52 protein-coding genes (2 of these 52 cut by a window edge) are annotated in these 56,789 nt (G+C 70.8%); 36 read left to right on the plus strand and 16 right to left on the minus strand.

The window, feature by feature from the left end; translation table 11 throughout:
* Both AB0F17_RS00525 and AB0F17_RS00530 read right to left on the minus strand, forming a co-directional pair.
* Window positions 1-1,460, minus strand: partial view of an ATP-binding domain-containing protein gene (locus AB0F17_RS00525; protein ID WP_358013904.1) — the 5' portion only. 682 nt of this gene lie to the left of the window's left edge; the window shows 1,460 of its 2,142 coding nt (coding positions 1-1,460); the start codon lies at window positions 1,458-1,460; its stop codon lies beyond the left edge, outside the window.
* A gap of 261 nt (window positions 1,461-1,721) precedes the next feature.
* Complete coding sequence (locus tag AB0F17_RS00530; RefSeq protein WP_358013906.1) at window positions 1,722-2,615, minus strand: LysR substrate-binding domain-containing protein; 894 nt, start codon at window positions 2,613-2,615, stop codon at window positions 1,722-1,724.
* A 138-nt stretch (window positions 2,616-2,753) separates the two neighbouring features.
* Here AB0F17_RS00530 and AB0F17_RS00535 point away from each other — a divergent pair, with 138 nt between their 5' ends.
* From AB0F17_RS00535 to AB0F17_RS00600, 14 genes are all read left to right on the plus strand, one after another.
* A complete protein-coding gene (locus AB0F17_RS00535; protein WP_358013908.1) occupies window positions 2,754-4,157 on the plus strand; it encodes a VOC family protein in 1,404 nt (467 codons plus the stop codon).
* 25 nt (window positions 4,158-4,182) lie between these two features.
* A complete protein-coding gene (locus AB0F17_RS00540; RefSeq protein WP_358013910.1) occupies window positions 4,183-5,703 on the plus strand; it encodes an aldehyde dehydrogenase family protein in 1,521 nt (506 codons plus the stop codon).
* Window positions 5,704-5,784: 81 nt separating this feature from the next.
* Window positions 5,785-6,900 (plus strand): phosphotriesterase-related protein, encoded by a 1,116-nt coding sequence (locus tag AB0F17_RS00545; RefSeq protein ID WP_358013912.1) that lies wholly within the window; start codon window positions 5,785-5,787, stop codon window positions 6,898-6,900.
* Window positions 6,901-6,908: 8 nt separating this feature from the next.
* A complete protein-coding gene (locus tag AB0F17_RS00550; protein ID WP_358013914.1) occupies window positions 6,909-7,664 on the plus strand; it encodes a TetR/AcrR family transcriptional regulator in 756 nt (251 codons plus the stop codon).
* Between the two features lie 87 nt (window positions 7,665-7,751).
* Window positions 7,752-10,712, plus strand: coding sequence for an aminotransferase class III-fold pyridoxal phosphate-dependent enzyme (locus tag AB0F17_RS00555; protein ID WP_358013916.1), 2,961 nt, complete (start codon window positions 7,752-7,754; stop codon window positions 10,710-10,712).
* Between the two features lie 60 nt (window positions 10,713-10,772).
* Window positions 10,773-12,257: an amidase gene (locus tag AB0F17_RS00560; protein WP_358013918.1), complete on the plus strand. Its 1,485-nt coding sequence runs from the start codon at window positions 10,773-10,775 to the stop codon at window positions 12,255-12,257.
* Entirely contained in the window at window positions 12,248-13,138 is an 891-nt protein-coding gene (locus AB0F17_RS00565) for an amidohydrolase family protein (RefSeq protein WP_358013920.1), read from the plus strand. Before AB0F17_RS00560 ends, AB0F17_RS00565 begins: the two co-directional genes overlap by 10 nt.
* Window positions 13,135-14,697, plus strand: coding sequence for a class I adenylate-forming enzyme family protein (locus tag AB0F17_RS00570; RefSeq protein WP_358013922.1), 1,563 nt, complete (start codon window positions 13,135-13,137; stop codon window positions 14,695-14,697). Before AB0F17_RS00565 ends, AB0F17_RS00570 begins: the two co-directional genes overlap by 4 nt.
* Window positions 14,681-16,105: a gamma-aminobutyraldehyde dehydrogenase gene (locus tag AB0F17_RS00575; protein ID WP_358013924.1), complete on the plus strand. Its 1,425-nt coding sequence runs from the start codon at window positions 14,681-14,683 to the stop codon at window positions 16,103-16,105. The genes AB0F17_RS00570 and AB0F17_RS00575 overlap by 17 nt, the downstream gene beginning before the upstream one ends.
* A 75-nt stretch (window positions 16,106-16,180) precedes the next feature.
* The gene (locus AB0F17_RS00580; protein ID WP_358013926.1) at window positions 16,181-17,719 is read left to right on the plus strand and encodes an ABC transporter substrate-binding protein; all 1,539 of its coding nucleotides are present in this window, start codon (window positions 16,181-16,183) and stop codon (window positions 17,717-17,719) included.
* Window positions 17,720-17,721: 2 nt separating this feature from the next.
* Window positions 17,722-18,669 (plus strand): ABC transporter permease, encoded by a 948-nt coding sequence (locus AB0F17_RS00585; protein ID WP_358015634.1) that lies wholly within the window; start codon window positions 17,722-17,724, stop codon window positions 18,667-18,669.
* On the plus strand, window positions 18,666-19,550 hold the full coding sequence (locus tag AB0F17_RS00590; RefSeq protein ID WP_358013928.1) for an ABC transporter permease: 885 nt from the start codon (window positions 18,666-18,668) through the stop codon (window positions 19,548-19,550). Before AB0F17_RS00585 ends, AB0F17_RS00590 begins: the two co-directional genes overlap by 4 nt.
* Window positions 19,547-20,524 (plus strand): ABC transporter ATP-binding protein, encoded by a 978-nt coding sequence (locus tag AB0F17_RS00595; protein WP_358013929.1) that lies wholly within the window; start codon window positions 19,547-19,549, stop codon window positions 20,522-20,524. The genes AB0F17_RS00590 and AB0F17_RS00595 overlap by 4 nt, the downstream gene beginning before the upstream one ends.
* Window positions 20,521-21,495: an ABC transporter ATP-binding protein gene (locus AB0F17_RS00600; RefSeq protein WP_358013931.1), complete on the plus strand. Its 975-nt coding sequence runs from the start codon at window positions 20,521-20,523 to the stop codon at window positions 21,493-21,495. The genes AB0F17_RS00595 and AB0F17_RS00600 overlap by 4 nt, the downstream gene beginning before the upstream one ends.
* Window positions 21,496-21,594: 99 nt before the next feature.
* Here AB0F17_RS00600 and AB0F17_RS00605 read toward each other — a convergent pair whose 3' ends face one another.
* Entirely contained in the window at window positions 21,595-22,185 is a 591-nt protein-coding gene (locus AB0F17_RS00605; protein WP_358013933.1) for a helix-turn-helix domain-containing protein, read from the minus strand.
* Between the two features lie 72 nt (window positions 22,186-22,257).
* Here AB0F17_RS00605 and AB0F17_RS00610 point away from each other — a divergent pair, with 72 nt between their 5' ends.
* On the plus strand, window positions 22,258-23,058 hold the full coding sequence (locus tag AB0F17_RS00610) for an SDR family oxidoreductase (RefSeq protein ID WP_358013935.1): 801 nt from the start codon (window positions 22,258-22,260) through the stop codon (window positions 23,056-23,058).
* Window positions 23,059-23,169: 111 nt separating this feature from the next.
* Here AB0F17_RS00610 and AB0F17_RS00615 read toward each other — a convergent pair whose 3' ends face one another.
* Window positions 23,170-23,754 (minus strand): TetR/AcrR family transcriptional regulator, encoded by a 585-nt coding sequence (locus AB0F17_RS00615; RefSeq protein WP_358013937.1) that lies wholly within the window; start codon window positions 23,752-23,754, stop codon window positions 23,170-23,172.
* Between the two features lie 91 nt (window positions 23,755-23,845).
* Between AB0F17_RS00615 and AB0F17_RS00620 the strand changes: the two genes are divergently transcribed.
* The 3 genes from AB0F17_RS00620 to AB0F17_RS00630 all read left to right on the plus strand — a co-directional run bounded on the left by AB0F17_RS00620 (window position 23,846) and on the right by AB0F17_RS00630 (window position 26,456).
* Entirely contained in the window at window positions 23,846-24,559 is a 714-nt protein-coding gene (locus tag AB0F17_RS00620; protein WP_358013939.1) for an SDR family oxidoreductase, read from the plus strand.
* A gap of 123 nt (window positions 24,560-24,682) precedes the next feature.
* A complete protein-coding gene (locus AB0F17_RS00625; protein WP_358013941.1) occupies window positions 24,683-25,699 on the plus strand; it encodes an NADP-dependent oxidoreductase in 1,017 nt (338 codons plus the stop codon).
* Window positions 25,700-25,883: 184 nt separating this feature from the next.
* Window positions 25,884-26,456: a TetR/AcrR family transcriptional regulator gene (locus AB0F17_RS00630; protein ID WP_358013943.1), complete on the plus strand. Its 573-nt coding sequence runs from the start codon at window positions 25,884-25,886 to the stop codon at window positions 26,454-26,456.
* A gap of 372 nt (window positions 26,457-26,828) precedes the next feature.
* On the opposite strand, the gene AB0F17_RS00635 is transcribed toward AB0F17_RS00630, so the two are convergent.
* Window positions 26,829-27,665, minus strand: a complete 837-nt coding sequence (locus tag AB0F17_RS00635) for an alpha/beta hydrolase (RefSeq protein ID WP_358013945.1) — start codon at window positions 27,663-27,665, stop codon at window positions 26,829-26,831.
* Window positions 27,666-28,028: 363 nt separating this feature from the next.
* A complete protein-coding gene (locus tag AB0F17_RS00640) occupies window positions 28,029-28,694 on the minus strand; it encodes a DJ-1/PfpI family protein (protein WP_358013947.1) in 666 nt (221 codons plus the stop codon).
* Window positions 28,695-28,759: 65 nt separating this feature from the next.
* Between AB0F17_RS00640 and AB0F17_RS00645 the strand changes: the two genes are divergently transcribed.
* The 8 genes from AB0F17_RS00645 to AB0F17_RS00680 all read left to right on the plus strand — a co-directional run bounded on the left by AB0F17_RS00645 (window position 28,760) and on the right by AB0F17_RS00680 (window position 35,180).
* Window positions 28,760-30,478, plus strand: coding sequence for a GMC family oxidoreductase (locus AB0F17_RS00645; protein ID WP_358013949.1), 1,719 nt, complete (start codon window positions 28,760-28,762; stop codon window positions 30,476-30,478).
* 57 nt (window positions 30,479-30,535) lie between these two features.
* Window positions 30,536-30,859, plus strand: coding sequence for a sensor histidine kinase (locus AB0F17_RS00650; protein ID WP_358013951.1), 324 nt, complete (start codon window positions 30,536-30,538; stop codon window positions 30,857-30,859).
* 183 nt (window positions 30,860-31,042) lie between these two features.
* The gene (locus AB0F17_RS00655; protein ID WP_358013953.1) at window positions 31,043-31,729 is read left to right on the plus strand and encodes a DUF2089 domain-containing protein; all 687 of its coding nucleotides are present in this window, start codon (window positions 31,043-31,045) and stop codon (window positions 31,727-31,729) included.
* Window positions 31,726-31,986 carry a hypothetical protein gene (locus AB0F17_RS00660; protein WP_358013955.1) on the plus strand — a complete coding sequence of 87 codons (261 nt, stop codon included), beginning with the start codon at window positions 31,726-31,728 and terminating at the stop codon, window positions 31,984-31,986. The genes AB0F17_RS00655 and AB0F17_RS00660 overlap by 4 nt, the downstream gene beginning before the upstream one ends.
* 11 nt (window positions 31,987-31,997) lie before the next feature.
* A complete protein-coding gene (locus AB0F17_RS00665) occupies window positions 31,998-32,423 on the plus strand; it encodes a hypothetical protein (RefSeq protein ID WP_358013957.1) in 426 nt (141 codons plus the stop codon).
* A 523-nt stretch (window positions 32,424-32,946) separates the two neighbouring features.
* Complete coding sequence (locus AB0F17_RS00670; protein ID WP_358013959.1) at window positions 32,947-33,756, plus strand: ATP-binding cassette domain-containing protein; 810 nt, start codon at window positions 32,947-32,949, stop codon at window positions 33,754-33,756.
* Window positions 33,753-34,514, plus strand: a complete 762-nt coding sequence (locus tag AB0F17_RS00675; protein WP_358013961.1) for an ABC transporter permease — start codon at window positions 33,753-33,755, stop codon at window positions 34,512-34,514. The genes AB0F17_RS00670 and AB0F17_RS00675 overlap by 4 nt, the downstream gene beginning before the upstream one ends.
* A gap of 57 nt (window positions 34,515-34,571) precedes the next feature.
* On the plus strand, window positions 34,572-35,180 hold the full coding sequence (locus tag AB0F17_RS00680) for a DUF1707 domain-containing protein (protein ID WP_358013963.1): 609 nt from the start codon (window positions 34,572-34,574) through the stop codon (window positions 35,178-35,180).
* A gap of 81 nt (window positions 35,181-35,261) precedes the next feature.
* On the opposite strand, the gene AB0F17_RS00685 is transcribed toward AB0F17_RS00680, so the two are convergent.
* A complete protein-coding gene (locus AB0F17_RS00685) occupies window positions 35,262-35,900 on the minus strand; it encodes a hypothetical protein (protein WP_358013965.1) in 639 nt (212 codons plus the stop codon).
* Between the two features lie 168 nt (window positions 35,901-36,068).
* Here AB0F17_RS00685 and AB0F17_RS00690 point away from each other — a divergent pair, with 168 nt between their 5' ends.
* From AB0F17_RS00690 to AB0F17_RS00700, 3 genes are all read left to right on the plus strand, one after another.
* Entirely contained in the window at window positions 36,069-37,049 is a 981-nt protein-coding gene (locus tag AB0F17_RS00690; protein ID WP_358013967.1) for an Lrp/AsnC family transcriptional regulator, read from the plus strand.
* Between the two features lie 170 nt (window positions 37,050-37,219).
* Window positions 37,220-38,422: an NAD(P)/FAD-dependent oxidoreductase gene (locus AB0F17_RS00695; RefSeq protein ID WP_358013969.1), complete on the plus strand. Its 1,203-nt coding sequence runs from the start codon at window positions 37,220-37,222 to the stop codon at window positions 38,420-38,422.
* Between the two features lie 63 nt (window positions 38,423-38,485).
* The gene (locus AB0F17_RS00700; protein ID WP_358013971.1) at window positions 38,486-39,247 is read left to right on the plus strand and encodes an SDR family oxidoreductase; all 762 of its coding nucleotides are present in this window, start codon (window positions 38,486-38,488) and stop codon (window positions 39,245-39,247) included.
* 27 nt (window positions 39,248-39,274) lie between these two features.
* Here the strand turns inward: AB0F17_RS00700 and AB0F17_RS00705 are convergent, their stop codons facing one another.
* From AB0F17_RS00705 to AB0F17_RS00715, 3 genes are all read right to left on the minus strand, one after another.
* Window positions 39,275-39,745, minus strand: a complete 471-nt coding sequence (locus AB0F17_RS00705; protein ID WP_358013973.1) for a pyridoxamine 5'-phosphate oxidase family protein — start codon at window positions 39,743-39,745, stop codon at window positions 39,275-39,277.
* 76 nt (window positions 39,746-39,821) lie between these two features.
* A complete protein-coding gene (locus AB0F17_RS00710; protein WP_358013975.1) occupies window positions 39,822-40,622 on the minus strand; it encodes an IclR family transcriptional regulator C-terminal domain-containing protein in 801 nt (266 codons plus the stop codon).
* A 76-nt stretch (window positions 40,623-40,698) separates the two neighbouring features.
* Window positions 40,699-42,147: an amidohydrolase family protein gene (locus AB0F17_RS00715; protein WP_358013977.1), complete on the minus strand. Its 1,449-nt coding sequence runs from the start codon at window positions 42,145-42,147 to the stop codon at window positions 40,699-40,701.
* Window positions 42,148-42,305: 158 nt separating this feature from the next.
* Between AB0F17_RS00715 and AB0F17_RS00720 the strand changes: the two genes are divergently transcribed.
* Genes AB0F17_RS00720 through AB0F17_RS00735 form a run of 4 tightly spaced genes read left to right on the plus strand, consistent with a single transcriptional unit; the run spans window position 42,306 to window position 45,502 of the window.
* Window positions 42,306-43,475 carry a CoA transferase gene (locus AB0F17_RS00720; RefSeq protein ID WP_358013979.1) on the plus strand — a complete coding sequence of 390 codons (1,170 nt, stop codon included), beginning with the start codon at window positions 42,306-42,308 and terminating at the stop codon, window positions 43,473-43,475.
* Window positions 43,472-44,287, plus strand: coding sequence for a citryl-CoA lyase (locus AB0F17_RS00725; protein WP_358013981.1), 816 nt, complete (start codon window positions 43,472-43,474; stop codon window positions 44,285-44,287). Before AB0F17_RS00720 ends, AB0F17_RS00725 begins: the two co-directional genes overlap by 4 nt.
* On the plus strand, window positions 44,280-45,146 hold the full coding sequence (locus AB0F17_RS00730; RefSeq protein ID WP_358013983.1) for an extradiol ring-cleavage dioxygenase: 867 nt from the start codon (window positions 44,280-44,282) through the stop codon (window positions 45,144-45,146). Before AB0F17_RS00725 ends, AB0F17_RS00730 begins: the two co-directional genes overlap by 8 nt.
* Window positions 45,143-45,502: a hypothetical protein gene (locus AB0F17_RS00735; protein ID WP_358013985.1), complete on the plus strand. Its 360-nt coding sequence runs from the start codon at window positions 45,143-45,145 to the stop codon at window positions 45,500-45,502. The genes AB0F17_RS00730 and AB0F17_RS00735 overlap by 4 nt, the downstream gene beginning before the upstream one ends.
* Window positions 45,503-45,517: 15 nt before the next feature.
* On the opposite strand, the gene AB0F17_RS00740 is transcribed toward AB0F17_RS00735, so the two are convergent.
* The gene (locus tag AB0F17_RS00740; protein ID WP_358013986.1) at window positions 45,518-46,171 is read right to left on the minus strand and encodes a response regulator transcription factor; all 654 of its coding nucleotides are present in this window, start codon (window positions 46,169-46,171) and stop codon (window positions 45,518-45,520) included.
* Window positions 46,146-47,318: a histidine kinase gene (locus AB0F17_RS00745; RefSeq protein WP_358013988.1), complete on the minus strand. Its 1,173-nt coding sequence runs from the start codon at window positions 47,316-47,318 to the stop codon at window positions 46,146-46,148. The genes AB0F17_RS00740 and AB0F17_RS00745 overlap by 26 nt, the downstream gene beginning before the upstream one ends.
* 175 nt (window positions 47,319-47,493) lie before the next feature.
* Here AB0F17_RS00745 and AB0F17_RS00750 point away from each other — a divergent pair, with 175 nt between their 5' ends.
* Window positions 47,494-49,473: a serine hydrolase domain-containing protein gene (locus AB0F17_RS00750; RefSeq protein WP_358013990.1), complete on the plus strand. Its 1,980-nt coding sequence runs from the start codon at window positions 47,494-47,496 to the stop codon at window positions 49,471-49,473.
* Between the two features lie 86 nt (window positions 49,474-49,559).
* Here the strand turns inward: AB0F17_RS00750 and AB0F17_RS00755 are convergent, their stop codons facing one another.
* A complete protein-coding gene (locus AB0F17_RS00755; RefSeq protein ID WP_358013992.1) occupies window positions 49,560-51,338 on the minus strand; it encodes a KOW motif-containing protein in 1,779 nt (592 codons plus the stop codon).
* Between the two features lie 34 nt (window positions 51,339-51,372).
* Window positions 51,373-52,290 (minus strand): M23 family metallopeptidase, encoded by a 918-nt coding sequence (locus tag AB0F17_RS00760; protein ID WP_358013994.1) that lies wholly within the window; start codon window positions 52,288-52,290, stop codon window positions 51,373-51,375.
* Window positions 52,291-52,371: 81 nt separating this feature from the next.
* Between AB0F17_RS00760 and AB0F17_RS00765 the strand changes: the two genes are divergently transcribed.
* Entirely contained in the window at window positions 52,372-55,119 is a 2,748-nt protein-coding gene (locus AB0F17_RS00765) for a BTAD domain-containing putative transcriptional regulator (protein ID WP_358013996.1), read from the plus strand.
* Window positions 55,120-55,139: 20 nt separating this feature from the next.
* On the opposite strand, the gene AB0F17_RS00770 is transcribed toward AB0F17_RS00765, so the two are convergent.
* Both AB0F17_RS00770 and AB0F17_RS00775 read right to left on the minus strand, forming a co-directional pair.
* Window positions 55,140-56,174, minus strand: coding sequence for an alpha/beta hydrolase (locus AB0F17_RS00770; protein WP_358013998.1), 1,035 nt, complete (start codon window positions 56,172-56,174; stop codon window positions 55,140-55,142).
* A gap of 129 nt (window positions 56,175-56,303) precedes the next feature.
* Window positions 56,304-56,681, minus strand: coding sequence for a YbfB/YjiJ family MFS transporter (locus tag AB0F17_RS00775; protein ID WP_358014000.1), 378 nt, complete (start codon window positions 56,679-56,681; stop codon window positions 56,304-56,306).
* Window positions 56,682-56,780: 99 nt separating this feature from the next.
* On the opposite strand from AB0F17_RS00775, the gene AB0F17_RS00780 reads away from it, so the two are divergent.
* Window positions 56,781-56,789: the beginning of a LuxR C-terminal-related transcriptional regulator gene (locus AB0F17_RS00780; RefSeq protein ID WP_358015637.1), read on the plus strand. It continues 2,388 nt past the right edge of the window; 9 of the gene's 2,397 nt are visible here — the first part of the coding sequence; the start codon lies at window positions 56,781-56,783; its stop codon lies beyond the right edge, outside the window.

The raw sequence follows: 56,789 nt of genomic DNA on the forward strand, positions 1-56,789 counted from the left end.
GCCGCGGCCCGCTCGGCGGTGCTCAGATCGCCACCGGCGTCGGCGTGCCGATCGGCCAGCACGTCGGCCCGGTCGAAGATGCCCTCCTCGAGCAGGCCCGTCGTCTCCAGGACCTCCTGGGCGTAACGCTCCTGCTCCTCCCACGCGCTCTCGGCCTCCCGGGAGGCCGAGCGGCTCGCCGAGTCGTCCTGTCCCAGCAGTTCGGCCGCCTCATCCAGCAGCGGTACGTCGCCGACCGTCCACGGCGAGCCCTGCGGCCGCACCAGCGCCCGCCAGTCCAGGCCCGGAGGCGCCACCTGCCACAACGTCTCCGGCGAAGCCAGCAACTCGCCGATCAGGCGCTGCGGCGTCAGCTCCGGCCACAACTCCGCCACCGCCTGCCGTACCGGATCCTCCGACCACAGCCGCGCCGAGGCCAGCGCGAGATCGACCTCGTCCAGATCACGCTCCAGCTCCAGCGGCTCGGCCAGCTCCGGATCCTCGAACTCCATCTCGGCCAGCTTGAGCGCCTCCTCCACCGCCCGCGCCTCGGCCAGCGCCAGCTCCTTCAGCAGCTCGGTGACGAACAGCTTGCGCGCCATGTTGTGCGGCAGCCGCACCGCCCGCGCCCGCTCGCGCACCGCCGCCGCCACCACCTCGGCCATCCTCAGGTCGCCCTTGACCACCGCCGCCTGCGGCCCGTCGGGCGCCACCGCCCGTACGCCGGGGAACAACTCCCCCACCGTCGACATCACCACCTGCGTCTCGCCCAGCGCCGGCAACACCTGCCCGATGTAGCGCAGGAACATCGGATTGGGCCCCACTACCAGCACACCCCGCCGCTCCAGGGTGGCGCGGTGGGTGTAGAGGAGGTAGGCGGCGCGGTGCAGCGCCGCGACCGTCTTGCCGGTGCCGGGGCCGCCCTGCACCACCAGCGCCCCCTGCAGCGCGGCGCGGATCACCCGGTCCTGCTCGGTCTGGATGGTGGCCACCACATCGCCCATCCGGCCCGTACGCCCCCGGCGCAGCGCCGCCAGCAACGCCGCCTCACCGACCAGCGTGCGCCGATCGCCCTCGCTCATCCGCTCCAGATCGAACACCTCGTCATCCAGGCCCACCACCAGGCGGTCCTTGGTGTGCAGGTGACGGCGGCGCAGCAGGCCGCCGGGATCACTGGCCGTGGCCACGTAGAACAGGCGGGCCGCCGGAGCGCGCCAGTCGATCAGGACCGACTCGTGCTCGTCATCACGCAACCCGATCCGCCCGATGTAGGTGCGTCGGCCGCCGGCTTCGTCGATGCGGCCGAAGCACAGCCCCCGCTCGACCCCGTCCAGCTGCGTCAGCCGCCGCGCCTGCTCCGAGGCCCGCACCTCACGCTCGACCATGGCCTGGCGGGTGCCCAGCGCACCGCCCCGGCCGTACACCTCACGCAGCACCTCCCGCGCCCGCTCACGCGCCGCGTCGAGTCTGCCGTAGAGCATGGAAACAGTCCCCTGCTCCGTGTCAAGGGCTTCCGCAAGAGCATCTTGACGATTAGTCATTCCCTGGTATACTCCTAACGGGAGGCGTGTATATACCTCTTGGTTTTAGTGCCAAGTAAGCGAGAATAGCGCTCTTTCCGCCTTCCCCGCAAGCGCCTGCGCGCGGCCACGTGCCGCCTGCACGACGGCGCGCACCCGATGTCCCAGCGGCTGAGCGTTGAGGGTTTTCTGGAGAATTCCCGGGCGTAGACCCGGAAAGTCTCAACCGCCGTTCAACGGCAGGACGACCTGCCGCAGGGTGGCGAGCGCGTCGGCGAGCAGAGGATTGCCGTTGGCCTCCCGGTGCAGCGCGACGACGGTGCGATGCGCGGCGGGCAGCCGCACAGGCGTGGCCACGACGCGGTCGTCGGGCACGTGACCGAGCGCGGGGACGACCGCCACCCCCAGCCTGGCGGCCACCAGATGCCGCACCACGTCGTAGTTGTTGCTGCGGAAGGTGACGACGGGCACGAATCCGGCCGCCGCGCACAGCCGGGCCAGCGACAGCGCGCCTCCGGTCCCCTCGCGGCTGGTGATCCAGCGTTCCCCCGCCAGCGCGGACAGCTCGGCGCCCGGGCCATGATCTCGAGGACGCAGCAGCAGCAGGTCCTCACGCAACAGGTGATGGGCGGCCAGCCCGTCGGGCCACGACTGCGGAGTGAGCCCGTACTCGTAGACCAGCGCCAGGTCCAGAGCGCCGTCGATCACCCGGGGGATCAGCTCCTCCGGCTCGCCCTCCTCCAGCAGGATCTCCGCCCGGGGGTATCGGCGGGTGAACGCCGACAGCGTCGGCGGCACCAGCCGCACGCTGGCCGTGGGGAAGCTGCCCAGCCGCAACCGGCCGGTGCTGCCGGTGGCCAGTTCGCGCACCTCATAGCCGAAGTCCTCCAACGTGGCCAGCACCCGCTGGCTCAGCTCCACCAGGCGATGGGCCGCCGCGGTGGCGCGCACGCCGCGCGCCTCGCGCTCGAACAGCACCAGCCCGGTGTCCTTCTCCAGCGCCGCGATCTGCTGGGAGACGGCCGAAGCCGTGTAGCCGAGCTCACGTGCCGCGAGCGCGAACGAACCAGTCCGGCACACCTCTCGCAAGGTGACCAGAAGCAGGGGTTTGACCATGCCGCCTCCGAGCCGCCGGTGGAGCACATAAGCAGTGCTTGGGCTTTGGCCGGAAATCTATCGGCCTCCTGGGGCTTGGATTCACCCGGGATCGCCTCCATCGTGGACAAAGCCATCCGCACCTGGAGGAGATAACGCATGGTCATGGTCTCTCAAGGGCGGCTGCGCGCCTCGTTCGCGCGGCGTCTGTCGGAGATGTACGGGCAGGAGGTGCCCGCCTACCGGACGCTGGTGGAGGTCTCCCGGGAGGTCAACGACAGCGTGCTGCAGCGGGCGGGAGCCGGCGCCGAGCGGCTCGGTTCCATCGAGCGCGTCACCGCCGAACGGCACGGCGCCATCCGGGTCGGCACCCCGGCCGAGCTCCAGCAGGTGGCCCGGATCTTCGGGGCGCTGGGGATGCGCCCGGTCGGGTTCTACGACCTGCGTGAGGCCGCCTCCAGCGCCGTGCCCGTGGTCTCGACGGCCTTTCGTCCCGTCGCGGACGACGAGCTGGCCCGCAACCCCTTCCGGGTCTTCACCTCGATGCTCACCCCGGCCGATCCCCGCTTCTTCGACGCGGACCTGCGCGGGCGGCTGGAGAGGTTCCTGGCCGCGCGGCAACTGTTCCCGCCCGAGCTGCTGGAGCTGGCCGATCGAGCCGAGCGGGAGCGCGAACTGCCACAGGAGCAGGCCGGACGCTTCCTCACGCTGGCCGTCCACGCGTTCGCGCTGTCCGAGGAGCCGATCGACAAGGCCTGGTACGAGAGGCTGGAACGCGTCTCGGCGGTCGCCGCCGACATCGGCGGCGTGAGCAGCACCCACATCAACCACCTGACGCCGCGTGTGCTCGACATCGACGAGCTGTACCGGCGGATGACCGAACGCGGCATCACCATGATCGACACGATCCAGGGGCCGCCGCGCTGGTCCGGGCCGGACGTCCTGCTGCGCCAGACCTCCTTTCGCGCCCTGGCCGAGCCGCGCGCGCTGCGCCGGCCCGACGGCGGCATCACCACGGGATCGCTGCGGGTGCGCTTCGGCGAGGTGGAGGCGCGCGGCATCGCGCTCACCCGGGCCGGCCGCGAACGCTACGACGACCTGCAGGCGCGCGCCGACGCCGAACCGGCCGACCACCGCGGCGAGCATGCCGGAAGCCGCGCCCGGGCCATCCGGTCGATCTGGGAGCGGGAGTTCCCCGCGACCGAACGGGAGCTGGCGCTCGGCCGTCTGGGCTTCTTCACCTATCAGCCGGTGCCCGGCCGCGTCCGTGACGGGCGACCCCCCGCCACCGGCCTGGCCGACCTGCTCGAGCATGGCTGGGTACGCGCCGAGCCCATCGTGTACGAGGACTTCCTGCCCCGCTCGGCGGCCGGGATCTTCCAGTCCAACCTCAGCGGGCAGGGCGTCAAGGACGAGCGCCACACCGCCGCCGACTACGACGCCGACTGGCTGTCCGCCGCCATCGGGCGCGAGGTGCTGGACCCGTTCGCCCTGTACGAGACCCAGCAGCGGCGATCCCTGCAGAACGCCGCCCACGCGCTCGGCCTGCCCGAGATCACCTGACCGACCTCGCCCATGGAGAACCTTCATGACCCTTCCCACCACCGACGCCCTGCGGCGACGCGCGCTCGACATCCTGACCCGCCTGGACGTCACCCTCGAACAGGGCGACGACCTCCACGCCCGCACGCCGATCACCGGCGAGCACCTGTTCGGCCTCAAGGCCGCGACCCCCGCCGACGCCGACGCGGCGATCGCGGCGGCGCACGAGGCGTTCCTGTCATGGCGCACCGTGCCCGCCCCCCGCCGCGGCGAAGTGGTCCGCAGGCTCGGGGAACTGCTGCGCGAGCACAAGAACGACCTGGCCGACCTGGTCACCATCGAAGCGGGCAAGATCCGCTCGGAGGCGCTCGGCGAGGTCCAGGAGATGATCGACATCTGCGAGTTCGCGGTCGGCCTGTCGCGCCAGCTCTACGGACGCACCATCGCCTCCGAACGGCCGGGCCACCGCCTGTCGGAGACCTGGCACCCGCTGGGCGTGGTCGGCGTGATCTCCGCGTTCAACTTCCCGGCGGCCGTGTGGGCGTGGAACACCGCCGTGGCCCTGGTCTGCGGCGACACCGTGGTCTGGAAGCCGTCCGAGCTGACCCCTCTGACCTCGCTGGCCTGCGACCGGCTGCTGGCCACGGCGACCGGGCAGAGCGGCGCACCCCGCGAGGTACACCGGCTGCTGCTCGGCGAGCGCGCCATCGGGGAGCGGCTGGCCGACGACCGGCGGGTGGCGCTGGTCAGCGCCACCGGTTCGGTCCGCATGGGCAGCCAGGTCGGCCCGCGGGTGGCGGCCCGCTTCGGCCGTTCGCTGCTGGAGCTGGGCGGCAACAACGCCGCCGTGGTCAGCGCCTCGGCCGACCTCGACCTGGCCGCGCCCGCCATCGTGTTCGCCGCGGCCGGGACCGCCGGGCAGCGCTGCACCACCCTGCGCCGGCTCATCGCGCACACCGACATCGCCGACACCCTGATCGAGCGGCTCACCACCGCCTACGGCAAGCTGCCCATCGGCGACCCGTTCGACGACTCCACCCTGGTCGGGCCGCTCATCTCCGTTCAGGCGCACGAGGCGATGCGGCAGGCGCTGAGCGCCGCGCGGTCCGAGGGCGGCGAGGTCCTGGCCGGCGGCGGGCGCCGGCTCGCCGACGCCGCCCCCGCCGCCTGCTACGCCGAGCCCGCGATCGTCCGGATCGACGGTCAGAGCGGCATCGTCCGGCAGGAGACCTTCGCGCCGATCCTGTACGTGCAGACCTACCGGACGCTGCAGGAGGCCATCGCCCTGAACAACGACGTCCCCCAGGGATTGTCCTCCAGCATCTTCACCCGGGACCTGCGCGAGGCCGAGCGTTTCCAGGCCGCCGACGGCTCCGACTGCGGCATCGTCAACGTCAACATCGGCACCTCCGGCGCGGAGATCGGCGGCGCCTTCGGCGGCGAGAAGGAGACCGGCGGCGGGCGCGAGTCCGGCTCGGACTCCTGGCGCGCCTACATGCGGCGCACGACCAGCACCGTCAACTACTCCGACCATCTGACCCTCGCCCAGAACGTGAGCTTCCTGTGACGCCGCATCACCGGGCTCGCGGCGCCCTCAGGCGGCCCGCCGGATTGCGTGTTTGTACAAACGATCGATAGATTAACTGGCATGGTGGAGCTTGCGGCAGGATCGGCTCGTCGTGTGCGTACCGTGCTGGGTGATGTCGAACCCGCGGCACTCGGCCACACGCAGCCGCACGAACACGTGCTGTGCGACATGTCGGCGATCATCCAGCCCTGGGGTCTGCAGCCGGTGGCCGGTGACGACGACGCGCCACGGGGGCCGGTCGGCCGGGAGCTGCCCGCGTCCGTACGCGCCCGGGTCGCCGAGCCCGTACGGCTGGACAACTACGACTGGATCCGGCGCACGGTCGTCAACCTCGACAACCTGCGGCTGCTGTCGGAGCAGGACGCGGCCGAGGAGCTGGCCCTCTACCGCGCGGCCGGTGGCGGCGCGGTGGTGGACTCCACGCCGGTGGGGCTGGGCCGTGACCCGCTCGGGCTGGCGCGCGTCTCGCGCGTCAGCGGGGTGCACATCGTGATGGGCAGCGGCTACTACTGCCGCGACTACCATCCGGCCGGGCTGGCCGAAGCGTCCGTGGAGGCCATCAGCGCGGAGATCGTCGCCGACGTGCGCGACGGCGTGGGCGACACCGGCGTACGCGCCGGGCTCATCGGCGAGATCGGCCTGAGCTGGCCGGTGCACCCCAGCGAGGAGAAGGTGCTGCGCGCCGCGTGCCGCGCGCAGGTCTCGACCGGGGCGCCGCTGCAGATCCATCCCGGCCGCCATCGCGAGGCGCCGCTGCGGGCCATGCGCACGGTTCTCGACTCCGGCGGCGACCCGGCCCGCGTGATCATGTCTCATCTCGACCGTACGCTGTGGACGGCCGAGGACCTGCTGGAGCTCGCGGGCACGGGCTGCTACCTGGAGCTCGACCTGTTCGGCCAGGAGTCCAGCTACTACGCCTTCAACCCCGACGCGCGCCGCCCCAACGACCGTACCCGCGTCGAATGGCTCCAGCGGGTGATCGAGGCCGGCTTCGGCGAGCGCCTGCTGATAGCGCAGGACATCTGCCAGAAGGTCTACCTGCGCCGCTACGGCGGCCCCGGATACACCCACATCCTCGACAGCGCCATCCCCCTGATGCGCCGCATGGGGATGAGCCAGAGCGAGATCATCACGGTGACGGTCACCAACCCCGCGACCGTCCTGGCTATGGGATAGTCGGCGCCATGGCCACCACCAACCAGACAGGCGGCAGCCGGCACACCAAGGGCGGCCGGATGAAGGCGACGTCCTCGCGGCGAGCGCAGTCGGCCCGCACGGAGCTGCGGCTGCTCCGCACCGCCTGCTGGCTGTTCTCCGAGCGCGGGTTCCACGGCACCGGCATCCGGGACATCTCCGAGGCCGCGGAGGTCGCCGTCTCGGCGATGTACTACTACGCCTCCTCCAAGGACGAGCTGCTGGAGGCGGTCACCCGCCGCGCCATGGAGGTGCTCGTGGCCAGCAGCGAGGAGACGGTCCGCGACATCGACGACCCCGCCGAGCGGCTGGCCGCGCTCATCGCCGTGCACGCCGCCTTCCACGCGCGCAACCCGCGCGCCGCCAAGGTCGCCGACCACGAGTTCCAGGCGCTGACCGGGCAGGCCCGGCGCGACATCCTGCGGCTGCGCGACGCCTACGAGAAGGTGTGGGCGGACACGCTGGAGGCCGGGGTGCGTGACGGCGTCTTCACCGATCGCGGCAACGTCGCGCGGCTGGCCTTGTTGCAGATGACGACCGGGATCGCGCACTGGTACCGCCCCAACGGCGAGCTGGACATCGCGCGGCTGTGCGAGCGGTTCGCCGACATGGGGCTCTCGCTGATGGGCGCCAGCCGCGACGGGCGGCCCCTCCAGGTGGGTGACCTGCGCATCCCCGACTCCGAGCTGCTGCTGCAGCGGGTCGAGCTGTCGATCGAGCCACGCCGCAAGCCGACCGGAGTGTGACTTCCCGGCGGGCCGGAAGCGGTCTTGACATCGCCACGAATTTGAGCGATCGTTCGACAACATAACGGGCCTTGAGGGGAGACCGACGTGAGGCGTACGGGCCATGATGACGAGCGGCGGGCCGCGTCGGCGGACGAGCTGGAGCACGCGGCCACGCTCGCGCGGGACCTGTTCGGCTTGGCGGGCCGGCTGGAGCCGCTGCCGGGGGAGAAGGACCGCAACTTCCGGTTGAGCACGGCGGACGGCGACCGCTACGTCCTCAAGCTCCACGCCCCGGGCACCGACCCCGCCGAGCTCGACCTGCAGGACGCCGTGCTGCTGCACCTGGCCGGGCAGACCGTCTCGCCCTCGCCCGGCACCACGCGCGGGGCCGGGCCGGCCGTCTCGCCCGACGCGCGGCACATGCCGGGCGGCGACCGGCTCCCGGCCCCGCGCGTGGTGCTGGCCCTGGACGGACGCCGCTCCGCCGCCGCCGCGTGGGCCGACGGCCCGCGCACGGCCAGGGTGCTCACCTGGATGGACGGCCGGCCCTGGGCGGAGGTCGAGCCGACGGCGCGGCGCCTGCGCGGGCTGGGCCGTCACGTGGCGGCCGTCGACCACGCGCTGCGCGACTTCACCCACCCCGGCATGCGGCGCGAACTCGTGTGGAACCTGACCGGCGCCCCCGCGCTCGCCGACCTCGTGCCGCTGCTCGACGGCGAGCTGCGGCCGCTGGTGACCGAGGTCTTCGACCGCTACCGCGACCAGGTCGCCCCGCGTGTCGCGGCGCTGCCCCACCAGGTGATCCACAACGACGCCAACGAGCTCAACATCCTGGTGGACGACGGCGGCGAGGTGGCCGCTCTGATCGACTTCGGCGACGTGGCGTGGAACCCGCGCGTCTGCGGTCTGGCGGTGGCCGGGGCGTACGCGATGCAGGGGCACGCCGATCCGCTGCGGGCGGTGCTGCCCCTGGTGAGCGGGTACGACGAGGTGTCGCCGCTGCTACCGGCCGAGCTCGAGGTCCTGTACGACCTCATGCGTACCCGGCTGGCGATGAGCGTGTGCCTGTCGGCCTACCAGCACGCCAACGACCCCGCCAACGACTACCTGCTGGTCAGCCAGGGTGGTGTGAGGCGGGTGCTGCGGCGGCTGGCCGGGACGAGCCCGGACCTCGCCCACTTCCGGCTGCGCGACGCGGTCGGCTTCGCGCCCAACCCGCTGACCCGGGCCGTGCGCCAGCACTTCGAGTCCGGCGCCGCCCGGCCCGTACCGCTGCTGTCCGGCGCCGCCCCGGCGGTGCCCGTACTGGACGCCCCGCCGGTCCGCTACGGCGAGGAGACCGCTCCGCCATCCGGAGGGCGGCCGGAGATCCACCTGGGGTGCGACCTGGTCACCGGCGAGGGCGTCACAGTGCGGTGCCCTCTCCCGTCGGTCGTGCACACCGTGAAGACCTACCCGTCCGTCTCCGTCGTGCTGGAGCACCGCACCGACGACGGCGTGCCGTTCTGGACCCTCTACCGGCACCTGGACGCGAGCTCGATCGCCCACCTCGCCCCGGGCGGCAAGCTGGCCCCCGGCGAGCCGCTGGGGACGGCCGGCGCCACGCAGGCGGGGCCGCCGCGCCCGCGCCTGCAGTTGCTGACCCACCTGCTCGGCATGGGAGCCGACTTCCCGGACACCGCGCCCGCCGACGAGGCGGACCTGTGGAGAAGCATCAGCACCGACCCCGGCCTGGTCCACGGACAAGGGGGCGCGGCGCGGGCACGGCGGGAGGCGGGCGGCATCGCCGCGCGCCGTCGTACGAACCTCAGCCGGGCGATGAGCCTGTCCTATCGTGAGCCGCTGCACCTGGTCCGGGGTGAGGGCGCCTACCTCTTCGACGCCGCCGGCCGGCCGTGGCTGGACCTGGTGAACAACGTCTGCCATGTGGGCCACTGCCACCCGCGGGTGGTGGCCGCGGGCCATCGGCAGGCGGCCCGGCTCAACACCAACACCCGGTATCTGCACGAGTCCGTCGTGGAGTACGCCCGCCGCCTGGTCGAGCTGCTGCCGGACCCGTTGCGGGTCTGTTTCTTCGTCAACTCCGGCTCCGAGGCCAACGACCTCGCGCTGCGGCTGGCGGCGGCCCATACCGGCGCGGCGGACGTGCTGGTCCTCGACCACGCCTACCACGGCCACCTGTCCTCGCAGATCGCCTTGAGCCCGTACAAGTTCAACCGGCGCGGCGGGCGCGGCCGGCCGGACACCACCCATGTCTGCGAGCTGCCCGACCCCTACCGTGGCCGGCTGCGGGCGGGCCGGGACGACGATCTGGGCCGGCGCTACGCCGGCTCGGTGGCCGAGCGGCTGGCCGGGCTCGCGGCGGCCGGGCGGCGGCCCGCCGCGTTCTTCGCCGAGTCGCTGCAGAGCTGCGGCGGTCAGATCGTCTACCCCGACGGCTACCTGCGTGCGGCGTTCGAGCACGTACGGCGGGCGGGCGGGGTGTGCGTGGCCGACGAGGTGCAGGTGGGGCTGGGGCGGGTGGGGCGGAGCTTGTGGGGGTTCGAGGCGCAGGGGGTCGTGCCCGACATCGTGACGCTGGGCAAGCCGCTGGGCAACGGGCATCCGCTGGCCGCCGTGGTGACGACGCCGGAGATCGCGCGCTCGTTCGAGACGGGGATGGAGTACTTCAACACCTTCGGCGGCAATCCGGTCTCGGCCGAGATCGGGCTGGCCGTGCTCGACGTCGTACGCGATGAGGGTCTGCAGGCCCACGCGCGCCGGCGCGGCGAGCAGCTGCTGCGCGGGCTGCGACGGCTACGGAGCCGCCATCCGCTGATCGGGGACGTCCGGGGCGAGGGGCTCTTCCTCGGTGTGGAACTGAGCCTGGAGGGGCGGCGGCCGGCCACCGCGCAGGCGGGCGCGGTCAAGGAGGCGGTGAAGGCGCGCGGGGTGCTGGTGTCGACGGACGGGCCGGATGACAACGTTCTGAAGATCAAGCCGCCTCTGGTGCTGACCGGGGCGGACTGCGAGCTGTTCCTCGATGTCCTCGGCGAGGCGCTGGGCGAGGTCGAGGCATCCCTTTAACACGTCATGCCTTGACGTGGGCGTTTATTTGAGCGATCGTTCGACTGCTTAGGAGAGACGATGACCGATATCAGCAGCCTTCCGGAGCCGGTCGGCACCGGGCCGGAGGGGTGGCCGAGCGCCACCGAACTGGCCGGGCGGATCGCCTCCGGCGAGGCCGGCGCGCGCGAGGTCCTGGAAGGCTATCTGGCGCGCATCGACGCGCTCGATCCCGCGCTGAACGCGTTCTGCCACGTCGACCATGACCAGGCCCGCCAGGCGGCCGACGCGGCCGATGCGCGGGTGGCGGCGGGCGGGCCGCTGCCGCCGTTCCTCGGCGTGCCCATCGCGATCAAGGATCTGCACCCGGTCCGCGGCCGGCCGCTGTGCAGCGCCTCCAACGCCGTCGAGCACCGCGTGATGGACGCCGACGCGCCGGCGGTCAAGGCGTTGCGGGAGGCCGGCTTCGTGTTCGTGGGCGCGACGACGTCGCCGGAGTTCGGCACCGTGTCGGTCACCGAGTCGCTGCGTCACGGCGTCACCCGCAGCCCCTGGGATCTGAACCGCAGCCCGGGCGGTTCCAGCGGCGGCGCCGCCGCGGCCGTGGCGGCCGGTCTGCTGCCCGTCGCGCACGGATCCGACGGGGCGGGCTCCATCCGTGAGCCCGCCAGCTTCTGCGGGCTGGTCGGGTTGAAGCCGAGCCGCGGACGCGTCCCGTCCGACGCGCACTACATGGAGGGCTTCGCGACCGAGGGCGTGCTCACCCGTACCGTGCTGGACACCGCGGCGATCCTGGACGTCCTGGCGGCGGCCCCGCAGTCCACCTGGTACAGCGCTCCCCCGGCCGACGAACCGTACCGGTGGCAGGCCGAGCGTGATCCGCGGCGGCTGCGTATCGGGCTCAACCTGCAGCCCGCCTTCCCCGCCGAGGTGCACCCCGCGGCCGTCGCCCTGGCCCGCCGGGCCGCCGACCTGCTCGCCGACCTCGGGCACGAGGTGGTCGAGCAGTCGATCCCGGGCCTCGACCCCGACTGGTTCAAGCCCCGTTTCGAGATCCTGTACGCCACCGGTTCGGCCGACTGCGACGTCGTGGACGAGTCGGCGGCCGAACCGCTCAACCGGACCCTTCGCCAGGCCGCCCGCCAGACCGACTCGCTGACGTACGTGCGGACCATGCTGGAGTTGCAGTGGCGCTCGGCCGAGATGTACCAGGCGTGGGAGGCCGTCGACGTGCTGCTCACCCCGACCAACCCGGTCCTGGCGCCGAGTGAGGGGGCGCTGTGGCAGGGGCAGGAGGCGGACCCGTGGCTGCCGCTGCGGCGCGCGGAGGAGACCGCCTCGCTCACGGCCCTGGCGAACATGCTGGGCCTGCCCGCGATCTCCATCCCGCTCGTGGAGCAGCCCGGCGGCCTGCCGCTGGGCGTCCAGCTCATCGGCGGCCGGTGGCGCGACGGCACGGTCCTGTCCCTGGCCGGCCAGCTCGAACGGGCCCATCCGTGGCGTCACCGCAGGCCCAGCGTGCCCACGACCATCGAATCCTCCGGGAGGAACACTTCATGGATCTGACCGCCCCGCTCTCCTCGACGATCATCGACTTCCGCGTACGGGTGCCCAGCGCCGCACGTCCCCCGCTCGCGGCCGGCGGCGACGTCTACACCCAGTACGAAGCGGTTCTCGACATCGGCGACGGCTGGCACAAGGGCATGGGCGAGTTGCTGGCCGAGATGGACGAGGCCGGGGTCGGGCACGCCGTGCTGCACGCGGAGTTCGAGCACGGCGACTACGCCGACGCGCTGAATGAGGAGGTCGCCGAGCAGGTGCGGCTGCGGCCCGACCGGTTCTCCGGCTTCGGGACGGTCACGCTGGAGCCCCTGTCGATCATGCGCGCCGTCCGCCAGGTCGAGCGGGTGGCCGCGCTGGGGCTGGCGGGGATCAACGTGCAGCCGTCGTTCTTCGGCCACGCGATCGACGACCGGCAGCTGTACCCGGTGTACGCCAAGGCCACCGAGCTGGGGCTGGCGATCGGCGTCCACACGGGCGTCAACTACTCGCGCCGGCACCCGATCGAGTCCGAACGGCCCGTCCGCCTGGACCAGGTCGCCTGCGACTTCCCCGAGGCGACGCTCATCGCCTGCCATGGCGCCTGGCCGTGGGTGCCGGAGATCGTGGCCGTGGCGCGGCGGCACCCCAACGTGCTCATCGACTTCGGCGGCCTGGCCCCCAAGTATCTCGGTGTGCCGGGATCGGGCTGGGAGATGATGCTGCGCTTCATGGACCGGGTCCTGCGCGGCCAGGTGCTGTTCGCCACGGACTGGCCCGTGTTCCCACATCTACGGGCTCTGGAGGAGTGGCACGGCCTGGGGCTGCGGGCCGAGACGCTGGACGCGCTGCTGCACGACAACGCCAGACGGCTGCTGTCGGCCCGCCAGGAGGCGGTGCCGGTATGACCGTTCCCCGGTTGGCCCGCATCACCGACTACGTCGGCCATTGGGCCACCCACCGCCCGGCGCGCGAGGCGCTGGTCGGCGAGCACGGCCGCTGGACGTACCAGCGGCTGCGCGAGGACGTCGACCGCTGCGCGGCCGCGCTGCTGGCCGCCGGCGTGCGGCACGGCGACCGGGTGGCGCTGCTCGGCCATCCGCAGCCGGAATGCTTCGTGATCTTCCTGGCGACGGCGAGCATCGGCGGCGTCTGGGTGGGGCTGAACCCCAAGTACACGATCGCCGAGCTGTCCCACGTGGTCACCGACAGCGAGCCGACCCTGCTGTTCGGCATGCTCGACGCCGAGGACGCCACGCTGAGCGCGCTGCGGTCGCTGGGGCCGGTCCGCGTGGTGACCCGTGAGCGTGCGGTGGACGGGCTGTCGGTCTCCTACGAGGAGTTCCTCGACGCCGGCGCGGACGTGCCCGGCGACCTGCTGGCCGGCGCCCGCGAGCAGGTCCAGCCCCTGGACGCGGCGGCGATGATCTACACCTCCGGCAGCACCGGCAGGCCCAAGGGCGCGCTCGTCCCGCACTGGGGGCTGGCCCACTGCGGCGCGGTGCAGGCGGGACGCTGGTACGGCCAGGCGCCCCGCAAACTGTGCGACCTGCCGCTCAACCACATCGGCGGGCTCGGCGACATCAGCACCTCGATCCTCACCGCCGGCGGCACGGTCGTGTACATGCGCCGCTTCGACCCGGCCGGCGCGCTGCGCATGGTGGAGCGCGAACGCCTGACACACCTGTACTGCATCCCGACGCAGTTGCTGGCCATGGTGAGAACGGCCGAGTGGTCCCAGTGCGACCTCGGCTCGCTGGAGTACATCCTGTGGGGCGGGGCCGCCGCGCCCCAGAGCCTGCTGGAGACGCTGTCCAAGATAGGCGCGCGGCTGGCCACCAGCTACAGCCTCACCGAGTCGACCGGCTCGGTGACCTACACCGACCCGGGCGACCCGCTGGAGGTGCTGGCCTGGAGCGTGGGCCGGGTGGATCCGCACTACGAGGTCACGCTGCGCCGCCCCGACGGCACCGCCTCCGGCGCCGGCGAGCTGCTCATCCGGGGCGACTTCATCACCCGGGGCTACTGGCGGGCGCCGGAGGCCACCCGGGCGGCGATCGACGGCGACGGCTGGCTCCACACCGGCGACCTCGCGATGGAGGAGCCGGGCGGCCACATCCGCCTCGTCGGCCGTCTCAAGGAGATGTTCAAGTCGGGCGGCTACAACGTCTACCCCCGCGAGCTCGAAGCCGCGATCGAGGAGCATCCGGCCGTCGCGCTGGCCGCCGTGGTCGGCGTGCCCGACGAGCGCTGGGGCGAGGTCGGGCACGCCTTCGTCGTGCCGAGCGCGCCGGTCACGGCGGGTGAGCTGCGCGAGTACGCCCGCGCGCGGCTGGCCAACTACAAGGTGCCGAAGGTGTTCCGGCTGGCGGCGGAGCTGCCGAAGCTGCCCATCGGCAAGATCGACAAAGTGGAGCTGCGCCGCCGCGCCATGACGCTGGGAGAACGACATGATGGAAATGCGTAATTTCATCGGCGGCGAGTTCGCCGATCCGCTCGACGGAGAGTGGGCGCCCGTGCTCGACCCGGCGACCGGCGAGACGATCGCCCGCGCCCCGCGCTCGGGGCCCGACGACGTCGACCGGGCGGTGGCCGCGGCCGCGGCGGCCTTCCCCGACTGGGCCGCCACCACCCCGGGCGAACGCGCGCTCGCCCTGCTCAAGCTGGCCGACGCGATCGAGGAGCACGCAGCCGAACTGGCCGAGCTGGAATCGGCGAACGCCGGAAAGCCCCTGCACGTGGTCAAGAGCGATGAGATCGGCACGATGGCCGACAACCTCCGCTTCTTCGCCGGCGCCGCCCGCTGCCTGGAGGGCAAGGCGGCCGGCGAGTACGTGGCCGGCTACACCTCGATGCTGCGCCGCGAGCCCGTGGGCGTGGTCGGCCAGATCACGCCGTGGAACTACCCGATGATGATGGCGGTGTGGAAGATCGGCCCCGCGCTGGCCGCGGGCTGCACGAGCGTGCTCAAGCCCGCGCCCACCACACCGGTGACGACGGTCAGGCTCGCCGAACTGGCCGCCGGCATCTTCCCGCCCGGCGTGCTCAACGTCGTCGTCGGCGGCAACGAGCCGGGCGCGGCGCTGGTCGAGCATCCCGGCGTCGAGCTCGTCTCGCTCACCGGGTCCGTCGAGACCGGCCGGTGGGTCGCCGAGCACGCGGCCCGCACGCTCAAGCGCACCCATCTGGAGCTCGGCGGCAAGGCGCCGGTCGTGGTGTTCGACGACGCCGACCTGGAGGCGGCGCTGGAGATCATCTCCGGCGCCGGCTTCTACAACGCGGGACAGGACTGCACGGCGGCCACCCGGGTGCTGGCCGCGCCCCGCCTGTACGACGACCTCGTCGCCGGCCTGGCCGCCAAGGCCAAGGAGCTGGTGATGGGCGACATGAGCGCGCCGGACACGACGCTCGGCCCGCTCAACAGCCTGCGCCAGCGCGAGCGGGTGGCGGGCTTCCTGGAGCGCCGGCCCGGCCATGCGGAGGTCGTCACCGGGGGCCGGGCCGCCGACCGGCCGGGCTTCTTCTTCGAGCCGACGGTCGTCGCCGGGCTGCGGCAGGACGACGAGCTGATCCAGCGGGAGATCTTCGGCCCGGTCATCACCGTCCAGCGCTTCGGCGAGGAGGAGGAGGCGATCAGGCTGGCCAACGGCACGCCGTACGGCCTGGCCGCCTCGGTCTGGACGCGGGACATCGGGCGGGCCCTGCGCATGTCCAAGGCGCTGCGCTTCGGCTGCGTCTGGATCAACGACCACGTCCCGCTCGCCTCGGAGATGCCGCACGGCGGCTACAAGCAGTCGGGCCACGGCAAGGACCTGTCGGCCTACGCGCTCGAGGACTACACGCACGTCAAACACGTGATGGCCAGCCTGCGCTGAGCGCCGGCGGCTCGAACTCGGGAGTGCCACGTCACATCCACTTGATCTATCGATCGTTCGAAATGGTGATTGCCCATGATGCGATGGAAGGCCGCGGGATGCGTCCTGCTGGTGATGGCCCTGCTGGCCACGGGCTGCGGCAGCGGCGCGCCGCCCGGGAACGCCGCCTCCCCTGACGACGGGACGCCGAAACGCGGCGGGAGCCTGACGATCCTGCGCGCCTCCGACATCGACGGCTGGGACCCCGACAAGGCCATCCAGCTCGCCACGTTCCAGACCCTGCCGCAGGTGATGGAGGGCCTGGTGCGCTACGCGCCCGACGGCACGTCGATCGAACCCGGCCTGGCGCAGAGCTGGAAGCTCGACGCCAAGGCCAAGACCATCACCTTCACGCTGCGTGCCGGGCTGACCTTCAGCGACGGCCGGCCCCTGACCTCGCAGGACGCCGCGTTCTCCGTCGAGCTCTGGCGCAAGGGGCTGTCCCTCGGCACGCTGTACGCGGCCATCACCGGCACCGCCACACCCGACCCGCGGACCCTGGTCATCAAGATGAACAAGGCGAGCACGTTCACGCTCACCTGGCTCAGCAACGGCTCCTCGGTCATCGTGCCGAAGGACTTCGGCGGGATGAGCCGCAAGGACTTCTTCACCAAGCCGATCGGCGCCGGCCCCTTCGTCGTGGCCTCCTACCGGCCGGGCCAGCAGCTCGTACTGGAACGCAACCCGCGCTACCACGACCCCGCGCGCCCCTACCTGAACCGCCTCACCTACGACGTCGTCGCCGACCCCAACCAGCAGATGCTGCGTTACCAGAGCCGCCAGGCCGACGCCATCGAGGCGGTGCCGCTCGACCTGGCCGCCCAGATCCCGCGCGGCGAGCAGGTGATCGTCCACCCCTCGGCGACCATCCACGGCATCTTCGTCAACGCCGCCCGGCAACCGGGCAACGACCTGCACTTCCGGCGCGCGGTCAGCCTGGCGATCGACCGCGCCCGCTACATCCAGGCGGTGTTCGGCGGTCTGGCCGCACCGGCCACGGGCGGGCTGCCGCCGCGGGTGCAGGGCTCGGTCGGGTGCGGGTGCGTCTACGAGAGCGATGTGGAGAAGGCGAAGCAGGAGCTGGCCAAGTCCTCCTACCGGCCGGGGACGAAGGTGGAGATGGTGGTGGATGCCACGACGCCGTTCTCCACCCGCGCGGGCGAGACCGCCGCGGCGCTGCTGCGGGCCGCCGGCATCGAGGTCGACCTGCAGAAGCTGGAGGTGCAGGTACTCGTCGACCGGCAGGCCAAGGGCACCTACGACCTGTCGCTGGGCGAGGTCGGCAGCGTCTCACCGACCGTCGGCGACATCTTCGGCCTCATCGTGGCCACAGGCGGGCTGTACTCCGGCCTGCCGATGAAGACCATCTCCGACGCCTTCACCCGGCTGGAGGTCGCCCGGACCGACCAGGAACGAGCCGAGGCGGTACGCGTGGCCGAGACCTGGATCCACGACAACCTGCCCTACATCCCGACCGCCTTCCCCGACCGCCTCTTCGCCGTCTCCCCCAAGGTGAAGGGCCTCAAGGTGACCCCCTTCCTGTCCTATCCGGCCGACCTGCTCTGGGCGGCGTGAACATGCCCGCCGGACGGTTGCGCTTCGTGGCGGGCCGGCTGGTCCAGGTGCTGCCGGTGCTGGTCGCGCTGCTGCTCATCGTCGTCCTGCTCCAGCAGCTGATGCCCGGCGACCCCGCACGGGTGATCGCCGGACCGCGGGCGAGCGCGGAACAGGTGGCCCAGGTCCGCCACGATCTCGGGCTCGACCAGTCGATCCTCGTGCAGTTCTGGACATACGTGGTGAACCTGTCCGGCGGCGACCTGGGCCGGTCGAACCGTACCGGGATCCCCATCGCCACCATCGTGGGCGAGCGCGCCGCCGTGACGGTGTGGCTGCTGTTCGGCGGCCTCATCGTCAGCACGCTGCTGGCGGTGCCCGCCGCGCTGGTGATGGCGCTGCGCCCGCGCTCGCCGGCGGCCCGGGTGTGCGCGCGTTCGCTCACGATCATCCTCAACTGCCCGCCCTTCTGGGTCGGCCTCATGCTGGCCTCGGTGCTGGCGCTGCGGACGGGCTGGCTGCCCGTCGGCGGCTTCGGCGAGAACACCGGCGACCGGCTGCGCTCGATGGTCCTGCCCTCGCTGACGATCGGCCTGGCCGCGATGCCGCTGCTGGCCCGCAGCGGCGCCGCGAGCCTGCGCCAGGTGCTCGCCGCCGACCACGTGACGACCGCCCGGTCGCTGGGCCTGTCCGGATGGCCACTGGTCCGGCGCCACCTGCTGCGCAACGCGCTGCCGCCGGCCGTCACCCTGCTGGCCGTCCAGGCCGCCGCGCTGCTGTTCGGCGCGGTCATCGTCGAGCAGACGTTCGGCCTGCCGGGGCTGGGGGCCGAGATGGTCAACGCGGCCAGCCAGCGCGACTTCCCGGTGGTCCAGGCCCTCACGCTGATCTTCGGAGCGGCCATCATCGGGATCAACCTGCTCGCCGACCTGACGGTCGCCCTCCTGGATCCGAGGACGACATGGCGATGACCACTCCCCCGCCGGTCCTGGACACCGCCGCGGCCGTGACACCGCGCGCGTCCGGCCGGCCCCGTTCGGCGGCCGCCGGGCTGCTGGCGCTGGCGATCCTGGCCGCCGTCCTCGCGCCACTGCTGGCTCCGGCCGACCCGGCCCTGCTGACGCTCGACCAGCTCCAGCCGCCCAGCGCCGCCCACCTGCTCGGCACCGACGCGCTCGGCCGGGACGTGCTGTCGCGCCTGCTGTTCGCGCTCCGTACCGACCTGCTGCTGATGGTGTTCGCCGCGGGGCTGCCGATGCTGGCCGGCACGCTGATCGGCGCGGTGGCCGGCTACCGCGGCGGTGTCCTGGACGCCGCGCTGCGCTGGGTGGCCGACATCTTCCAGGCGCTGCCCGTGTACGTGCTGCTGATCGCCTTCGTGTTCGTGCTGGGTCCGGGCACCGCGTCGCTGCTCGTCGCGTTCAGCGTGCTGGGCTGGGTCGTGTACGCGCGGCTCATCCGCACCGAGGTGCGCCGGGTGCGGGAACGCGACTACGTCTCGGCCAGCTACCTGCTCGGCCTCTCCCACACCGCGGTGCTGTTCAGGCACGTGCTGCCGAACGCGCTGCGCCAGTCGCTGGTCTACCTGGCCACCGACATGGGGATGGCGCTGCAGGGCATCGCGGTCCTGTCGTTCTTCGGGCTCGGCGTCAAGGCGGGCACGCCCGAGCTCGGCGCGATGGTGTCGGAGGCTCAGCTGTTCCTGCGCAGCCACTGGTGGCTGGCGGCGTTCCCGGGCCTGACGATCGTGATCCTCGGATCGAGCATCGCCGCCCTCGGCGACCGGCTCGGCGACCGGCTCGGCGGTCCGCCCGTCGGCCGGCTCTTCGGTCGAGGGGAGGTGCGAGGATGAGCGCGCATCCGCTGCTCGAAGTGGACGGACTGCGTGTCGCCGTCCGCCGGGACGGCACGGCGCTGACCGTGCTCGACGGCGTCTCCTTCGCGGTCGGCGCCGGGCAGTGCCTCGGCATCGTCGGTGAGTCGGGGTGCGGCAAGTCGCTCACCCTGCGCGCCGCGATGGGACTGCTGCCGCCGGGCATCGAGCCCACCGGCGGCGAGATCCGCCTGAGCCCGCGAGCAGGGGCCGCACCCTGCGCCGTCCCTCCCGGTCAGGCGGCCGGGCGCGGGCTGGCGATGGTCTTCCAGGACTCGCACGCCTCCCTCGACCCCACGGCCCGCGTGGGAGCCTTCATCGCCGACATCGTCCGCCGCCGCACCGCCACCTCACGGGCCGCCGCCCGGCGACGGGCCGTGGAGTTGCTGGCCTCGGTCGGCGTCCCCGACCCCGCCCTGCGCTTCGGCGCCTACCCGCACGAACTCAGCGGCGGCATGCGCCAGCGCGTCGCCATCGCCCTGGCGCTGGCCACCGATCCACGGGTACTGCTGTGCGACGAGCCGACCACGGCGCTGGACGTGACGCTGCAGGCGGAGATCCTGCGGCTGCTGGACGCCGCACGCGCCGATCGGGGACTCGGCATGGTCTTCGTCAGCCACGACATCGCGGTGATCCGCCAGATCGCGGACGTGGTCGCCGTCATGTACGCCGGCCAGATCATCGAGATGGGACCCGCGCCCGACGTCCTGGACCGGCCCCGGCACCCCTACACCCGAGCCCTCATCGACGCCGTCCCCACGATCGACGGTCCCATCGGCCGCTTCCGTCCGATCGCGGGCTCCCCGCCCGCCCCGGCCGACTACACCCCCGCCTGCCGCTTCATGGCGCGCTGCGCCCACCACGTCGCGGCCTGCTCGGGCCCCGTCCCCGGCGTCGGCGGGCTCGACAGCAGGCACCGGTCGTCCTGCGTGAACACCTTGGAGGCCAGATGAGCGAGCTGGTGCGGGTGGAAGGACTCGTCGTGGACTTCCCCGTACGGGCCGGACTGCTGCGCCAGCGGCGCGTCCGCGCGGTCGACGCGATCGACCTGGAACTGGGGCGGGGCGAGATCCTGGGCCTGGTCGGCGAGAGCGGCTGCGGCAAGTCCACACTCGCGCGCGCGATCGTCGGCCTGGCTCCCCCGTCGGCCGGACGCGTGCTGCTCGACGGCGTGCCCGTGCCCGCGCGGCGCCCGCCGGGCATGCGCCGCCGGATACAGATGATCTACCAGGACCCGGGTTCCTCGCTCGACCCGCGCCGCACGGTGTCGCAGACGCTCGCGGAGCCGCTGCGCCGACATCGCACCGTCCCCGCCGAGCGGATCGGGCACCGGACGCGGGAACTGCTGGAGATGGTCGGGCTGGGCGAACGGCAGGCGCACGCACTCCCGCGCGAACTGTCCGGAGGCCAGCGCCAGCGCGTCGCGATCGCCCGCGCCCTGGCCGTCGAGCCGGAGGTGCTGGTCGCCGACGAGGCCGTGGCCGCGCTCGACGCCTCGGTGGCCGGCGCCGTGCTCAACCTGCTGAGCGACCTGCGCGAGCGGCTCGGGCTGACGGTGCTGTTCATCTCGCACGACCTGGCGACCGTACGGGGGCTGTGTGATCGCATCGCCGTCATGTATCTGGGGTCCATCGTGGAGGAGGGACCCGTCGCGGAGGTCTTCGCACGGCCGGGGCATCCGTACACCCGCGTACTGCTCGACGCGGTCCCCTCCCGCGACCGGCGGCGCTCCGGCGCCGTGGCGCGGGGGCTGGAGGGCGAACCTCCCAGCCCCCTGCGGGTCCCGCCCGGCTGCCGCTTCCACCCGCGCTGCCCGCAGGCGGCCGAGCGGTGTGGCGAGTCGGAGCCCCTTGAGGACCGGCGGGACGGGCAGCGGGTGTGGTGCCATTTCTCGTGGCGCGACGGACAGGCTCACGAGCTTTGAACGGCTTGAGGCGTCCCCGATGACACCCGCCTGCGGCGCCTGGCCGGCATCCAGCGGCCCGTCCTGGTCGCCAATGGTCCAGGGGCGGGTCACCTGGCTTCAGGCAGGGCGGCGGATGGCCCGCACGGCCGTGTCGTAGAGGTCGAACAACTCGACCCGCCCGCCCTGGCGCACCCACTCCTCCGACGCCGCCTGTAGGCAGGTGATCGCCGCAGCCGCGATCGCGCGCGCCTGGAGGGCGCGGCGGTCGGAGCCGGGCAATCGCGGCTCGATCAACGGTGCGAGCAGGTCTTGCCAGCGAGCCTGCTTCTCGGCGTGCCCGGCGCGCAGGGACTCATTCCCGAACAGGAGTGTGACGAACTCGAGCCGGCGCTCGGCCGTGGTATCGATCTCCTCGAGCACCTGGAAGGCCGCGCGCAGCGACGCCCAGGGATCCTCGTCGGCCGGGCGCTCGGCGAATCGTGCGGCGATCAGCTCTCCCTGTTCGGACAGGCCGCTGAGCGCGAGGTCCTCCTTGGCGCGGAAGTAGTTGAACAGGGTTCGCCGGGAGACCCCCGCCGCGGCGGCGACCTCCTCGACCGTCGTGTCGTCATATCCCTTGGCGGCGAACAGCTCCATAGCGGTCCGGGCCAGCAGGGAGCGGACCACGGAGCGGGTCTGCTCACGAAGAGGTGTCGGTGGCCGAGGCATGCACTGATGGTACGGCTATTCATTCAATGCAGCAACTTGCACTGAGTGCACGACCGTGCATAGAGTGCGCGCATGAGCAGACTCGACTATCACCACCAGACCACCATCGTCACCGGAGCAAGCTCCGGTCTCGGCGCGGAATTCGCGCGCCAACTGGCCCGCCGCGGCTCGAATCTCGTGCTCGTCGCCCGCCGAGCGGACCGACTGCGGAGCCTGGCCGACGAACTCACCCGCGCCCACGGCGTCACGGTGACCACCATCGCCCGCGACCTCGCCGTGCCCGACGCCGGCCGCACGCTCCGCGCCGAGCTCGAATCCCGCGGCATCTACGCCACCGGACTCGTCAACAACGCGGGTTTCGGCACCCACAACGCCTTCACGGACGAGGATCCGGAGCGCCTGCAGAGCATGATCGCGCTGAACGTCGGCGCCCTCGTCGACCTCAGCCACGCCTACATCGGCCCGCTGACCTCCGCCGGCACCGGCGTCCTGATCAACGTCGCGAGCCTGCTGGGCTTCCAGCCGACCCCTTACCTGAGCGTCTACGGCGCCACCAAGGCCTTCGTCCTCAGCTTCACCGAATCGCTGTGGGAGGAGACCCGTGGCACCGGTCTGCGCGTCCTCGCCGTATGCCCCGGCGCGATGCAGACCGAGTTCTTCGACGCGGCCGGCAGCCAGTCGGCCGATTACGGCTCCAAGCGGGCAACCCCCGAGGACGTCGTGACGGTAGCCCTCGACACGCTCGACCGCCGCTCCGCACCGCCATCGGTGATCACCAACGGCCGCCCGCTCGCCCTGGCCAGCAGGTTCCTGCCGCGGCGCCAGGTTGTCCGGACGATGGGGTGGTTGCAACGACGCACGGCGCACGCGTAGCTCCGCTGGACACCGCTGACGCCCGAGACCAGGCCGGTTCGGCGTGCTCGCCACGCGGTGAAGCTGCCACGATCTGGGATCACGTAGCCGGCGCAGGCGATAGTCAGGTGATCACGGATGTATGCCGGCGCCGTCGAGCAGGGCACCGGCCGTCGCGACGGCGAGGCCGTCGAGCCCCTGCGCCTGCACGACCGCCCGCGCGCTGGACCCGTCGAACACGACGGTCAGCTGCCGTGCCAGCAAAGCGGGGTCCTCGGCGCCGCCGCGCTCGGCCTCCTGCTGGAAGAACGCGGTCAGCGCGTCCTTGCTCCGGCGGGCGACCAGGCTCGCCGGGTGCTCGGGCGACTTGACCTCCACCGCCGCCGCCACGAACGGGCAACCCCGGAAGTCCGGTGCCGCGGCGGACTCCTCCAGGCGCTCGAACACGTGCAGGATCCGCGCCCGCGGCGACCGGCCGTCGGCGGAGGACTGCAGGAAAGCCTGATAGGCCAGTGCGCTGCGTTCGAGGCTCGCCGCCATCACCTCGTCCTTGCTGTCGAACAACTGGTACATCGAGCGCTTGGACACCCCAGCCGTGCGGCACAACGCCTCCACGCCCACGCCCACACCCTCCCGATAGAAGAGCTCTGCCGCGGCGTCGAGCAGACGATCGCGCGTCGAGGCGGGAGCGGCCGGCTTGGTCGTCGGATTCGTCATGGGCCCAAGGCTACGCCCCCATTTGCCTTCTGGAAACCGATCGGTTTACGGTAGTGGAAACCGATCGGTTTCCAAGAAAGGGAAATGACTCATGACCAGCATCAAAGGCTCTGTGGCCATCGTCACCGGCGGCAGCCGCGGCATCGGCAAGGCGCTCGTGGAGGCCCTCTACCAGCGCGGCGCCGCGAAGGTCTACGCCACAGCCCGCGACCCCCGGACGGTCACCCACCCGGACGCGGTCCCGCTGGCCCTGGAGGTCACCGACCCCGCCTCCGTGGCGGCGGCCGCCGACCAGGCTCCGGACGCGACCATCCTGATCAACAACGCCGGAGTCCTGTTGAGCGCGTCATTCCTCGACTCCTCCGTCGACGACGTCCGCCGCGAGTTCGAGGTCAACTTCTACGGGCCGCTGCTCACCACCCGCGCCTTCGTCCCGATCCTCGAACGCAACGGCGGCGGTCACATCCTCAACATCCATTCGGCGCTCTCCTGGGTCACGGCTCCCGGCGGCGAGGCCTACAGCGCATCCAAGTCCGCCTTGTGGTCGCAGACCAATGCGCTGCGCCTGGCGCTGCAGCCGCGCGGTATCAACGTCACCGGGCTGCACGTCGGCTACGTCGACACCGACATGGCCACCGGCGTCGAGGCGGCCAAGACCTCCCCGCGCAGCGTCGCGGAACAGGCTCTGGACGGCATCGAGGCCGACGCCCCCGAAGTCCTCGCCGACGACCTGTCACGCCAGGTCAAGGCCGGTCTTTCCGCCGACCTCACCGCCCTGTACCCCCAGCTCGCCGCCCCGAAGTAGCCGACGGGGACCGCGCCGCGCGCTGGTGACGAGTCTGCGCACTGCGCCTACCCAGGACGACCAAGTGCGGACCGTCCATTGGCCCACGTCATCAACATCCATCGTCGAAGGGACTTGATTCACATGTCCGAGCAAACCTTGCCCACCACCGCACGTGCCTGGCACCTGGAGACCCGCCCGGAAGGCCGGCCGGTGCCGTCCGGCTTCTCGCTGCGGGAGGTGGACATCCCCGTGCCCAGGCCGGGGCAGCTCCTGGTCGCCAACGAGTACCTCTCGGTCGACCCCTACATGCGCGGCCGGATGAGCGACAAGAAGTCCTACATCGAGCCGTACGAGGTAGGCGCGCCGATGGACGGCCCCGCGGTCGGCCGCGTCCTGGCCTCCAGCGCCGAGGGCTTCGCGCCCGGTGACCATGTGCTGCACGTCCTCGGCTGGCGCGACCACGCGGTCATCGACGCGGTGACCGCCCAGAAGGTGGACCCGAACCTGGCGCCACTCACCGCCTACCTGGGCGTGCTTGGTGTCACCGGCCTCACCGCGTACATCGGGCTCGAGCGGTTCGCGAAGATCAAGGAGGGCGACACGGTCTTCGTCTCCGGCGCGGCGGGCGCGGTCGGCAGCGTGGCCGGTCAGATCGCCAAGCTGCAGGGCGCCGGACGGGTGATCGGCAGCGCGGGCTCGGATGAGAAGGTCAAGCTGCTGGTCGAGGAGTACGGCTTCGACGCGGCGTTCAACTACAAGAACGGGCCGGTCGCCGAGCAGCTGGGACACGCGGCGCCGGACGGCATCGACGTCTTCTTCGACAACGTCGGGGGCGAGCATCTGGAGGCGGCGATCGGCGCGCTCAGGCTGCACGCGCGGATCGTCCTGAGCGGGATGGTTTCTCAGTACAACGACGAGAAGGTCGTGGGACCCCGCAATCTGTGGAACCTGTCCGTGACGCGTTCGGACATCCTGTCGTTCATGTTCAGCGAAGAGCTGGACCTCCAGCCGGACTTCGTCCGCGAGGTCGGCGGCTGGCTCGCCGAAGGCAAGCTCCGCTACCAAGAGACCGTGGTGGACGGCCTCGACAACACCCTCGACGCCTTCCTCGCGTTGATGCGCGGCGAGAACGTCGGAAAGATGATCGTCAAGCTCTGAACCCGCCACCGGGAAGCTGAGCGAGGGGCAGGCCATGTGTACGGCGTGCCCCTCGACGGCCATGAATGGGACGAGCCAACCGCCCAATCCAGAATTGTCTGCCGATCATAATATTACGCGCGTCAGATCATTGATTAGACTTGAGTACGAGGCCACGGCCTAACGGAGCGAATGGAGGAAGCTCGTGGTGCGCTACGCCAAGGAGCACAAGCAGGTGACGCGGCAGCGGATCATCGAGAAGGCCGGGCATCGGTTCAAGCAGGACGGCATAGACGGCTCGGGCGTCTCCACGCTGATGTCGGATGCCGGGCTCACCAACGGCGCCTTCTACGCCCACTTCGCCTCCAAGGACGACCTCGTCGCCACCGTTGTCGCGAACGAACTGAGCACACAGGTGGCGAAATACGGCACGCTGCGGCCCGGCCGCCCGGGACTCGAGGACCTCATTCGCGAGTATCTGTCGCCTGAGCACCGTGACCACCCCGGCGTCGGATGCCCCTCCGCTGCCCTGCTCGACGAGATCGGCCGCTGCGGGGACGAGACCAAGCAGGCCTACACCGACGGCGCGAGGGCCATCCTGGACGAGGTCGCCGCCCGCCTGGCACCTGAGGATCCGCAGTCCGCTCGCGGTAAGGCCATCGGGCTCTTCACCATGATGGTGGGAACGTTGCAACTGTCCCGCGCCCTCTCCGACCGGAAGTTCGCCGATGAGGTCCTTGAGCAGGGAATTGAGAACGCCCTCACCTTCATGCGCTGAGGGGGCCGGTCAATCCGCGGCAGAGTGGCCACCTGCCTCTGCGGCGCCATGCGCGAGGACGTCGAGCCCGAACGCGATGACGGTCCCGTGCGCCTTGAGTGGGACGGCTCACGGCAGTCCACGGAGTCGCCGGGAGGCGGGTGTGGCCGAGGGACGACGGCATGGCGTGAAGTTGTCCGATGCGCAGGACATCGTCAGCAGAACCACCATCATCGCGGCCACGACGCCAAGCTCCGCACCACCTTGCCCTCGCCCGGTGACCAGGAAGTAAACAGGTCAGCGACTCCGAACGGGTGGCTCGAGCCGCTCGCCCAAAGGGCGTCACGGCTCTGAGGCAGCGTCCTCGGCTCAGCCGACAACCGTGCTTGGCGCCTACTTCCGTTCGAGGAACTCGAGAGCCGTCTTCACGAACTGCTCGTGGAACTGGAAGATGCCGCCGTGGCCCGCGTCGGGGTAGATCACCAATTCGCCGTTCGGCACTCGCCGCGCCAGGTCGGCCGAGTTCTTCGAAGGCACCATCCTGTCGCTGTCGCCGTTCGCGACGAGCACAGGCTGGTGGATGACGGACAGATCGTGGGGCTGCTCCAGCCCCCAGCGGTGAATGGCCCTGAGCTGGGCACCGTAGGACGTGAGGGAGATCGCCTTGTCCCGGTCGTGGGCGCGCTCCTTCAGGCGGGCCAGGAACTCCTTTCCGGCCCGACGCCCGTTGGCGGTGCGGGTGAAGAAGAGGAACTGCTTCGGGTCCTGAAGAGTGAGCAGTCCTCGGACAGTGTCGAGATGAGACAACCGGGTCACGTTCTTGATGCCCTCGCCGCCCGCGGGACCGGTGCCCGCGAGGATCAGCTTGCGGACGAGTCGCGGTTCGGTCTGCGCGACGACCTGGGCGATCATGCCGCCCATCGAGAAGCCATGGAGATCGACGTGCTCGAACCCGAGCGCCCGGATGAAGGTGACGGCATCCTTGGCCATCGCCTGAATGGTGCGCGGCGTCGAACCGGTGGAAGCGCCGACGCCCCTGTTGTCGAACGTGACGACCCGGCGCTTGGCGGCGATGCCGTCGACGACCCGAGGGTCCCAGTTGTCGAGGACTGCGGCGAGGTGGTTGAGAAAGACCACCGGGACGCCGCCCTGGGGACCGATCTCGCGGTAGGCGAAGGTCACTCCGCCGGCTGCGATGGTGCGGGTCGGTGCGTTCTTGTACGACGTCACCACATCGCCTCGTACATCTTGTGAATCATTCACGGTCGTGCCCTTCGGCGTGGGGGTTCCTGCGGGCGCGCCACCCCTCCGTCGTGGAGGGGGAGGGCGCAGAGCAACCACCTGCGTCTCCCGGCTGCGGCTGCAGCCGGCGGAGTCGGCGGTCAGAGGCCGCGGGAGTCGGAACCCTGAGCGGTCGAGCCCTTCGGCATCACGTCGACTATTGAATTATGACCGTAATTCTATATAAGGGCAAGTCTGCGAACGAGGTGACGTACGTCGGAATCGCAACGGTTCTGCCGGGAGCCTGGGCCCTTCACGCCAGAGGAGGCCCGTCGTCACCCGGCCGGCCGGCCGGCCGGGTCCAGGAGGGCCCTACGAGCTTTGAACGGCCCGCCGGTCCCAGGAGGGGCCGTAGTGCCGCTCCATGTTGTCCCGCATGAACCGGACCACCTCGGCCGGGGCCTTGGCCACCGAGCCCGCGTCGTGCGGCGGCTGGGGGTCGTACTCGATCCCCAGCTGCACAGCCTGGGCATAGGCCGGACCTTCCAGCCGGTCGCAGAGCAGCAACGCCATGTCGATGCCGGAGGACACGCCCGCGGCCGTCATGATCTTCCCGTCTTCCACGACGCGCCTGGACACCGGTTCGGCGCCGAAGCAGCGCAGGCTGTCCAGTTCGTACCAGTGCGAGGTGGCTTGACGGCCCCGGAGCAGGCCCGCGGCCCCGAGCAGCAGCGATCCGGTGCACACCGACGTCGTCCACGTGCTCGTCTCGTGCACCCGGCGCAGCCAGGCCAGAACCGTCTCGTCGGCCAGCAGGCCCTGGGTGGTGCTGCCACCGGCGACCACCACGATGTCCGGCCGCTCCATGCTCTCCAGCGGCTCGGCCACCAGCCCGAAACCCGGCTGATCGGCGGCGCACATCCCGGGCGTGGCCGAGACGAAGCACACCCGGGGATCGGGCAGGCGCCTCAGCACCTCGAACGGCCCGGTGGCGTCCAGGGAGGTGAAACCTTCGTAGATGAGGATGGCGACGTCCACGTTCTTGCCTGCTCTCGTCAGGTGCGGCCCATTGATTTTATCGACCGATCGATTAAACTCGCTCCATGGTAAGCCTTGGAAACGACTTAGACCAGCGCGTTCGCGCGGACATCGCCGTCCTCGGCGGCGGCACCGCCGGGGCGGTCGTCGCCGGGCGCCTGATCGAGACCACCTCCCTGTCCGTGGTGGTCGTGGAGGCCGGACCGGACTACGGGCCGTTCGCCGCCGGGCGCTGGCCCCGCGAACTGCTCGACAGCTCCACGCTGCCGGAGACGCACGACTGGGGGTACCGGGGCCCCGGCGCCCTCCCCGAACGCGACCTGCCGCTCGATCGCGCGCGCGTCATCGGCGGCTGCTCATCGCACAACGGCTGCTCCCAGACCGTCGGCCACGCCGCCGGCTACCGGTCATGGGGGCTGTCCTGGACCGACGCGTCGATCACCGAGTTGATGAGGCAGGGCGCGGCCAGGCTCCGCGTCCGCCTGGACTCCGACGACGAGCTCACCCCGTTCCAGGCCGCGGCGATGGAAGCCATGATCGTGTCCGGCGTACCGCGCACGGATGACCTGGACGACCTGTTCGGAGGCGCCGGCTGCGGCCCGTCACCGGTCAACAACCCTGACGGCGTCCGCTGGAACAGCGCGTTCGCCTACCTGGACCCGGTTCGGGGCTACCTGGGCCGAGAGCACGGCGCCCCGGCCCCTGCACGGGGCTCCGTGGGCCCGGTGCGCGGTGTCCTGGACTCAGGGCGCGATTCCTCGGGCCCCGAGCGCGGCGCTCTGGACTCGGGGCGCGGCGACGCGCGGCTTCGCGTGGTCGACCACGCGCTGGTCGAGCGCCTCGAACTGCACGGCTCGGTGGTCCGCCGCGCGCACGTGCGGCGCGGGCAGGAGCGGCTGACCGTGGAGGCGGACCGCTTCGTCCTGTGCGGCGGCGCGTACGGCAGCCCCGAAGTACTGCTGCGCAGCGGCATCGGACCAGCCGGCGAGCTGGCCGCCCTCGGCGTGGAACCCCGCCTCGACCTACCCGGCGTCGGCCGCAACCTGCACGACCACCCCACCCTGGAACTGCGCTACGCCGCGAGCGACGAGTTGGTACGACGACTCGCCGACCACGAGCGCGAGCGGGCGAGGGTCCCGGACGAGCAGGTGATCGGCAAGGCGCTGTCGCCCGGCGGCCGGGCGCCGTACGACCTGCATCTCCTTCCGTGGACCGGCAGAGAATCCGGAGGCTGGACCTGCGTGTTGCCCGCCGCCTGCCTCACGCCGCGATCCCGGGGCGCCCTGCGGCTGACATCTCCCGACCCCGGAGCCAGACCGATCGTCGACCACGCCTACCTGACCGACCCCGAAGGGAGTGACCTGGCGGTGTTGCGGTACGGCATCGACCTGTGCCGGCGCATGGCCGCCTCACCGGCGCTGGCTCCGCTCCTGGGGCGCCCCCTCGACGAGTTCACCGCAGAATTCACCGCGGACCGGCGAGACGAATCCACCGCGAGCCCACACGACGGGTCCAGCGCGGCCCCGCGCGAAGGGCTCACTGCGGCCCCGCGAGCGGGCGAGGCCGCGATGCGCGCCGCCGCCGCCCACTACTGGCACCCCGTCGGCACATGCGCGATCGGCACGGACCCGGACGCGGGAGCCGTCGTCGACGCCTCCGGGCGGCTGTACGGCACCGACAACCTCTGGGTCATCGACGCCTCCATCATCCCGGTGATCCCCCGAGCCACAACGAACCTTCCCGTCGTCGCTCTCGCCGAGCACCTTGTACGCGCACTGATCTGACAGCGCCGGCATCTGCCCCTCGCGGCTGGATCCCCGCAAACCGTGCTCCTGCTGCGGATGGTGACGAATCTCATCCAGAACGCCATCGTCCACAACCTCCCCGCAGGCGGCACCGTGACGGTCCACACCGAGGCACACGGCGACACAAGCGTGCTGCGGGTCCAGAACACGGGTCGCCGGCTGCCACCGGAACTGATGCCGACCCTCGTCGAACCGTTCCAGCGCAGAACGGAACGCGTACGCACCGGCGAACACGCCGGCGTAGGCCTCGGCCTGGCCATCGTGCACAGTATCGTCCGCGCCCACGACGGGACCCTCGACCTCGTCCCCAGCCCCAACGGCGGTCTCCTGGTCACGGTCCGGCTTCCCAGCACGCCGTAGGATCCTCCCCAAGCGGGCCTCGTTCGGGCTGGCACCGTTCTCGGCGATCAGGCCGAACGCCGGCATCGACCTCCACAGTGAACGCCCGGGGCCGAAGCACTGCCGGCGGCCTCGTACCCGCCACAACGCCGCGGTTCTGGCGTCGGTCCCCGCGCCCCGAGCACCGTCGCCAAAGACCGACAAGTGGCACCACCCAACAGCGTCGAAATCGCCTACGAGCACCGGCCCTCGTTTCGGCAAGCGTGCGACCACGCAGGGACGTACGGCTCAGTCCGCGGCCAGGTGAAGCCCGTCAGCGTCCAGAAAGTCGCCGAGGAGGACGCGACCGCGCAGCCCGGCGCGGAGTTGAGCCCCTCAGCCGCTCTCCCCGAGCGGCAGCCGTTTGAACTTTCCGGCTCCTTGCCCGTCACGGCCCCACCGAGGACGTATAAGTTTAAGAAAATTAAGATCAACATCTTGAAAGTTAAAGACGGTCCGGGTATAACTTTAGATATGACAGATCAGGCGATGGACTGGCAGGAGCTCACGAACCTGACCCGGGGCCAGCCGTTCGTCGTCGAGCGGGTGCGCCTGGCGGGCAACGGCGTCGCGATCGAGGGCGAGTTCGAGCTACCGCAACTGGCTCAGCTCAACGTCGAGGATCAGATCTTCGTCACGGCGTTCGTGCGGTGCCACGGTTCCATCAAGCAGATGGAACGGATCTTCGGGGTGAGCTACCCGACGATCAAATCACGACTGAACCGGATCACGCAGATGCTCGACTTCGTCGAGACCGATCCGGCGCCGCCGGCGGCCGAGGTCGTCGATCGGTTGCGCCGCGGCGAGATCACCGCGCAGCAGGCCTTGTCCGAATTGGAGGGGCGCACGTGATACCGCAGTTGCTGACCGTAGGAGTCAAACGCCCGGACCGTCGTCGGATCCGGGTCTGGGTCCCGCTGCTCCCCGCTGTGCTCCTGCTCTCACCGATCGTGATCCTGGCCGTACTGGCGGGGGTCGTGGCCTGCCTCATGTACGGCATCAGCGTGGCGCGGGCGCTGGGCACCGGCCGGCGCATCGTCTGCGCGTTGCCCGGCACCCGGTTCGACATCGAGTTCAGCCGTACGGCCGTGCTCGTAGCCATCCGATAGGAGAGGTCGCGATGAACGAACAGCGCAAGGACATCCTCGGCATGCTGGCCGAGAGCAAGATCACCGCGGAGGAGGCGGAGCAGCTCATCACCGCACTCGAACGAGCCCAGCCGCCGACGGCGACCAGTCTCGCCGCCCGGCCGAAAGGCAAGGCGAAGTACCTGCGGGTGATGATGGAGTTCGCCGAGGAAGGCGACGAGTCGGGGCGGCTCAACGTGCGGGTACCGCTGCAACTGCTGCGGGCCGGCGTACAGCTGGTGGCCCTGATCCCGCCGCGGGCGCTGGAGCGGGCCAACGCCGAACTGGACAAGGCGGGCGTGCCGTTCGACCTGGCGCAGCTCAGGCCCGAACAGCTAGAGGCGCTCGTTGAGCACCTCGACGAGACGATCGTGGAGCTCGTGCAGTCCGATGGCTACTTGCGGGTCTTCTGCGAGTAGGCGCACCCGGGAGGGTGCTGGAACACCCTCTCCGAGGCCGCGCCCGCTGCAGCAGAGCACGGTTGAACTGCCAATCTGAACTTTAGCCGCTCATCGGCGCGGCCCGGTCGACCTCCACACCAGCAGTGGCGAGGTCCGCGTCCGCGCGAGCGGCGCCTGCGGGGTCATCAAGAACTCCGGCGGATACCCCCGAATCGGCGAGGCCATCGGCGACCTGCGGGTGAGCTCGGCCAGCGGCGACATCGTCGTCGACCACGCGCACGGCGCAATCACCGCGAAGACCACCTCGGGCCCCATCCGGGCCGATCGGGGACACGCGGTGCCATCGGCCATGCGAGGCGCGCACGCAGCGGCTTCCCGCCACCTGTCACACGGCGATCGATGCGCTGCTCTTCAGGCCGTCGGATAACGCGGACAGCCTGCTGGCGATGCTGGAAGATCTCGCCGATCTGTTCGAGCTGACCAACACCATCGATCGCCTCATGGGCGACAAGCCGTGACGAAACAGAGAACGGATATCTGAATGACAGCCAACAAGGTCCGAGGGCCTGTGATCCACGTGCAGGGCCTGCAGAAGTCGTACAAGGAGCTGCGGGTGCTGCGCGGGGTGGACTTCGAGGTGGCGCGGGGCAGCATTTTCGCCCTGCTCGGCTCGAACGGGGCGGGCAAGACCACGGTGGTGAAAATCCTGTCCACGCTGCTCAAGGCCGACGCGGGCACGGCCCGCGTCAACGGTCTGGACGTCGCCACGCAACCGGCGGACGTGCGGGAGTCGATCAGCCTCACCGGACAGTTCGCCGCCGTCGACGAGATCCTCAGCGGGCGAGAGAACCTCGTGCTGGTCGCCCGGTTACGGCACCTCAAGGATCCCGGCAGGATCGCCGATGACCTGCTGACGCGTTTCTCACTGACCGACGCGGGCGCGCGGAAGGTGGCGACGTATTCGGGTGGCATGCGCCGCCGCCTCGACATTGCGATGAGCCTCATCGGCGACCCGCCGGTCATCTTCCTCGACGAGCCGACGACCGGGCTCGATCCCCAGGCGCGCATCGAGGTGTGGCAGGCCATCAGGGAACTCGCCCACCAGGGCACCACGGTACTGCTCACCACGCAGTACCTGGACGAGGCCGAACAACTCGCCGACCGGATCGCGATCCTGCACCAGGGCCGGATCATCGTCAACGGCACCCTGGCCGAGCTCAAGCAGCTACTCCCGCCCGCCAAGGTCGAATACGTGGAAAAGCAGCCGACCCTCGAGGACGTCTTCCTCACCCTCGTCGGTGACAACGACAAGAACGGCACCCCGGCACCGACGAGCAAGGAACGACAATGACCAAGCATTTCTTCGGCGACACCGCCGCCCTGCTGGGACGATCCCTGCGCCACATCACACGCAGCGCGGACACCATCATCACCACCGCGATCATGCCGATCGCCATGATGCTGATGTTCGTCTACGTGTTCGGCGGCGCGATCAACACCGGGTCGGTCGCGTATGTGAACTACCTGCTGCCCGGCATCCTGCTCATCACGGTCGCCTCAGGCATCGCCTACACCGCGTTCCGCCTCTTCATGGACATGAAGAGCGGCATCTTCGAACGCTTCCAGTCCATGCCGATCGCCCGGTCGTCCGTCCTGTGGGCGCACGTGCTGACCTCACTGGTCGCCAACCTGATCTCGCTCATCGTCGTCGTGCTCGTCGCCCTGCTCATGGGCTTCCGCTCGGCGGCGGGAGTGCAGGCGTGGCTCGCGGTCGCCGGCATCCTGATCCTGTTCACCCTGGCGCTGACCTGGCTCGCCGTCATCCCCGGTCTGTCCGCGAAGTCCGTGGAAGGCGCGAGCGCGTTCTCCTACCCGCTCATCTTCCTGCCGTTCCTCAGCTCGGCCTTCGTACCCACCGCCACCATGCCCGGCCCGGTGCGCGCCTTCGCCGAGCACCAGCCGGTGACCTCCATCGTCAACACCATCCGCGACCTGTTCAGCCAGCAGCCGGTCGGCACCGACATCTGGATCGCCCTCGCCTGGTGCATCGGCCTGCTCATCGTCGCGTACGCCTTCGCCATGAGCACCTACCGCCGCAAGATCGCCTAGGTAGCTGTCAGCAATGTCGGTGGCACGGTGCCACCGCCTCACCACCGAGGAGGCCAGATGCCGGCAGATCCACCCGGCTCACCCGCGCTGCGCGCGTCCGACGCGGAACGCGACCGGATCATCGACCTGCTGCGTACCGCCATCGTCGAGGGCCGGCTCGACCCGGTCGAGTTCGACGAGCGGCTGGACGTGGCGCTGGCCGCCCGCACCGTCGACGAGCTGACCCCGCTCATCACCGACCTGATCGCGGCGCCAGGCAGCGGCGGCGGCGCACTCACGCTGCCGTTCGCCGGGACGCCGGCCGAGCCGGCCGCCGAACTGCTCACCATCAAGGAGCGGCACGGCTCGGTGCGCCGTGACGGCCGGTGGACGTTGCCGCACCGGCTCGCGCTGCGCACCGCGTGGTGCGAGGTGCTGCTGGACCTGACCAGCGCGGTGCGCAGCGCGCCCGAACTGGTCATCGAGCTGCGGGTGAGCGGCGGCAACGTGGAGTTGGTCCTCGCGCCGGGCATGGTGGTCAACGCCAACGAGCTGTCGGTACGGCACAGCATGGTGGCGATCAGCAGGGACGCGGGCGACAACACGCCAGAGACGCTGCACATCCGCTTGGTAGGCCGAATACGGCACGGCCGGCTCGGCACCCGGTGGCAGGCGCCGCGCCGGTGACACGGCAGACCCGCCCGCTGAGTGGCGAGTGATCGTGCACGTCCGGCTCACGCGCCGGACGTGCGGCCTTCGCCTGCCGCGCTAGCGAACCCAGCCGGTGTAGCGCCGGCCCCCCTTCGGATCCTCGCGCCACCCTGAACGGCTGCCCGCACCCTCTGGCTGGAGCGCGGCGGAGACGGCCCGGACGAGCCAGGCGTTGACGGAGAGCCCTTCGCGACTGGCCGCCTCCTCGATACGCGGCTTGAGCTGCTCGGGGACACGAAGCGAGATCCGTGACGTGCCACCCTCCTCACCCTCCTGCGGCACCGCCGTCGAAGCCGAGGGCGTCTCCGAAGCCCCCCGGGCTCCCGGAGCCCCTCGCCCCGCCGGCCCTCCCGAGCCGGGCGAGGCGCCCGAACCCGACCACCGCCGACCGGCCGCCCCACCCGGCAGCGCGTCGAAACCGCCCTCGCCCTCGTCAGCCGGCGAGCGGTCCATGGGCGGCGGTGTCACGACGAAGGAGGGGTCGCGTCCGCGCAGCCGCACATCGACCGATCCCGGCGCGAGCTCACGGGTGATCTCGTCAGCGGCGGCGGACAACGCCTCCAGCAGGACGAGCCGCATGGCCGACTCCAGCGGCGAGGTGAGGCGCTCGGCGAGCGCGCGCGCATCGTCGCCACCCGCTTCGGCGGCGACCGCGAGTTCGCGGCGCAGATTGTCGACGTACGGCGCGAGATCCATGACATCACTATGGCGCCATAATGGCGTCAGTGCAAGCTCGAAGCGCTGCTCACCTTTGACGCCACCACGCTGCCGGCAGGCGATGAAACCCGCCTCCGCACGACAGAGGCGCCGCACCAGCGCGGGCCATCAGCGTGCCCGTAACCGGCACAGGGATACCTTACCCAGATGGAAACCGTCACGCTGGACCGCCTGGACCGCTGCCTGGCACACGCGCTCCAGATCGACGGCCGGGCACCCTTCAGCAAGATCGGCGAAGTGCTCGGCGTCTCCGAGAACACGATCGCCCGCCGCTACCGGCGGCTGCGTTCGGCCGGGACGCTCCGCGTCGTCGGCGTGGTCGACGGGTTCCGGCTCGACTACGTTGCGTGGGCGATCCGCCTGCGCTGCACCCCGGACGCCGGAGGCGCGGTCGCCTCCGCCCTGGCCCGCCGTACCGACACCGCCTGGGTGAGCCTGCTCTCCGGCGGCACCGAGATCGCCTGCGGCACCCTGGCCCGGACACCCGCCGAACGCGACGCGCTCCTCCTGGAGAAACTCCCCCGCAGCCGACAGGTGGTGGGCGTCACCGCGCACCGCATGCTGCACAGGTTCGCCGGCGGGCCGGCGGGCTGGGCGGGCCTGCGGGCACTGTCCGACGAGCAGGCGGCCGAACTCCAGCCTCCACCCCCCGCCGATCCGGTCGTACTCGACGAAACCGTCCGGCTCGACGAAGCGGACCACGCGCTGCTGGAGGCCCTGTCAAAGGACGGGCGCACCCCCCACACCGACCTGGCCGTGATCACCGGCTGGTCGGAGTCGACCGTACGGCGGCGCATGGCGCACCTGCGGCAGGCCGGGATCCTCTACTTCGACGTCGACATCCCACCCGAACCCCTCGGCTTCCACGCCGAGGCCTGGCTGTGGATGTCCGTGAAGCCCGCCAAGCTCGCCGCCGTGGGCGAGGCTCTGGCCCGGCACCCGGAGGTCACCGTGGCCGCCGCCACGACGGGTCCCGCCAATCTCTTCGCCGGTGTCACCTGCCGGGACTCGCGCGACCTGTACCGGTACCTGACCGAGCGCATCGGATCGCTCAAGGCCGTCCGGCACGTCGAGACGGCACCCCTGATCCGGACCGTCAAGCGAGCAGGCGCCATCCTGCCCACGTGAGACCGCGTTGACGTGCCACGCTCCCTGAGCCCGGCGCGACCAGAGCCACCCATCGGATTCCGTCTCCAGCACCGGCTCTCGTGCCGGAAATCGCCACATCGCCGCGCCTGGCTCGCCTTCACCCACGTCGAGCACCGACAGTTGCCGACGACCAGAAGGGATCCACCACCATGCATGTGATCGTCATCGGCGCCGGTCTCGGCGGCCTGTGCCTGGCCCAGCGGCTGCGCCAGGACGGCATCAGCGTTTCCGTACACGAGCAGGACCCGACGCCCGTCTTCCGCGACCAGGGCTACCGCCTCCATGTCAACGCCGACGGCCGTCGCGCCCTCGAACACGCCCTTCCACCACGGCTGTGGCAGCTGTTCCTGGCCACCGCCGGGACACCCGGCCCCCGCTCGGTCTTCCTCGACGAGCAGCTCGTCCCGCGATGGACGGCCGAGGCGGAGCCCGGACCCGCACCCCTGGCGGTCGACCGGCTGACGCTACGCCAGATCCTGCTGTCCGGGCTGGAAGACGTCGTCACCTTCGGCAAGACATGCACCGGCTTCGAAACCACCCCGACCGACGTCGTCGACGCCACGAACAGCCGCGTCACCGCCCGCTTCGCCGACGGCAGCACCGTGACCGGCGACGTGCTCGTGGCCGCCGACGGCGTGAACTCCGTCATCCGCCGTCAGCTCCTCCCCCACGCCCGTGTCGTCGACACCGGCCTGCGCCAGCTCTACGGCAAGATCCCGCTGAATGATCAGACCCGGGCGCTGTTCAGCGACGACATGTTCAACGTCTTCACCGCGATCGTCGGCCCCCGCAACGCGTTCATCGGGGTGGCACCGGTGGAGTTCCCGGAGCCGGTACACCAGGCCGGCCTCCGGCACGCCCCCGCCGTCCGGCTGCGCGCCGTTCAGGACTACATGACCTGCAGCTTCGGAATCCGCGGTAACCACCTCCCCCGCACCGACGACGAACTCCACCGGATGACCGGCGCCGAACTCCGCGCGATGGTGCTGGACCTGATCGACGGCTGGCATCCCCGCGTCCAGCGCATCGTGCGGGAATGGGATCCGGCCGGCATCTTCCCCGCCGTACTGCGTACCAGCGTCCCCATCGAGGCCTGGCCCACCACCGTTGTCACCCTGCTGGGTGACGCCATCCACGCGATGAGCCCGGCGGGCGGGGTAGGCGCCAACACCGCGCTGCGGGACGCGGCCACGCTGGCGGACGCGCTGAACAAGGCAGCACACGGACGCCCGCTCGTGGCCACGCTGCGCGACTACGAGACGGCCACGATCGACTACGGATTCGCCGCGGTACGTGCCTCAGCCGACAACGGCCACCGCTTCCTCGGCCAAGACCCGCTCCCCACGACATGAACCTGCCCGTACCACCAAGCCCCGCCGCGAACAGCCGCACCCGAGATGCTAATTTGACCGTTCGTGTCTGACTACCTGCGTGAGTTGTTCTCCCTGGACGGCCGGCGAGCCCTGGTGACAGGCGGAAGTTCCGGCATCGGTTACGCCATGGCCGAAGCGATCGGCCGGGCCGGCGCCGAGGTCGTGATCGTGGCTCGCCGGGAGGCCGAGCTCGACAAGGCCGTACATCAGTTGGGTCAGCACGGCGTGACGGCCTCCCGCATCAGCGCCGACCTCGGCGACCGCGCCGCGGTGGAACGGGTCTGCGCCACCGCCGGCCGGATCGACATCCTGGTCAACGACGCCGCCAACAACATCCGCAAGCCCATGGGCGAGCTCACCGACGACGACTACGAGCAGACCATCGCCGTCAACCTGACCGCCCCCTACCTGTTCGGCCGGCACTTCGGGCCGCGCATGGCCGAACGGGGCTGGGGACGGATCATCAACGTGGGCTCCCAGCAGACCGTCAGCGCGTTCGGCAACAGCGGTGTGTACGGCGCGGCCAAGGCAGGCATCGCCGGACTCACCCGGTCGCAGGCCGAAGCCTGGTCACCCCAGGGCGTATGCGTCAACACGATCATCCCCGGCTTCGTCCTGACGCCGCTGACCGAGCCGGCCCAGGCCATCCCCGGCCGGGTCGAGGCGCTCGCCGCCCGCCACATGGTCGGCCGTAACGGCGTGCCGGCCGATTTCGCCGGTGCCGCGGTGTTTCTGGCCGGGGACGCCTCCGCGTTTGTCACCGGCCAGATGCTGTTCGTCGATGGTGGCTTCTTCGTGCACTGACCCAGCCGAGCGCCTTTACTTTGTAGATCACTTACGGCGGATGTGCCGGACCTCCGCGCCCTCGTGCCAGGTGTCGATGACCAGTTCGTCCCCCTCGACCCGGGTCCACACCACCTCGGACAGATCGATCCTGAACAGGTGCGAATCGGTGCCGGGCAGGCCCGCCTCGGCCAGCACCTCCGGATCGGTGATCTCGACCGCCCGCCCGGCCAGCTTCACGTCGCCGGCCCATGACGACGGATCGGCCTCATCGGGGTCGGGCGAGGTGACGTGGAGCGCCATGCGCGGATCTCGCCGCAGGTCGAGCGCCTTGACCGCGCCGGGCATGGACCCCATCCACAGCTCGCCGCCGTCAAGACGCGACTCGGTGCCACTCACCCGGGGCGAACCGTCTTTACGCAGCGTGGCCAGCACCTTGTGCTTGTGGCGCTCCATCACCTCCCGAGCGACCGTCGCCAGCTCGGGGGCCTGGATCTCGAACTCTTCCCAGGACGTCATGCGAGCATCATGAACGACGGCACCGACAAAATCGGAACTCATCGCGCCGGCAGATCGTCGACTCGCAGTGCGGCGTTCAGGAGGCCGTGACGTGCGGCACGGCTTCGTACAGGGCCCAGTCGGCACTGATCGCGCTCGCCGTCTTCAGCAGCAGCGGGAGGTGCTCCTCGGTCAGCTTCTCGAGGGAGGTCTCGGCGGCGTGGGCGTTGACGTTGACGGCCGCGATGACGTTGCCCAGCCCGTCCCTGAGCGGTGCCGCGACCGACCGGATCCCCAGGGCGAGCTGCTCGTCCGTCATCGCCCACCCCTTGGCGCGCACCGCGCGCAGCACCGCCTCGCGCTCCTTGGCGTCCGGCCGCCAGCGCGGCTCGATGCCCGAGCGGCTCGGCTCGGCCAGGACCCGATCCACCTCGGCGGGCGACAGCGCGGCCAGCAGCACCTTGCCCAGCGACGTCTGGAGCGCGGGGAAGCGGGTGCCGATCTGCACCGAGAGGGCGACGATCTTCGGTACGGCGACCCTGGCGACGTAGACGATGTCGGAGCCGTCGAGCTGGGCGATGGAACACGACTCGTGCGTCTGTGTGACCAGCCGCTCCAGGTGCGGCCTGGCCACCTCCCACAACCCCATGGAACGGACGTAGGCGACGCCAAGCTCCAGCACCCGGGGCGTGAGGGCGAAGCCTGCCTGCTCGGTCCTGGCGTAGCCCAGCTCCTGGAGGGTGAGCAGGATGCGGCGGGCCGTCGGCCTGGCCAGGCCGGCCGCGGCCGCCACCTCCGTCAGGGACATGACCGGGCGCCCCGGCTGGAAGACCCTGATGACATCGAGGCCGCGGGCCAGCGCCTCGATGAAGTCAGGTCCGGTGTCGCCACGTGCCATGAACGCCCTCACTCGCTCGGATCCGTTGATCCGACTTTAGACCGTCAGCGCGGCCGTACGTCCGCACAGCGGCCGATCACAGGCGATGCGTGGAGTCGCTGCGGTAGTCGGTGTACGTGTACGGGTTGTCGAGGATCTTCGTCGCCGGGACGTCCGGGTTCATGCCCTGTTCCCAGGCCTCCTCCCCCATCTCCGACCGCAGGTACTCCACCGTCGCCTCGACCTCGCGGCGGGCCGCGGCGAGGTCGATCCCGAGCAGGCGGTGCTCGTGCTTGACCACGCGGCCGTCGACCAGGACGGTGTGCACGTCGCCGCGCTGCGCCTGGAAGGCCACCTGGCCGAACGGGTTGAGCAGCGGGAACGAGACCGGCGACAGGTCGTTCTTGATGAGCACGAGGTCGGCCTTCTTGCCCGGCTCCACGCTGCCCAGGTCGTCGCGGCCGAGCGCGCGGGCGCCGCCGCGGGTGGCCCACTCGACGACCTGGTCGGCGCGCAGGCCGCAGTGCGTGACGGTCTCGCCCTTGGCGTGCGCCTCCAGGTGCTCGCGTGACCGGTCGGCGCCGAGAGTGGCGCGCATGGCGGAGAACAGGTCGCCGCTCCACCACACGCTGGTGTCCATGGACAGCGACACCGGGATGCCGTGGGCGCGGACCGCCCAGGTGGGCGGGTAGCCCTGGCCCGCGCTCTGCTCGCTCTCGGTGGAGACCGAGATGGAGCCGCCGGTGGCCGCGATGCGGTGGTAGGAGTCGGCCGACAGCGAGGCGGCGTGCACGTAGATCGTGCCGGGGGTCATGAAGCCGTGCTCGTACATCAGCTTGATGCCGTCGTCGCCGGTGGCGCCCCACACGCCGGCGTGCGTGGTGACGGCGGCGCCGAGCTCGCGGGCGGCCTCGAAAGCGGGCTTCTCGGGGAAGGCGGGGTCGCCGAGCACGTCGAAGGCGAGCTGGAAACCGAGCAGGTCGTCGCCGGTGACGCGCCTGCGTACGAAGTCCCTGAACTCCGGCGCGGCCGTCCATTCGGCGGGCGACTGCTGGATGTTGCCGTAGGCGAGCACGTACCGTCCGGGCACGGACTGGAGCGCGTCGGCGGCGGCGTCGGCGTGGTCGACGGTCTGGAGCCCGTGCGACCAGTCGACGACGGTCGTGACCCCGGCGTCGAGCGCCTCGATCGCGGCCAGCGTGTTGCCCGCGTGCACGTCCTCGGGCCGGAACAGTTTGCCGTGCTCCAGGTAGAACCAGACGAAGTACTGCGTGAGGGTCCAGTCGGCGCCGTAGCCGCGCAGGGCGGTCTGCCACATGTGCCGGTGGGTGTCGATCATGCCGGGCATGACGATGCCCCCGGAGGCGTCGATCTCCACGGCGTCCGGCGGCGCCGGCAACTCGGGGCCGACGGCGGCGATCCTGTCCCCGGTGACGAGAACGTCCGTGCGGGGCAGCACCCGCCTGCCCTCCCCCTGCCGCCCGTCCATGGGCAGCACCGTGCCGCCGCGCAGCATCACGGGCCGTCCGGCCTCGAAGTCGTTCATGGCATGCTCCTCGCCTGCGAACATTTGTCCGCCATACGGTCAACGCCACTGTGATGAGCGTCCTCGACCGTGTCAAGAGTGTTGACGCGGGCTTCCGTAGATGCTGGGATCGCCATAGCGGACAGACGTCCGCTTGACGGACGCAGGGATGGAGCTTGATGACAGACACAGTGCCGGGGCCGCTGTCCGGCGTGCTGGTGGCCGACTTCTCCAGGATCCTGGCCGGCCCGTACGCCACGATGCTGCTGGCGGACCTGGGCGCCGACGTCGTCAAGGTCGAAGGCCCGGGCGGGGACGACACCCGGACATGGACGCCGCCCTCGCGCGGCGAGGTGTCCACGTACTACCTCGGGGTCAACCGGGGCAAGCGGTCCATCGCGCTCGACCTGCGCGACGAGGCCGACGCCGGGGTGGCCAGGGAGCTGGCCGGGCGCGCGGACGTGCTGGTGGAGAACTTCCGGCCGGGCGGGCTGGGCAAGTACGGGCTCGACTACGCCTCGGTGCGGGCCGCGAACCCAGGGGTCGTGTACGCCTCCATCAGCGGGTTCGGCGCCGGGGCCGGGGCGCGGGTGCCGGGCTACGACCTGATGGTGCAGGCCATGTCGGGGCTGATGAGCCTCACGGGTGACCCGGACGGGCCGCCGTACCGGGCCGGGATCTCGGTGTTCGACGTGATGGCGGGCAACCACGCCGTCATCGGCGTCCTGGCCGCGCTGCGCCACCGCGAGGCCACGGGGAGCGGGCAGCACGTCGAGGTGAACCTGATGTCGTCGGCGCTGACCGGGCTGGTCAACCAGAGCTCTGCGTACGTGGCCGGGGGCGTGGTGCCGTACCGGATGGGGAACGCGCATCCGAGCGTGTTCCCGTACGAGCCGCTGCCCACGGCCGACCACGAGCTGATCGTCGCGGCCGCGAACGACGGCCAGTTCAGGAAGCTGTGCGAGGTGCTCGGCATCCCGGAGGTGGCCGAGGACCCGCGCTTCGCCAGGAACGCCGGCCGCACCGCCAACCGCGAGGAGCTGCGGCCGATCCTGGTCGAGCGGCTCGTCCGGCGCTCCGCGGAGGAGTGGTTCGAGCTGCTGGTGGAGGCCGGGGTGCCAAGCGGGCCGATCAACACCATCGACGGCGGGTTCGCCGCGGCGGAGCGGTTCGGGCTCGATCCTGTCGTGGTGGTGGGCGAGGGCGAACGGGCGATGCCGACGACGCGGCACCCGATCCGGTTCTCCGAGACGCCCGCCGCCTACACGCTGCCGCCACCGGAGCTGGACGAGCACGGCGCGGAGCTGCGCAAGTGGCTCACCGGCCCCAGGGCAGGCGAGCGGACGTGACGCGGGAGCGGAAGTACCCCACCGCGCTCGGGGCGTCGTCGCCGAAGTCGATCACCCTGCTCGGCCATGACCTGGCCTCGGAGGTGATGGGCGAGGTGGGTTTCGGCGAGCTGGCCTTCTGGCTCGCCACCCAGCGCCGCCCCTCCCGGGGAGAGGTACGCGTGTTCGAGGCCGTGCTGGCCGCGCTGGCCGACCACGGGTTCACGCCGACCGCGATCGTGACGCGGCTGACGTACTTGTCGGCGCCGGACTCCGTGCAGGGGGCGCTGGCCGCCGGGCTGCTCGGCGGCGGCTCCCGTTTCCTCGGCGTCACCGAGGACTGCGGCCGATACCTGCACGACGTGCTGGCCGCGCGGCAGGAGCTTCCCGCCGACGACGCCGGCTGGGACGATCTCGCCCTGGAGGCCGTGCGGGCCCGGCGGGAGGCTCGGCAGCTGATCCCCGGGCTGGGCCACCACGTGCACAAGGACGGCGACCCCCGCACGCCCCGGCTGTTCGAGATCGCGGCCGAGGAGGGCCTGTTCGGGCCGCACCTGTCGCTGTTCGCCGCCGTCGGCCGCGTGCATCCGCGGGTCCTGGGCAGGACGCTGCCGCTCAACGGCGCGGGCGCCTGCGGGGCGGCGCTGGCCGATCTGGGGCTGCCGCTGGAGCTGCTGCGCGGGTTCGCGCTGCTGGCCAGGACCGCCGGGCTGATCGGGCAGCTCGCCGAGGAGCTGCGGCATCCCGTGGCCAATGACATCTTCCTCTCGGTGGACCTGAACAACCTGTCCATCCCGCCCGAGCCCTTCGCCGACGGAGGTCCGCATGGCTGAACTCGTCGCGGTCATCGCATCCACCCACCACCCTTTCTACTACCGGGCCAGCACCTCCACCGGCGAGGAGCGACCGCCGTTCGCCGACGAGTGGGTGCGCAAGGTGGAGGCGTTCAGGGAGACGCTCACCAGGGCCAGGCCGGACGTGCTGGTCATGGTCGGCTCCGACCACTTCCACCAGCTGTGGCTGGACAACATGCCGCAGTTCCTGGTCGGGAAGGCGCCCTTCTACGACGCGAACTTCTACAACGAGGAACGCGAGTTCGGGCTGCCGAGGATGCTGTTCACGGGGCAGGAGGACCTGTCCTCCCACATCCTGCGCGAAGGGCTGGACGCCGGCTTCGACCTGGCCTTCTCCAACGAGCTGCGGATCGACCACTCGATCACGTGCCCGATCATCACCCTGCGTCCGCAGAACGACCTGCCGATCGTGCCCGTCTACACCAACATCTTCGCCCCTCCCTTACCGCGGCCGAAGCGGTTCGTGCAGCTCGGGCAGACCATCCGGCAGCTCGTCGAGTCGTGGCCGGCCGACCGGCGGGTCGCGGTCATCGGCACCGGGCATCTGTCACTGGAGCTGGGCGGGCCGCGCCAGTTCGGGCCGCACGGGCCCGACCCCGAGTTCGACCGGCGCGCCGTCGAATGGATCTCCTCCGGCGACATCGGGGGCTGCCTGGCCGAGGTCACCCTCGACAGCCTCCACCTGCCGGGCAACGCCACGCATGGCTTCATGGACTTCATGCTGATGATGGGCGTGGCGGGCGAGGGCCAGAAAGCCGACTACGTGGATACGTACGACCTGTTCCACACCATGGAGGCGTATTTCACCTGGTACCCGAGCGGAGGCGGCCGATCGTGAGCAAATACCTGCTGAACAAGTTCCTGTTCACCGTCGACCGCGATGCCGAGCTGGTCGAGCGCTACCGCGAGGAGCCGCGCGCCACCGTCGGCTGGTGGGAGTCCGAATACGCCAACCGCATCCTCGGCTGCCACTCCGGCGAGTCGTCCACGTGGCTGCGCTTCGACGACGTCGAGCGCGAGGCGCTGGTGGCCCACGACTATCAGAAGCTGTTCGAGCTGGGCGCGCACCCGTTCCTCACGCTGACGCTGTTCATCGCGATGTTCGAGCGCGACCATCCGCCGCTGGGCTTCCAGACCGAGTACGCGCGGCGGCTGGCGCACATGCGGCTGCCGTACCCGGACATCGCAACCTGATGCGCGCGACCCGGATCAGTCGATCAGGCCGGCGCGATAGGCGGTGATGGCCACCTGGACGCGGTTGGTGACGGCGAGTTTGTCGAACAGATGCGAGACGTGGCTCTTCACGGTCGCCTCGCTCATGTGGAGTTTGGCGGCGATCTCGGAGTTGGAGCAGCCGAGCCCGACCTCGATGAGCACCTCACGCTCGCGCGCGGTGAGGGCCTCCAGCTGAGCGAGCGCGTCGCGCCGGCGCCTGGTGGGGCGGTCGCTGGTGAACCGGTGGATCAGGCGCCGGGTCACCCGCGGGGAGAGCATCGAGTCGCCGGCGTACGCCAGGCGGACGGCCCGGATCAGATCGTGCGGCGAGGTGTCCTTGAGCAGGAAACCGCAGGCCCCGGCTTCCAGAGCGGTGAAGACGTACTCGTCGCTGTCGAAGGTGGTGACCACGATGACGGCGGGTGGTTCGGCCAGCCGGCAGATCGCCTCGGTGGCGGCCAGGCCGTCGGTCCCGGGCATCCGGATGTCCATCAGGACGACGTCGGGCCGGGTGCGGCCTACCGCGGCGATCGCCTTCTCGCCGTCTTCGACCTCGGCCACGACCTCCAGATCGGGCGCGGATTCGAGGATGAATCGCAGCCCCGCGCGGACCAGCGATTCGTCATCCACCACCAGCGTCTTGATCACAGGATTCCCTCGGTGATGGCTCGGCGAGCCATGGCAGTCGGCCCTCCAGACACCAGCCTCCCGCATCGCCGGGGCCGCTGCGCAGCGTTCCGCCGATCAATCGCAGGCGTTCGGCCAGGCCCACCAGACCGACCCCGGCTCCGGCTCCGGGTGGCTGCGTGGTGTGCCGGCGTGGGTGCTCGTTTGTGACCGTGATCGTGACGTCGTCCTTCTGGCTGCCGGCCACCTGCACGGTGACGGCCGCCCCAGGCGCGTGCTTGTGCGCGTTGGTCAGTCCCTCCTGTACGAGCCGGTAGGCGGCCCGCGCCGTCACCCCCGGCATCGTGTCGATGTCGCCGTGCAGAGTGACCGCGGCGCCGGCCTTCGCCCAGGAATCCACCAGCCGCCGCAGGTCGGGGAACTCGTCGGGCTCGCCGCCGTGTTCGGCTCGCAACACACCCAGGATGTTCCGCAGCTCTTCGAGGGCCTCCTGAGCGGTGGCCCGGATCAGTGCCGCGCCCTGCTCGATCCGGTCCGGCTGCGCGTGCGCGTTCACCTCCAGCCCGCCCGCGTGCAGCGAGATGAGAGCGATCTTGTGCGCGAGCACGTCGTGCATCTCTCGCGCGATCCGGGCGCGCTCGGTGGTCCTGGCCTGCTCATTGCGCAGCCGCTGTTCGGCCTCGGCGCGCTCGGCGCGCTCCCGCAGCGACTGCGTCAGCTCGCGCCGGGTCGCGGCGTACCCGCCGGCTGCCATCACGACGGCGGTCGCGGCGACGGCGGAGAGCAGGGCGTTCGCGTCGGGGCGCCCATGGCCGAGCCACTCCGGGGCCAGGAACCCCGCCACGCCGATCACCGCCAGGACCGGCAGCCGCCGGCCCGGCCCCGACCTGGCGCCGGAGAACACGCTGATCAGCAACGGCCCCGGGTTTGCCGACAGCGCGTGCGCCACCGCACCGATCGCGGCGACCGCGACCGGCCACCGGCCGCGAAACCAGACGGTGGCGCTTGCGACCAGCCCGGAGGCGGCGATCACCGGCCGCGGCAGGGGCGACCACGGCGCCTTGACCGCCATAACGGTGAGGACGACGCAGATCGCCACGGACGCCGCGCTGATCGAGCGTGGGCCGAGCGTGGCCGCTCGCCGCAGCACCATCCGGTACAAGACCATCCGCCCAGCGTAGGCAGGCCGGTGCCGGGTGTCCTCCTACGAAGGTCGAGGCCGGCCACCGGAGGAGCTCCGACTTTCGTCGGGGTCCGCCGTCGCCCTGGCGGCGATGCGGCCGAGCCCCTGCCCGGCCCACTGTTGGTGGCCCAGGCAATACCGATATGTCAGGAGTCATCCCGTGGGACCAGCCATCCACGCCACAGCATCGAGGGGCTGTCGAACGCTCATCGCCGCATGCCTCGCGCTGTCCCTGGCCGTCGCCTGCCCGGCCGCCGCGTCGGCCGGGCAGGCGATGCCGCGCCCCGCAGAAGCGTTGGCGAGTCCGCCAGAAAGTCGGCCCGCGTCCCTGGCGGTGTCTTCGGCGTTGGCAGGCGTTCCGGGCACCCGCGAGCTGGCGGACTTCTTCGACGCGGCGGTACCCGGAGGGCTGGCGTCCAACCATGTGCCGGGTGCGGTGATTTCAGTGGTCGGTGCGGGGAAAACCCTCTTCACCAAGGGGTACGGTCTGGCCGACCGTGAGCATCGCACGCCGTTCGAGCCGGACACGTCGCTGGTCCGGATCGCCTCGATCACCAAGCTGTTCACCTGGACCGCGGTGCTGCAACTGGTGGAGCAGGACAAGCTGGACCTGCGCCAGGACGTGAACCGCTACCTGACCACGTTCCGCATCCCCTCGACCTACCCCCGGCCGATCACGCTCGAGCACCTGATGAACCACACCGCCGGCTTCGAAGAGCGCGTCATGGGTGTAGGGGCGCGAAGCCAGGCCGACGTACCGCCCCTGGGCACCTACCTCGCCCAGCACATCCCGGCCCGGATACGCCCGCCCGGGCAGGTGTCGGCCTACTCCAACTACGGCGCGGCGCTGGCCGGGTACATCGTGTCGCAGGTGAGCGGACAGCCATACGACCAGTACGTGCTCGACCACATCCTCACCCCGCTCGGAATGCGGCACAGCACCGCCGCTGAACCGGTCCCGGCACCGCTGGCCGCCGGCCAGGCACGCAGCTACGACTACGAGGACGGCGCCTACCAGCGCAAGCCCTTCGTCTTCGACAACCTCGCCCCCGACGGGTCGATCAGCGCCACCGCCGCCGACATGGCCAACTTCATGATCGCCCATCTGCGCAACGGGCGCTTCGGCGGCAACCGCGTCCTCCAGGAATCCACGGCCGAGCTCATGCACCGGCGATCCTTCGCCGCGGACCCCCGGATCGACGGGTACGCGCACGGATTCAAGGAACAGACCGTCAACGGACACCGCGTGATCATGCACGACGGCAGTTGGGAGGGTTTCGCCAGCGCACTGCTGCTGGTGCCGGACGCCGATCTCGGCCTGTTCGTCTCCACCAACAGCCCCGGCGGAATCGACGCCGTCACCCCGCTCATCCCCGCCTTCTTCGACCGCTTCCTCCCTGGTGTCCGGGCCGTCCCCACAGCGGCCCCCGGTACACCGGTGGCCCCGGTGGCAGGCTTCTACGAACCGACCCGCAGCACCGAGTCGACGATCGAGAGACTGCTCACCCTCACCACCTCCGCCCGTCTGCGGGTCGAAGGCGGCGGGAAGCTGGCCTTCAAGAACCAGACGTGGACGCCGCTGGCTCCCGGGCTGTACCAGCAGGACGGCGGCTCCCAGCGACTGGCGTTCGTCACGGGCGAGAGCGGCGTCACCTACGCGGTCACCGACGGCCCGGCCTATGAACTGATCCCGTGGCCGGATACCGTTCCGGTCAACCTCGTCGTGCTGCTCCTGTTCGCCGTCACGGCCCTGACAGCCGTCCTCGGCCTGCCGGTGGCGGCCGCGGCCCGCCGGCTGAGCAGACGGCCATCGGACACGCCTCGCGGCTGGCGCGCCGGCCGCATCCTGGCCGGCCTGGGCGGCGCGGTCGGCCTGGTGTTCGTCGCGCTACTCGCGCTGACCCTGATCGGCGGCACCAGCATCCTGTACGGGGCGCCGACGAGCCTGCGGGTCCTGCTGCTCCTGCCCCCGCTGTTCCTCGCCCTCACCGCCGCCGCCACCGCGGTCACCGCCACAGCCTGGAAGCGATCGCCCGTCGGCGTCCTGGCCCGCGGGCACCAGGTGATCCTCCTGGCCGGGATGCTCGGCCTGGCCTGGTTCTGCCAGCACTGGAACCTGATCGGCTGGCAGTTCGGCTGAGGACCACACGTCACCCGGCGATTTCGGTTGGTGCCTCGCCGACGGCCCTGCTGTCCGGGTCCGCAGTGTGTTGGTGGTGACGGTGATCAGGTCTCTTCGAGGACGTGCACCTGGGGGAGATCGCGGTGACGGTGGTGGGCTTGGGCGATCGCAGCGAGGTTGTCGCGTCCCAGGGCACGGTAGGCCATGGTGAGCAGTTCGTGCGCATGGCGTTCGAGTTCGGGGTCTCCCGCGCTGATCCAGTGCAGGTCACGGCCGAGGGTGAGAGCGTCTGCGGGGTGTCCGGCTTCGCAGCGGCGCCGTGCCTCGGTGACGCGGGCTTCGCGGGCGGCTGGGTCGTCGGTCAACTCCTTCTGCAGGGCCGTGCAGAAGGCGTAGTCGTTCCACGGTCTCTGCCGGCCGCGCTCAATCGCGGTGTCACCGTCGACGAGCGCGCCACCGCCGTCCAGAGTCTCGATCCGATCCGGATCTCCGTACTCGAGCAATTCTGGCGAGTCTTTGTCGGCGTCGTGGTAGTCCTCGCCCTGTTCATCGCGGTCGCCGGTCTCGAAGGTCATCAGGACCTCGCGCAGCAGCCGTAGCCGGTGCCGTCGTGCGACCACCTCGAGGTCCATGGGATCGGCCGGCTCATCATCCCAATCTCCGACGTGCCGCCATCCCCATTCGAGCGTGTGCCGGACGGCCTCGAGAGGGGTACGCGACGGGAGGCCCACGCCGCCACCGTCGTTGTTGTAGTAGGAGGCGACGCCGGTGCAGGTGCGGCCGTCGTCATACCAGAGCCCGAAATGCAGCCCGTCGCTGCCGCCGTGCATGAACGTGAGGAACTCGGGCGGGTCGCGGTAGTAGCGGCCGTGTACGCGCACATCGATGCCGGCCCGGGAGCTGCGTTCGGGATCATCGAACAGGTCCATGATCCCGAACGGGGACAGCTCCAGGTCGTCCAGGGCCTGCTTTTCGGTCGGACCCAGGGACAGCAGGAAGGCCCGGAGCCGGAAGATCGAGTCGGGCAGCCGGAATCCCCAGTCGCGGGCAAGGCGTTCCTCAACCGCCGCGCGCTCATGCTCCACCTGGGCCACAGCGGCCGACCTCAACTGCTCGTATTGATCCTGTGGTCGGTTCGCCGCCTTCCAGACCGCGTAGTCACGCAGGTCGGCGGCGGAACGCGATGCGGCCCGCCGATGGTGGGCCCGTTCCCACAGCGTCGGCGGCGGATCAGGCTGTCCGAATATCGTGGCCAGCAACCGTTCTTCGGCATGGGAGCGGTCGATGACCGGGTACCGCGACCGGCGCTCTTCTCGGGCGGCCGCGGCCGGCAGCCAGCGGCCGGAGTCGGCCGCCACCCGCCTTCTCGCCTCACCGGCCGGCAGGGGAGCGATCTCCTGATCGAAGGCGCGCAACGCCACCGCCTTGCGCCGCCGCACATGGGCGTCAACCTCGGCACACAACGCGGTGTAAGCGTCCCACTCCTGGGCCAGATCCTCCTCGGGCAGATCGGCACGCTCGAGAAAGAACTCGAACTTCTCCCCATACCCGAGGTCGTCGTATTGCGCCGCCATCCGCTCCCGCAGCCCCGCAAGGACCTCCCCGTCGGCCTCCACCTCGCTGGACCACAACGCGGGTATGTCCTCGGGATGTTCCAGTTGGTCCCGATGGAGTTCAACCGCTGTCGGCCTGCCGAAGATCGCCACACGCGCTGTCAACCTGTCCCCGTCCACAGAGACGATCTCTGCATCAAAGCCGGCGAACGGGCCATCGACAATCCTCACGGCCTGATGCTCCACGGTGGGTCCCCTATCGCCACGGACAATCTCTGGGGCAGCATGACAGAGATCGCCACGGACGGGACTGTAAGACAGAGCCCCCACCGCGCCGTGGAGGCTCTGTCCGAAGCTCGATTGATCAGCTGCAGTGTTCGAAGCCGCTGTCGTAGGTGGAGGCGCCTGCCTTACCGCCCCACTTCACGCACTTGTCCGCCGCCGAGGCCCGTACCGGCCCCGCGTAGTAGGAGAAGTTGCCCGTATCGGTGATCCTGCTGCTTCCCTCCACTTCCAGGTAGGCGGTCGTCGCCGTGGCGGTGCCCAGGGAGGTGCTCTTCAGCGTGGTGACGCAGTTGTAGCCGGTGGCGCTGTTGTAGAGCAGGTAGACCTTGCCCGAGGTGCCCAGGGCCGCCGAGTCGATCACGCTGTAGCCGTCGCCGCAGACTTCCTGCGGGGTGTACGGGTTGGTGGTGTTGCCGCAGTTCTTGGAGGTCAGCGTCTGGATGGGGTAGCCGTAGGTCGTACCGTTGAAGACGGCCTTCTGGATGTTGGACGGATAGTCGCTGCCGAGCCGTACCTCGTAGTGGAGGTGGGGTGAGATGGCGTTGCCGGGTTTGCTGGTGTTGCCGACGGTGCCGATCTTCTGTCCCTGGGTGACGGTGTCGCCCTCGCTGACCGAGCGGACGTTCAGGTGCGCGTAGTAGGTCGCCCAGCCGCCACCGTGGTCGATCTTGACGAGGTTGCCGTAGCCGTTGGTGGAGCCCTGGTGGGCGGAGATGACCACCGTGCCCGCCGCGGCGGCCACCACGGGGTCGCCGAGGTCGGCGTCGGCCGTGCTGCCCCTGTTGAAGTCGATCTCCCACGACACGTGGGCGCTGCTCCCGCTGGAGTTGCCGGTCCATGCCTGCCCACAGGGGAATGGCAACTGGAAGTTGGTGGCCGTTATGCTCACGTCTGCCGTCACCTGGTTGGGCGGGTTGCCGCCCTCGTCGCCTGGGTCGGCGGCGGCGACGCTCAAGAACAGGGCTAAGCCGGCGATCGCGACTGCTCCGAATTTCACTGGGACCCCTTCTGCACCGAATGTGTCTTGTTAGGGCCCAGGGTGGGAATGATCCATACAAAAAACATACAGAAGGCTGCCATGGTGTCCTTCCAGGTGTTCGGCCCGCTGGAGGCGCGAGCCGGAGGGCGGCCACTGCGCATCTCCGGCAGGAAGCCGCGCATGCTGCTGGCCACGCTGCTTCTCGACGCCAACCACCTCGTCAGCGCGGACCTGCTGGCCGAAGTGCTGTGGGAACGCCCGCCCCGCTCGGCGCAGGCGAACCTGCGCACCTACGCCAGTTCCCTGCGCTCCTCTCTCGGCGCGCGCATCCGCGCCGAGGGCGCCGGCTACCTGATCGAGGTCGACCCCCAGGACCTCGATCTGCTGCGGTTCGAGGGTCTGGTGGCTCGCCGCGACCCCGGCTCGCTGGCCGCCGCGCTCGCGCTGTGGCGCGGCGCGCCGCTGTCCGACCTGCCGGAGCACCCGCTGTGGACGCGCCGGCTCGTCCTCCTTCACGAGATACGGCTGGCCGCCGCCCGCGAGCTGATCACCGCCCGCCTCGAACAGGGAGAGTACGGCGAGGCGGTCGCCCTGCTGCGCCCCCTGTGCGCGGAACATCCCTTCCGCGAGGACCTGTGGGGGCAGCTCATGCTCGCCCTGCACTGGAGCGGCCGGCAGGCGGAGGCGCTGGCCTGCTACACCACGATCAGGCGGCAACTGGTCACCGAACTGGGCGTGGAGCCGGGAGCGGGGCTGCGCGAGGCGCAGGCCAGGGTGCTGGACGGCGGCCCGCCGCCCGTCATGGTCGCGGGCGCGGTCGGGGTGACCAAAGCGGGCGCGGTCCAGGTGACCGAGGCGGTCGCGCCCGTCCCCCGGCAGCTTCCCCCTGACGTGCCCGACTTCGTGGGCCGCGTCAACGAGTCGGTGGCGCTCACGGGCCCGTTCTCCCTCGCGGTGATCTCGGGTCCACCGGGGTCGGGCAAGAGCGCGCTGGCCGTCCACAACGCCTACGCCCTCGCGGACAGGTTCCCCGCGGGACAGCTGTTCCTCAGCCTGGCCGCCGACGACCCCGCCGACCTGCTCGCCCAGGCGCTCAGGGCGATGGGCGCGACCTCGATCCCCTCCTCCCCCGCCGAACGCTCGGCTCTGTACCGCTCGATCCTGGCCGACCGCCCGATGCTCGTGGTGCTCGACGACGCCATGGACGCCTCCCAGGTACGGCCCCTGCTGCCCGGCCGCGGGCCGTCGGTGATCGTGACCAGCAGGACGAAGCTCACCTCGCTGCCCGGCGCGCTCCAGATCCAGCTGAAGCCGCTGTCGAGGTACGAGGCCGAGGACCTGCTGCGCGCGATCGTCGGCGAGGCGAGGACGGCACAGGAGCCGGAGGCGGCCGCGGCGATCGTACGGGCGTGCGGGTACATGCCACTGGCCGTCCGGATCGCGGGGGCCCGGCTGGCGGCGCGGCCCGGCTGGCCGCTCGCGGTGTTCCAGAGCCGGCTCATGGACGAGTCCCGCCGGATCGGCGAGCTGCGCATCGGCGACCTCGACGTGCGTACGGGACTCGACCACAGCTACCGGGGCCTGCCGGGCGAGGCGGCCCGCGCCCTGCACACCCTCGGCAGGCTGAGCGGCGCGCCGATACCCGGCTGGGTGGTCGACGCCGTGCTCGACAGGCATCGCGCGGACGACGTCACCGACGCCCTGCTGGACGCCGACCTGTTACGGCTGGTGGGCACCGACCGGCTCGGCCAGCCCCGCTACCAGCTACCCGACCTGGTCCGATGTCACGCGCTCGAACAGGATCCCGATCCCGCCGCGCTCGCCAGGGTGGTCGCCGGATGGACCGCGACCACCGAGCTGGCCACCGCCAAGCTGCCCACCACGGTGTTCACCCTCAGCTCGGCCGCCGCGTACCGCTGGTTGCTGCCGCGCGGCACCCTCGACCGGCTCACCGCCGACCCGGTGGCCTGGTTCGAGGTCGAGCACGAGGCGCTGGAGGACGCCGTGAGCCTGGCCGCGTCGGCCGGCCTGGCCGAGCAGGCGTGGGGACTGGCCGCCGCGATGGTCCCCTATCTCGATCTGCGCTGCCACCTCGACACCTGGCAGCGCACCCACCGCACCGCGCTGGCGGCCGCCAGGGTCGCGGGCGACATGTACGGCGAGGCCGCCATGCTCCGCGGCCTCGCGCAGGTCTGCCTCTACCAGGACCGCTACGCCGAGTCGGAGGAGATGTTCGTCCGCGCCCGCAGGGCCTTCCGCGAGTTCGGCGACACCAGGGCGGAGGCCACCTCCGTCTGCGGGCTCGGCGCCGTCGCGCAGTTCCGCGGCCGGCACCCCGTCGCGTTGTCCCATTTCCAGCGTGCCCTGGCGATGTTCGGCTCCATGGGCGATTTCAGCGGCGAGGCGTTCACCCGGCAGGCCATCGGCAGGGTCTGGCTGAAGTCCGGCGACCCCGTCCAGGCGGCGCGCTGGCTGGGGCAGGCGCTGCGCCTGGCCCAGGAGCTCGGCGACGTCCACCGTGAGGGCTGCGTGTCCATCCAGCTCGGCGGCCGCCACGTCGAGCGCGCGCTGGAGATCTTCGAAAGCCTCGGCGACCCGCACTGCGGCGCCTACGCCCTGCAGCGGCTGGCGGGGCTCCAGGCCGCGCGCGGCGATCTCGTCCCGGCCTCCACGGGTCTCGAACGTTCGCTGGCGGTCTTCAAGCAGCTCGGCGACCGCAGCGGGCAGGCGTCCTCGGCCGAGCTCCTCGGCGAGTTGTACCGCTCGGCGGGCAGGGCCGAGCTGGCCCGCGACTACCTGAGCGAGGCTGTGGCGCTCAGGGGTTCCCTCGCCGCGGAAGCCGTCTGACCGCTTCCCTTCCTGGTCGATCAGCGGCCGTCGACGTCGACGACGGCCTCGGCGAAGGCTTGCGGCGCTTCCTGCGGCACGTTGTGGCCGATTCCACGCAGAGTCCGATGCGCGTACTTTCCGGAGAACTTGCTGCGATAAGCCGCGCCATCCCCAGGGGGCGTGAAGGGATCCGACTCACCGTCAAGGGTGATCGTGGGCACGGCGATGACGGGGCCTTCGGCAAGGCGTTTTTCGAGCCGGTCGTATCGTGGGTCACCTTTGGCCAGACTCAACCGCCAGCGGTAATTGCCGATCACGATGCTGACGTAGTCCGGATTTTCGAAGGCCGCCGCGGTGCGATCGAAGGTGGCATCATCGAAATCCCACGTTGGGGAGTTGAACGTCCAGACCAGCTTCGCCAAATCGTGCCGGTTCTGCTCGAGGCCGAGCCGGCCCCGCTCCGTGGCGAAGTAATACTGATACCACCATGCCCACTCGGCCTTCGGCGGCAGCGGCCGCCTGTTGTTCTCCCTGTTGGTGATCAGATAGCCGGTCACGGAGACCAGGGCCGTACAGCGCTCCGGCCAGAGCGCCGCGATGATGTCCGCCGTCCGCGATCCCCAGTCGAAACCGGCGAGGATCGCCTTCTCGACCCTGAGGGCGTCCAGCAAAGCGATGACATCGAGCGCGATCACCGACTGCTGGGCATTTCTGAACGTCTTGCTCGAGAGAAAACGTGTGGTGCCATGGCCGCGCAGATACGGGACGATCACCCGGTAGCCCTTCGCCGCCAGCAAAGGCGCGACGTCGACATAACTGTGAATGTCATAGGGCCAGCCGTGCAGAAGAACGACCGCGGGGCCGGCGGCGGGACCGGCTTCGGCGTAGCCGACATTCAGGACGCCGGCCTCGATCTGCTTGAGCGGGCCGAAGGACGTGTTCTTCATCGCGGGCAGAATCACGTCGTTCTTCCCGTCGGACGTTGCCGCCGAGGAGAGGCTGGGCCGGTTTCCGAGCAAGGCGGCGGCCGCTCCCGCACCCGCGATCTTGCCAAATGCCCGTCTGTTGATCATCTGAGCCCTTCCAAGGGGCGCCCCTGCCCGGGCGGCACATGAATCGCCTCGGCCGCCAGGGACCGCAACCCCGCCGAGACATCGGCGCCATGTCGCGTCAAGAGGGTGGGACCGGCGCCGGTCGAGTTCTCAGCGTACGCCTGCTACCAGGGACGATGCCATGACCGCCGCCCTCTCCGAGGTGGCCAGGTGGTGGGGGAACCCGATCCGCAGGACGGCCAAGACGATGGTGGCGGCACCGAGGAACGTCGCGCCGAACAGGAACGCCGAGATGAGTGCGGCCGCCACGCCGCCGATCAGCGCGGGCAGGGCGATGCCGACCGTCTGAATGACCAGCGCGGCGCAGAGCAGGTCGGGGCGCGACCACCGCCGCGCCGACCAGGCCCAGAGCGCGGAGGGCGGTCTCCACCGGCGACGACACCAGCGACGTCCGCCCCCGGGACAGCGCCGTCCTCCCTGGCCGCCGTCGACGCCCTCACCGACGGGGTCGGCGACCACGGAATCCACGTACCGGACGCCTGGCTGCCCGACGGCGACCCGTACAAGTAGCCGGCATCCCGCACCTCGAGAGGTGGCCTTCGGTCGGTTCAACACGGCGGCACGTTGGTGCTGACC

Origin of the sequence: Nonomuraea sp. NPDC026600 (assembly GCF_040638335.1) — a bacterium.
In the GTDB taxonomy this organism is placed as follows: Bacteria; Actinomycetota; Actinomycetes; order Streptosporangiales; family Streptosporangiaceae; genus Nonomuraea.

Excerpts from the sequence above, each read along its gene's own strand:
- AB0F17_RS00530 (WP_358013906.1), bottom strand. The coding sequence starts at position 2,615 with ATGGTCAAACCCCTGCTTCTGGTCACCTTGCGAGAGGTGTGCCGGACT.
- AB0F17_RS00535 (WP_358013908.1), top strand. The coding sequence starts at position 2,754 with ATGGTCATGGTCTCTCAAGGGCGGCTGCGCGCCTCGTTCGCGCGGCGT.
- AB0F17_RS00540 (WP_358013910.1), top strand. The coding sequence starts at position 4,183 with ATGACCCTTCCCACCACCGACGCCCTGCGGCGACGCGCGCTCGACATC.
- AB0F17_RS00545 (WP_358013912.1), top strand. The coding sequence starts at position 5,785 with ATGGTGGAGCTTGCGGCAGGATCGGCTCGTCGTGTGCGTACCGTGCTG.
- AB0F17_RS00550 (WP_358013914.1), top strand. The coding sequence starts at position 6,909 with ATGGCCACCACCAACCAGACAGGCGGCAGCCGGCACACCAAGGGCGGC.
- AB0F17_RS00560 (WP_358013918.1), top strand. The coding sequence starts at position 10,773 with ATGACCGATATCAGCAGCCTTCCGGAGCCGGTCGGCACCGGGCCGGAG.
- AB0F17_RS00565 (WP_358013920.1), top strand. The coding sequence starts at position 12,248 with ATGGATCTGACCGCCCCGCTCTCCTCGACGATCATCGACTTCCGCGTA.
- AB0F17_RS00570 (WP_358013922.1), top strand. The coding sequence starts at position 13,135 with ATGACCGTTCCCCGGTTGGCCCGCATCACCGACTACGTCGGCCATTGG.
- AB0F17_RS00575 (WP_358013924.1), top strand. The coding sequence starts at position 14,681 with ATGATGGAAATGCGTAATTTCATCGGCGGCGAGTTCGCCGATCCGCTC.
- AB0F17_RS00580 (WP_358013926.1), top strand. The coding sequence starts at position 16,181 with ATGATGCGATGGAAGGCCGCGGGATGCGTCCTGCTGGTGATGGCCCTG.
- AB0F17_RS00585 (WP_358015634.1), top strand. The coding sequence starts at position 17,722 with ATGCCCGCCGGACGGTTGCGCTTCGTGGCGGGCCGGCTGGTCCAGGTG.
- AB0F17_RS00590 (WP_358013928.1), top strand. The coding sequence starts at position 18,666 with ATGACCACTCCCCCGCCGGTCCTGGACACCGCCGCGGCCGTGACACCG.
- AB0F17_RS00595 (WP_358013929.1), top strand. The coding sequence starts at position 19,547 with ATGAGCGCGCATCCGCTGCTCGAAGTGGACGGACTGCGTGTCGCCGTC.
- AB0F17_RS00600 (WP_358013931.1), top strand. The coding sequence starts at position 20,521 with ATGAGCGAGCTGGTGCGGGTGGAAGGACTCGTCGTGGACTTCCCCGTA.
- AB0F17_RS00605 (WP_358013933.1), bottom strand. The coding sequence starts at position 22,185 with ATGCCTCGGCCACCGACACCTCTTCGTGAGCAGACCCGCTCCGTGGTC.
- AB0F17_RS00610 (WP_358013935.1), top strand. The coding sequence starts at position 22,258 with ATGAGCAGACTCGACTATCACCACCAGACCACCATCGTCACCGGAGCA.
- AB0F17_RS00615 (WP_358013937.1), bottom strand. The coding sequence starts at position 23,754 with ATGACGAATCCGACGACCAAGCCGGCCGCTCCCGCCTCGACGCGCGAT.
- AB0F17_RS00620 (WP_358013939.1), top strand. The coding sequence starts at position 23,846 with ATGACCAGCATCAAAGGCTCTGTGGCCATCGTCACCGGCGGCAGCCGC.
- AB0F17_RS00625 (WP_358013941.1), top strand. The coding sequence starts at position 24,683 with ATGTCCGAGCAAACCTTGCCCACCACCGCACGTGCCTGGCACCTGGAG.
- AB0F17_RS00645 (WP_358013949.1), top strand. The coding sequence starts at position 28,760 with ATGGTAAGCCTTGGAAACGACTTAGACCAGCGCGTTCGCGCGGACATC.
- AB0F17_RS00650 (WP_358013951.1), top strand. The coding sequence starts at position 30,536 with ATGGTGACGAATCTCATCCAGAACGCCATCGTCCACAACCTCCCCGCA.
- AB0F17_RS00665 (WP_358013957.1), top strand. The coding sequence starts at position 31,998 with ATGAACGAACAGCGCAAGGACATCCTCGGCATGCTGGCCGAGAGCAAG.
- AB0F17_RS00670 (WP_358013959.1), top strand. The coding sequence starts at position 32,947 with ATGACAGCCAACAAGGTCCGAGGGCCTGTGATCCACGTGCAGGGCCTG.
- AB0F17_RS00675 (WP_358013961.1), top strand. The coding sequence starts at position 33,753 with ATGACCAAGCATTTCTTCGGCGACACCGCCGCCCTGCTGGGACGATCC.
- AB0F17_RS00680 (WP_358013963.1), top strand. The coding sequence starts at position 34,572 with ATGCCGGCAGATCCACCCGGCTCACCCGCGCTGCGCGCGTCCGACGCG.
- AB0F17_RS00685 (WP_358013965.1), bottom strand. The coding sequence starts at position 35,900 with ATGGATCTCGCGCCGTACGTCGACAATCTGCGCCGCGAACTCGCGGTC.
- AB0F17_RS00690 (WP_358013967.1), top strand. The coding sequence starts at position 36,069 with ATGGAAACCGTCACGCTGGACCGCCTGGACCGCTGCCTGGCACACGCG.
- AB0F17_RS00695 (WP_358013969.1), top strand. The coding sequence starts at position 37,220 with ATGCATGTGATCGTCATCGGCGCCGGTCTCGGCGGCCTGTGCCTGGCC.
- AB0F17_RS00705 (WP_358013973.1), bottom strand. The coding sequence starts at position 39,745 with ATGACGTCCTGGGAAGAGTTCGAGATCCAGGCCCCCGAGCTGGCGACG.
- AB0F17_RS00710 (WP_358013975.1), bottom strand. The coding sequence starts at position 40,622 with ATGGCACGTGGCGACACCGGACCTGACTTCATCGAGGCGCTGGCCCGC.
- AB0F17_RS00715 (WP_358013977.1), bottom strand. The coding sequence starts at position 42,147 with ATGAACGACTTCGAGGCCGGACGGCCCGTGATGCTGCGCGGCGGCACG.
- AB0F17_RS00720 (WP_358013979.1), top strand. The coding sequence starts at position 42,306 with ATGACAGACACAGTGCCGGGGCCGCTGTCCGGCGTGCTGGTGGCCGAC.
- AB0F17_RS00730 (WP_358013983.1), top strand. The coding sequence starts at position 44,280 with ATGGCTGAACTCGTCGCGGTCATCGCATCCACCCACCACCCTTTCTAC.
- AB0F17_RS00745 (WP_358013988.1), bottom strand. The coding sequence starts at position 47,318 with ATGGTCTTGTACCGGATGGTGCTGCGGCGAGCGGCCACGCTCGGCCCA.
- AB0F17_RS00765 (WP_358013996.1), top strand. The coding sequence starts at position 52,372 with ATGGTGTCCTTCCAGGTGTTCGGCCCGCTGGAGGCGCGAGCCGGAGGG.
- AB0F17_RS00770 (WP_358013998.1), bottom strand. The coding sequence starts at position 56,174 with ATGATCAACAGACGGGCATTTGGCAAGATCGCGGGTGCGGGAGCGGCC.